This is a genomic window from Pseudogemmobacter sonorensis (assembly GCF_042762395.1).
GTDB lineage: Bacteria > Pseudomonadota > Alphaproteobacteria > Rhodobacterales > Rhodobacteraceae > Pseudogemmobacter > Pseudogemmobacter sonorensis.
In genome coordinates, this window is record NZ_JBEFZE010000016.1 from 1 (window position 1) to 54,296 (window position 54,296).

General features: G+C 66.5%; 59 protein-coding genes, 1 tRNA gene and 1 pseudogene (1 of these 61 running past the window's edge). 51 read left to right on the forward strand and 10 right to left on the reverse strand.

The window, feature by feature from the left end:
- The first annotated feature begins 130 nt into the window (after nt 1–130).
- From ABNX41_RS12470 to ABNX41_RS12560, 19 genes and pseudogenes are all read left to right on the forward strand, one after another.
- Nucleotides 131–736: an AAA family ATPase gene (locus ABNX41_RS12470; protein ID WP_438670054.1), complete on the forward strand. Its 606-nt coding sequence runs from the start codon at nt 131–133 to the stop codon at nt 734–736.
- A gap of 471 nt (nt 737–1,207) precedes the next feature.
- Nucleotides 1,208–1,423, forward strand: a complete 216-nt coding sequence (locus ABNX41_RS12475; protein ID WP_438670055.1) for a hypothetical protein — start codon at nt 1,208–1,210, stop codon at nt 1,421–1,423.
- A gap of 476 nt (nt 1,424–1,899) precedes the next feature.
- Nucleotides 1,900–2,280, forward strand: coding sequence for an antitoxin Xre/MbcA/ParS toxin-binding domain-containing protein (locus ABNX41_RS12480; RefSeq protein ID WP_438670056.1), 381 nt, complete (start codon nt 1,900–1,902; stop codon nt 2,278–2,280).
- The gene (locus ABNX41_RS12485; protein ID WP_438670057.1) at nt 2,240–3,016 is read left to right on the forward strand and encodes an RES family NAD+ phosphorylase; all 777 of its coding nucleotides are present in this window, start codon (nt 2,240–2,242) and stop codon (nt 3,014–3,016) included. Before ABNX41_RS12480 ends, ABNX41_RS12485 begins: the two co-directional genes overlap by 41 nt.
- Before the next feature lie 130 nt (nt 3,017–3,146).
- Entirely contained in the window at nt 3,147–3,902 is a 756-nt protein-coding gene (locus ABNX41_RS12490; protein ID WP_438670058.1) for a DUF5131 family protein, read from the forward strand.
- The gene (gene tcmP, locus ABNX41_RS12495; RefSeq protein WP_438670059.1) at nt 3,899–4,777 is read left to right on the forward strand and encodes a three-Cys-motif partner protein TcmP; all 879 of its coding nucleotides are present in this window, start codon (nt 3,899–3,901) and stop codon (nt 4,775–4,777) included. Before ABNX41_RS12490 ends, tcmP begins: the two co-directional genes overlap by 4 nt.
- Nucleotides 4,774–4,908 (forward strand): hypothetical protein, encoded by a 135-nt coding sequence (locus ABNX41_RS12500; RefSeq protein ID WP_438670060.1) that lies wholly within the window; start codon nt 4,774–4,776, stop codon nt 4,906–4,908. The genes tcmP and ABNX41_RS12500 overlap by 4 nt, the downstream gene beginning before the upstream one ends.
- Before the next feature lie 273 nt (nt 4,909–5,181).
- Nucleotides 5,182–5,478: pseudogene (locus ABNX41_RS12505) on the forward strand (DUF5677 domain-containing protein); the annotation flags it as partial.
- 77 nt (nt 5,479–5,555) lie between these two features.
- Nucleotides 5,556–6,662: a PriCT-2 domain-containing protein gene (locus ABNX41_RS12510; protein ID WP_438670061.1), complete on the forward strand. Its 1,107-nt coding sequence runs from the start codon at nt 5,556–5,558 to the stop codon at nt 6,660–6,662.
- Nucleotides 6,563–7,588, forward strand: coding sequence for an AAA family ATPase (locus tag ABNX41_RS12515; protein ID WP_438670062.1), 1,026 nt, complete (start codon nt 6,563–6,565; stop codon nt 7,586–7,588). Before ABNX41_RS12510 ends, ABNX41_RS12515 begins: the two co-directional genes overlap by 100 nt.
- A gap of 379 nt (nt 7,589–7,967) precedes the next feature.
- Entirely contained in the window at nt 7,968–8,930 is a 963-nt protein-coding gene (locus ABNX41_RS12520) for a hypothetical protein (RefSeq protein WP_438670063.1), read from the forward strand.
- Nucleotides 8,927–9,475, forward strand: a complete 549-nt coding sequence (locus ABNX41_RS12525; RefSeq protein WP_438670064.1) for a hypothetical protein — start codon at nt 8,927–8,929, stop codon at nt 9,473–9,475. The genes ABNX41_RS12520 and ABNX41_RS12525 overlap by 4 nt, the downstream gene beginning before the upstream one ends.
- Nucleotides 9,476–9,637: 162 nt before the next feature.
- The gene (locus ABNX41_RS12530; RefSeq protein ID WP_438670065.1) at nt 9,638–10,378 is read left to right on the forward strand and encodes a hypothetical protein; all 741 of its coding nucleotides are present in this window, start codon (nt 9,638–9,640) and stop codon (nt 10,376–10,378) included.
- Between the two features lie 32 nt (nt 10,379–10,410).
- Nucleotides 10,411–10,845, forward strand: a complete 435-nt coding sequence (locus ABNX41_RS12535; RefSeq protein WP_438670066.1) for a DUF5681 domain-containing protein — start codon at nt 10,411–10,413, stop codon at nt 10,843–10,845.
- The gene (locus ABNX41_RS12540) at nt 10,845–11,252 is read left to right on the forward strand and encodes a hypothetical protein (RefSeq protein ID WP_438670067.1); all 408 of its coding nucleotides are present in this window, start codon (nt 10,845–10,847) and stop codon (nt 11,250–11,252) included. Before ABNX41_RS12535 ends, ABNX41_RS12540 begins: the two co-directional genes overlap by 1 nt.
- Nucleotides 11,249–11,416, forward strand: a complete 168-nt coding sequence (locus ABNX41_RS12545) for a hypothetical protein (protein ID WP_438670068.1) — start codon at nt 11,249–11,251, stop codon at nt 11,414–11,416. The genes ABNX41_RS12540 and ABNX41_RS12545 overlap by 4 nt, the downstream gene beginning before the upstream one ends.
- 6 nt (nt 11,417–11,422) lie before the next feature.
- Nucleotides 11,423–11,674 (forward strand): hypothetical protein, encoded by a 252-nt coding sequence (locus ABNX41_RS12550; protein WP_438670069.1) that lies wholly within the window; start codon nt 11,423–11,425, stop codon nt 11,672–11,674.
- Nucleotides 11,675–12,107: 433 nt separating this feature from the next.
- Entirely contained in the window at nt 12,108–12,527 is a 420-nt protein-coding gene (locus ABNX41_RS12555) for a hypothetical protein (protein ID WP_438670070.1), read from the forward strand.
- A 321-nt stretch (nt 12,528–12,848) separates the two neighbouring features.
- Nucleotides 12,849–14,096, forward strand: a complete 1,248-nt coding sequence (locus tag ABNX41_RS12560; RefSeq protein WP_438670071.1) for a tyrosine-type recombinase/integrase — start codon at nt 12,849–12,851, stop codon at nt 14,094–14,096.
- Here the strand turns inward: ABNX41_RS12560 and ABNX41_RS12565 are convergent.
- Nucleotides 14,093–14,380 carry a HigA family addiction module antitoxin gene (locus ABNX41_RS12565; RefSeq protein ID WP_438670072.1) on the reverse strand — a complete coding sequence of 96 codons (288 nt, stop codon included), beginning with the start codon at nt 14,378–14,380 and terminating at the stop codon, nt 14,093–14,095. The genes ABNX41_RS12560 and ABNX41_RS12565 overlap by 4 nt on opposite strands.
- Before the next feature lie 11 nt (nt 14,381–14,391).
- Nucleotides 14,392–14,673 (reverse strand): type II toxin-antitoxin system RelE/ParE family toxin, encoded by a 282-nt coding sequence (locus ABNX41_RS12570; RefSeq protein WP_438670073.1) that lies wholly within the window; start codon nt 14,671–14,673, stop codon nt 14,392–14,394.
- A 227-nt stretch (nt 14,674–14,900) separates the two neighbouring features.
- Here ABNX41_RS12570 and ABNX41_RS12575 point away from each other — a divergent pair, with 227 nt between their 5' ends.
- The 11 genes from ABNX41_RS12575 (at nt 14,901) to ABNX41_RS12625 (ending at nt 23,281) form a co-directional block, all read left to right on the forward strand.
- Nucleotides 14,901–15,134 carry a helix-turn-helix transcriptional regulator gene (locus ABNX41_RS12575; protein ID WP_438670074.1) on the forward strand — a complete coding sequence of 78 codons (234 nt, stop codon included), beginning with the start codon at nt 14,901–14,903 and terminating at the stop codon, nt 15,132–15,134.
- 142 nt (nt 15,135–15,276) lie between these two features.
- Complete coding sequence (locus tag ABNX41_RS12580; RefSeq protein WP_438670075.1) at nt 15,277–15,594, forward strand: hypothetical protein; 318 nt, start codon at nt 15,277–15,279, stop codon at nt 15,592–15,594.
- Entirely contained in the window at nt 15,591–15,842 is a 252-nt protein-coding gene (locus ABNX41_RS12585) for a hypothetical protein (RefSeq protein ID WP_438670076.1), read from the forward strand. Before ABNX41_RS12580 ends, ABNX41_RS12585 begins: the two co-directional genes overlap by 4 nt.
- Nucleotides 15,843–16,269: 427 nt before the next feature.
- Nucleotides 16,270–16,629, forward strand: a complete 360-nt coding sequence (locus tag ABNX41_RS12590) for a hypothetical protein (protein ID WP_438670077.1) — start codon at nt 16,270–16,272, stop codon at nt 16,627–16,629.
- Between the two features lie 3 nt (nt 16,630–16,632).
- Entirely contained in the window at nt 16,633–17,139 is a 507-nt protein-coding gene (locus ABNX41_RS12595; RefSeq protein WP_438670078.1) for a DNA packaging protein, read from the forward strand.
- Nucleotides 17,120–18,904: a phage terminase large subunit family protein gene (locus tag ABNX41_RS12600; protein ID WP_438670079.1), complete on the forward strand. Its 1,785-nt coding sequence runs from the start codon at nt 17,120–17,122 to the stop codon at nt 18,902–18,904. Before ABNX41_RS12595 ends, ABNX41_RS12600 begins: the two co-directional genes overlap by 20 nt.
- Nucleotides 18,905–19,160: 256 nt before the next feature.
- Nucleotides 19,161–19,622 carry a hypothetical protein gene (locus ABNX41_RS12605; RefSeq protein ID WP_438670080.1) on the forward strand — a complete coding sequence of 154 codons (462 nt, stop codon included), beginning with the start codon at nt 19,161–19,163 and terminating at the stop codon, nt 19,620–19,622.
- Nucleotides 19,619–20,941, forward strand: coding sequence for a phage portal protein (locus tag ABNX41_RS12610; protein ID WP_438670081.1), 1,323 nt, complete (start codon nt 19,619–19,621; stop codon nt 20,939–20,941). Before ABNX41_RS12605 ends, ABNX41_RS12610 begins: the two co-directional genes overlap by 4 nt.
- Nucleotides 20,938–22,725 (forward strand): prohead protease/major capsid protein fusion protein, encoded by a 1,788-nt coding sequence (locus ABNX41_RS12615; RefSeq protein WP_438670082.1) that lies wholly within the window; start codon nt 20,938–20,940, stop codon nt 22,723–22,725. The genes ABNX41_RS12610 and ABNX41_RS12615 overlap by 4 nt, the downstream gene beginning before the upstream one ends.
- A 2-nt stretch (nt 22,726–22,727) precedes the next feature.
- Complete coding sequence (locus ABNX41_RS12620) at nt 22,728–22,946, forward strand: phage head-tail joining protein (protein ID WP_438670083.1); 219 nt, start codon at nt 22,728–22,730, stop codon at nt 22,944–22,946.
- Nucleotides 22,946–23,281, forward strand: coding sequence for a DUF2190 family protein (locus tag ABNX41_RS12625; RefSeq protein ID WP_438670084.1), 336 nt, complete (start codon nt 22,946–22,948; stop codon nt 23,279–23,281). Before ABNX41_RS12620 ends, ABNX41_RS12625 begins: the two co-directional genes overlap by 1 nt.
- Before the next feature lie 186 nt (nt 23,282–23,467).
- Here ABNX41_RS12625 and ABNX41_RS12630 read toward each other — a convergent pair.
- Nucleotides 23,468–23,542: transfer RNA gene (locus tag ABNX41_RS12630), tRNA-Asn, on the reverse strand.
- 653 nt (nt 23,543–24,195) lie between these two features.
- Nucleotides 24,196–25,080, reverse strand: a complete 885-nt coding sequence (locus ABNX41_RS12635) for an MBL fold metallo-hydrolase (RefSeq protein WP_438670085.1) — start codon at nt 25,078–25,080, stop codon at nt 24,196–24,198.
- A gap of 17 nt (nt 25,081–25,097) precedes the next feature.
- Here ABNX41_RS12635 and ABNX41_RS12640 point away from each other — a divergent pair, with 17 nt between their 5' ends.
- The 7 genes from ABNX41_RS12640 to ABNX41_RS12670 all read left to right on the forward strand — a co-directional run bounded on the left by ABNX41_RS12640 (nt 25,098) and on the right by ABNX41_RS12670 (nt 31,401).
- Nucleotides 25,098–26,459 carry an ATP-binding protein gene (locus tag ABNX41_RS12640; RefSeq protein WP_438670086.1) on the forward strand — a complete coding sequence of 454 codons (1,362 nt, stop codon included), beginning with the start codon at nt 25,098–25,100 and terminating at the stop codon, nt 26,457–26,459.
- A 715-nt stretch (nt 26,460–27,174) separates the two neighbouring features.
- The gene (locus ABNX41_RS12645; protein WP_438670087.1) at nt 27,175–27,807 is read left to right on the forward strand and encodes an ATP-dependent Clp protease proteolytic subunit; all 633 of its coding nucleotides are present in this window, start codon (nt 27,175–27,177) and stop codon (nt 27,805–27,807) included.
- Nucleotides 27,808–27,942: 135 nt separating this feature from the next.
- Complete coding sequence (clpX, locus tag ABNX41_RS12650; protein ID WP_438670088.1) at nt 27,943–29,205, forward strand: ATP-dependent Clp protease ATP-binding subunit ClpX; 1,263 nt, start codon at nt 27,943–27,945, stop codon at nt 29,203–29,205.
- 267 nt (nt 29,206–29,472) lie between these two features.
- On the forward strand, nt 29,473–29,889 hold the full coding sequence (locus tag ABNX41_RS12655) for a RidA family protein (RefSeq protein WP_438670089.1): 417 nt from the start codon (nt 29,473–29,475) through the stop codon (nt 29,887–29,889).
- Between the two features lie 167 nt (nt 29,890–30,056).
- Nucleotides 30,057–30,431, forward strand: a complete 375-nt coding sequence (locus ABNX41_RS12660; protein ID WP_438670090.1) for an NADH:ubiquinone oxidoreductase subunit NDUFA12 — start codon at nt 30,057–30,059, stop codon at nt 30,429–30,431.
- Nucleotides 30,432–30,496: 65 nt separating this feature from the next.
- Nucleotides 30,497–30,976, forward strand: a complete 480-nt coding sequence (gene mlaD, locus ABNX41_RS12665) for an outer membrane lipid asymmetry maintenance protein MlaD (RefSeq protein WP_438670091.1) — start codon at nt 30,497–30,499, stop codon at nt 30,974–30,976.
- Complete coding sequence (locus tag ABNX41_RS12670) at nt 30,973–31,401, forward strand: DUF2155 domain-containing protein (protein ID WP_438670092.1); 429 nt, start codon at nt 30,973–30,975, stop codon at nt 31,399–31,401. The genes mlaD and ABNX41_RS12670 overlap by 4 nt, the downstream gene beginning before the upstream one ends.
- Here the strand turns inward: ABNX41_RS12670 and aat are convergent.
- From aat to accB, 3 genes are read right to left on the reverse strand one after another with little or no spacing between them, the layout of a single operon-like run.
- Nucleotides 31,335–32,009, reverse strand: a complete 675-nt coding sequence (gene aat, locus ABNX41_RS12675) for a leucyl/phenylalanyl-tRNA--protein transferase (RefSeq protein WP_438670093.1) — start codon at nt 32,007–32,009, stop codon at nt 31,335–31,337. The genes ABNX41_RS12670 and aat overlap by 67 nt on opposite strands.
- A 58-nt stretch (nt 32,010–32,067) precedes the next feature.
- Complete coding sequence (accC, locus tag ABNX41_RS12680) at nt 32,068–33,414, reverse strand: acetyl-CoA carboxylase biotin carboxylase subunit (protein ID WP_438670094.1); 1,347 nt, start codon at nt 33,412–33,414, stop codon at nt 32,068–32,070.
- Between the two features lie 7 nt (nt 33,415–33,421).
- A complete protein-coding gene (accB, locus tag ABNX41_RS12685) occupies nt 33,422–33,916 on the reverse strand; it encodes an acetyl-CoA carboxylase biotin carboxyl carrier protein (protein WP_438670095.1) in 495 nt (164 codons plus the stop codon).
- 599 nt (nt 33,917–34,515) lie between these two features.
- On the opposite strand from accB, the gene ABNX41_RS12690 reads away from it, so the two are divergent.
- On the forward strand, nt 34,516–35,067 hold the full coding sequence (locus ABNX41_RS12690) for a DedA family protein (protein WP_438670096.1): 552 nt from the start codon (nt 34,516–34,518) through the stop codon (nt 35,065–35,067).
- 176 nt (nt 35,068–35,243) lie between these two features.
- Here ABNX41_RS12690 and ABNX41_RS12695 read toward each other — a convergent pair whose 3' ends face one another.
- Both ABNX41_RS12695 and ABNX41_RS12700 read right to left on the reverse strand, forming a co-directional pair.
- Nucleotides 35,244–35,549 carry a hypothetical protein gene (locus ABNX41_RS12695; protein WP_438670097.1) on the reverse strand — a complete coding sequence of 102 codons (306 nt, stop codon included), beginning with the start codon at nt 35,547–35,549 and terminating at the stop codon, nt 35,244–35,246.
- Nucleotides 35,550–35,699: 150 nt separating this feature from the next.
- Nucleotides 35,700–36,407: a TetR family transcriptional regulator C-terminal domain-containing protein gene (locus tag ABNX41_RS12700; RefSeq protein ID WP_438670098.1), complete on the reverse strand. Its 708-nt coding sequence runs from the start codon at nt 36,405–36,407 to the stop codon at nt 35,700–35,702.
- 401 nt (nt 36,408–36,808) lie between these two features.
- Between ABNX41_RS12700 and ABNX41_RS12705 the strand changes: the two genes are divergently transcribed.
- The 10 genes from ABNX41_RS12705 to ABNX41_RS12750 all read left to right on the forward strand — a co-directional run bounded on the left by ABNX41_RS12705 (nt 36,809) and on the right by ABNX41_RS12750 (nt 44,953).
- Nucleotides 36,809–38,059: a Zn-dependent hydrolase gene (locus ABNX41_RS12705; protein ID WP_438670132.1), complete on the forward strand. Its 1,251-nt coding sequence runs from the start codon at nt 36,809–36,811 to the stop codon at nt 38,057–38,059.
- A complete protein-coding gene (locus ABNX41_RS12710; RefSeq protein WP_438670099.1) occupies nt 38,056–38,331 on the forward strand; it encodes a hypothetical protein in 276 nt (91 codons plus the stop codon). Before ABNX41_RS12705 ends, ABNX41_RS12710 begins: the two co-directional genes overlap by 4 nt.
- 11 nt (nt 38,332–38,342) lie before the next feature.
- Entirely contained in the window at nt 38,343–38,552 is a 210-nt protein-coding gene (locus tag ABNX41_RS12715; RefSeq protein ID WP_438670100.1) for a hypothetical protein, read from the forward strand.
- Nucleotides 38,549–40,000, forward strand: a complete 1,452-nt coding sequence (gene hydA / locus ABNX41_RS12720; RefSeq protein WP_438670101.1) for a dihydropyrimidinase — start codon at nt 38,549–38,551, stop codon at nt 39,998–40,000. The genes ABNX41_RS12715 and hydA overlap by 4 nt, the downstream gene beginning before the upstream one ends.
- A 12-nt stretch (nt 40,001–40,012) precedes the next feature.
- Nucleotides 40,013–40,711 (forward strand): SDR family oxidoreductase, encoded by a 699-nt coding sequence (locus tag ABNX41_RS12725; RefSeq protein ID WP_438670102.1) that lies wholly within the window; start codon nt 40,013–40,015, stop codon nt 40,709–40,711.
- Nucleotides 40,712–40,862: 151 nt separating this feature from the next.
- Nucleotides 40,863–41,633, forward strand: coding sequence for an ABC transporter ATP-binding protein (locus ABNX41_RS12730; RefSeq protein WP_438670133.1), 771 nt, complete (start codon nt 40,863–40,865; stop codon nt 41,631–41,633).
- Nucleotides 41,623–42,024, forward strand: a complete 402-nt coding sequence (locus tag ABNX41_RS12735; protein ID WP_438670103.1) for a hypothetical protein — start codon at nt 41,623–41,625, stop codon at nt 42,022–42,024. The genes ABNX41_RS12730 and ABNX41_RS12735 overlap by 11 nt, the downstream gene beginning before the upstream one ends.
- A 65-nt stretch (nt 42,025–42,089) precedes the next feature.
- Complete coding sequence (locus tag ABNX41_RS12740; RefSeq protein ID WP_438670104.1) at nt 42,090–42,968, forward strand: ABC transporter permease; 879 nt, start codon at nt 42,090–42,092, stop codon at nt 42,966–42,968.
- A gap of 13 nt (nt 42,969–42,981) precedes the next feature.
- Nucleotides 42,982–43,929 (forward strand): ABC transporter permease, encoded by a 948-nt coding sequence (locus tag ABNX41_RS12745; RefSeq protein WP_438670105.1) that lies wholly within the window; start codon nt 42,982–42,984, stop codon nt 43,927–43,929.
- A 43-nt stretch (nt 43,930–43,972) separates the two neighbouring features.
- On the forward strand, nt 43,973–44,953 hold the full coding sequence (locus tag ABNX41_RS12750) for an ABC transporter substrate-binding protein (protein ID WP_438670106.1): 981 nt from the start codon (nt 43,973–43,975) through the stop codon (nt 44,951–44,953).
- A 443-nt stretch (nt 44,954–45,396) separates the two neighbouring features.
- Here the strand turns inward: ABNX41_RS12750 and ABNX41_RS12755 are convergent, their stop codons facing one another.
- Nucleotides 45,397–49,803, reverse strand: a complete 4,407-nt coding sequence (locus ABNX41_RS12755; RefSeq protein ID WP_438670107.1) for a PAS domain S-box protein — start codon at nt 49,801–49,803, stop codon at nt 45,397–45,399.
- Between the two features lie 906 nt (nt 49,804–50,709).
- On the opposite strand from ABNX41_RS12755, the gene ABNX41_RS12760 reads away from it, so the two are divergent.
- The 3 genes from ABNX41_RS12760 to ABNX41_RS12770 all read left to right on the forward strand — a co-directional run.
- On the forward strand, nt 50,710–51,366 hold the full coding sequence (locus tag ABNX41_RS12760; RefSeq protein WP_438670108.1) for a protein-L-isoaspartate O-methyltransferase family protein: 657 nt from the start codon (nt 50,710–50,712) through the stop codon (nt 51,364–51,366).
- 106 nt (nt 51,367–51,472) lie between these two features.
- Nucleotides 51,473–52,849, forward strand: a complete 1,377-nt coding sequence (locus tag ABNX41_RS12765) for a TolC family outer membrane protein (protein WP_438670109.1) — start codon at nt 51,473–51,475, stop codon at nt 52,847–52,849.
- Nucleotides 52,850–53,029: 180 nt separating this feature from the next.
- On the forward strand, nt 53,030–54,296 hold the 5' portion of the coding sequence (locus ABNX41_RS12770) for a hypothetical protein (RefSeq protein WP_438670110.1). Its footprint extends 32 nt past the window's final position; the window shows 1,267 of its 1,299 coding nt (coding positions 1–1,267); the start codon lies at nt 53,030–53,032; the stop codon falls past the right edge of the window.

Consider the following 54,296-nt stretch of genomic DNA (forward strand, 5'->3'; position numbering starts at 1 on the left):
GATCAGCATCCCGTGCTCGGCCTCCGATAATTATCGAAGGCACAATGGACCCAACCCCCGGTCGGTGGGGTCCCTTTTGGACGCCGATCACCCCAGAAGCGGGGTCCTTATTCCACGCCGGTCAACAGACATGGGCCTTGTAGTGGCCGCCGCCCGTGCTCTAACGAAATGGGGCGCGGCCGTGGTGCTGGTGCATCACGACACAAAGGACGGGGCGCAGGGCCTGCCGCGTGGCCATTCCATCCTGAACGGCGCGCTGGATATGTCGCTGCATTTGACCCGCGACGGCAACGTGGTGCGGGGCCGCCCGGCCAAGAACCGCAACGGCAGCGCCGACGTTGATCTGGCCTTCACCATCGCCACCCGCGTTCTGGGCGAGGATGAAGACGGGGACGAAATCCGTGCCGCCTTCGCCCGCGATCTGGAACCGGGTGACGTGGAGCCCCGGACCCGATTCACCAAGGGCGAGGCGGCCGTGCTCGATACGCTGCACGAGCTTGGCGAGGGGCAGCCTGTGCCGGAGGCGGACTTGCGCGCGGCATGTATCGACGGCCGCAGGGTCTCGCAGTCCGACGTGGCGGACAACCGGCGGCGCTCCGTAGAGAACGCTTTGAAAGGTCTGATCGCCAAGGGCGTGCTGATATTCGCGGGCGGCCTTTACCAGAGGACAGATTCCCGCGACCGGATTACCGAGAAATTTGCGGATGACGAGGAGGATGGCGCGTGTCTAGTCTGACGGGGAAACAACCGATGGCACACGGTAGCGAGGTTTCCACGGGGCGCGGCCTTTCTCAGCGCTATAATGTGCTCCAACGGTCGATGGGGCTCGGAAATTCCGGAAAAACTCGGAATTTTCTGGAAAGTTTCCGGGGCAGATCGTCGGGAGGAACCCGGAAAATCCGGAAAGGGGTCTTAAGACCTTTCCGGCTTTCCGGCTCCGCGATGCCTTCGCTATTGGATTTGTCGGCCATGCGCGACCAGTGGGAAAGATGGTGCTTCGGCGCGTCCCGAGAAATTTCCGCAAAAGATGGGCTTTGGTGCATTTGAGAACGGTGGAGACCCGGGGCTCCGCGCACCCCCCGGTCGCCACCCCCCGCAGGAGGGACCCGGAGCGACCATCAACCAATGGCACATTGAGCCGGGATACTCGGCAACACGCAGGCCCGGCTTCCCGTATCGCGCCTCGCCTCCCCGGTGGAGATGCGCCGTGTCTCCTGCATCCGCCCGGCACAGGGACCGGCCACCCGGCACCGGCTTGTCGCCGCATCGCATCGGCCACCTGCCGCTCGACCCGGGCCGCGCCCCTGCCGTCCTCGACCGCCTGCCGATCAATCTGGCCCGCCCGATCTACGCAGACGGAATCGCCGCCGAGGGGCACGACCATGCCGCCCGGCTCGTCCTATGCCCGAGGCGACTTTTCTGATATGATCCGCTTAGGAGAACCCGCCATGCACGACCCGACAAACCTTGCCTCGCTCGATTTGCGATCCTTTGATCCGGTGCCCCGGCCGAAGCGGCAAGCGAGCGCGCGACCGGCATCGGCTGTCCCGCGCCCGAAGCAGGCCGCAGCGCCCGCACATAAGCCCGTCACGGCCCGACTCGAACCCGCAGTGCTTCGGTCGATCCGGCCGAGGTGGTAGCCCTGCAAGCCGAGCTAGCGGCCCTGCGTGCCGAGGTGCAGGCAATGCGCGATGCCCCGGCCACAGAGGCCCGCCGCAAGGCGCTGGCAGAGGCATGGGTGGCCGATCTGGCATGGCGTGGCCGGGAGGGCGGACGGGGGCTCTAGCAGCCTCTGCCGCACTCCTGCGGCCACGCTCTGCGGTGGCCAAATATCTTGGCGATTTAACCTTTCCACAGGAACTTTCCTGCACTATGTTTTCCACAGGAAAGAAGGTTGTCATGCTGAATGCTCACAGACACGCCACCGCGCCGGATCGCGGGGCAGTCCTGACCAAAGCCGCTATCCGGGCCGCCGAACGGCTCGACATCTCTGGTCGCCTTTTGGCCGAGGTGCTTGGCGTCTCCGAGGCGCAGGTTTCCCGCTTCAGGAACGGGGAGGCCGCCCTTGCCGACCACAGCAAGCCGTTCGAGCTTGCCGGGCTTCTGGTGCGTGCCTTCCGCTCGCTGGACGCGATCACGGGCGGGGATGAAGGCGTTGCCCGCGCGTGGCTGACTGCACCCAATACTGCCCTCGGCGCGCGCCCCGCCGAGCGGATCGCTTCTGCCCAAGGACTCGTTGATGTCGTCACCTATCTGGACGCTCGACGCGCTCCGCTCTGAAGCACGGCCCCTTGAAAGCGCGGCGTGGCGACTGGTCGAAGCGCAGCACCGTGTTTCGACGCTGAAGCTCGTGGACAGCCTCGGCGAGCAAGACGTGCTCGAATCCATTCTGGACGAGACCAAGCCGCCGGTGCCGCCCGAGTGCCGCCATCTCGACTATCTGCTTTCGACGCCGTTCCGTTATCGCCCCTATCCGCACGGATCGCGCTTCCGCCGGGCCGGAATCACGCCGGGCGTCTGGTATGGCGCGGAGCGGCCCGAGACTGCGGCCGCCGAGATGGTGTTTTATCGCTTCCTCTTCTACGCCGAGAGTCCGGAGACACCGTTCCCGGATGATGCCGCCGAATACACCGCCTTCTCGGTTGATCTGGCGGCCCCCGTGGCCCTTGATCTGACCACGGGCGCACTGGCGGGTGATGCCGCTCGATGGCTGCACCTGACCTATTATGAACCCTGCCAGAGCCTCGCGGAGACTGCGCGTGAGATCGGAGCGGAAGTCATCCGCTATGCTTCCGTGCGCGATCCGGCACATGGGACGAATTTCGCGGTGCTGACCTGCCGGGCGTTCCGCAGTCCTGCGCCGGTCGAACGGCAGACATGGCGCATTCGTATAAACCGAACCGGCGGGCAGGCCGTCCGCGAGCATCCGCGCCTCGGGATCGAGTTCCCGCCCGGATCGTTTGCCGATGACCCGCGCCTCGCAGGCATGGTCTGGGATCGGCCGAGGACGCGGTGATCCGCGTGAGAGCGCTTGAGTGGTGGCAGAAAGCCGATGCTGCGGGCGTGGAAGAGGTGAAGGTCAGTGCAAATTTCGTTCCCTTTCTGTGCCGCTTGTCCTAGAGTTATCCACAAAAGGACCGAGCAGCATGGCCCAGAAATCTGAAATCGAATGGACGGATGCGACGTGGAACCCGGTTACGGGTTGCACCAAGATCGGCCCGGGTTGCGACAACTGCTATGCTGCGCGGTTCGCCGAGCGGTGGCGTGGCATTCCCGGGCACCCATATGAACAGGGCTTCGACCTGCGCCTCTGGCCTTCCCGCCTGCGGCAGCCTTCCCTCTGGAAAAAGCCACGCATGATCTTCGTAAACTCCATGAGTGACCTTTTCCACAAGGAGGTTGATCGGGAGCATATCGACAAAGTGTTTGACACGATGGAGTCCGCCAACTGGCACGTCTATCAAGTTCTCACCAAACGCTCCTCGCTAATGCGCAACTATGTCAGGCGGCGATATGAGGGGGGCCGGGTCCCATCTCATATCTGGCTCGGTGTTTCTGTTGAGGATGCCGCGCACAAGGCTCGGATCGAGCACCTTCGGCAAATCAATTCTGAGGCCCGCTTCATATCGTTCGAGCCGCTGCTTGGCCCCGTAGGCCCGGTCGATCTGACCGGGATCGCGTGGGCAATCGTTGGCGGCGAGAGTGGCCCGAAGGCACGGCCGATGTTGCCTGAATGGGCAACCGAACTACGCCTCGCCTGCGAACGATTTGGAGTTGCGTTCTTCTTCAAGCAATGGGGTGGAGCCCGTCCCAAATCCGGCGGGCGTCTGCTGGAAGGCGAGGAATGGAATGGATTTCCGTGGCAGATTGTGCCTGAGGCGATCATGGCCGAGCTTGCATGAAGAAGAACCACCGCGAGAATACTGTTGGACCTTGGGCTGCCGCCAAGCTGGACGCTCTGGAAGCATATCTGAATTTCTATGGAACGGCGCTAAGCAAGCAGCCGTTCACCCGTGTCTATATTGATGCTTTTGCCGGTGCTTGTGTAACAAAAGTGCGTGGGAGCGACTCCGCGAGCGAGCCAAGCCCATTCTTCGACGAGCCCGCCGATACAGAGGCACAGGCAGAATTCATCTTAGGCTCCCCCGTTCGGGCATTGAATGCTCCACACGGATTTCATCAGCACTATTTCTTTGACCTCGACGCGACGCGAGCGGAGACGCTGCGGACAGTTTCGGAAGGGCGAGGTGGGGTAACGGTCCGAGTCGGAGACTGTAACCCGCTCATACGGGACCTTACGCCATCGCTGCGGGCAAGAAACGTGCGCGGGGTGGCCTTTCTGGACCCTTACGGAGCCCATTTGGAATGGGCGACTCTTGAGGCCCTGGCGTCAACCGGGACGATGGAGGTCGTGCTGAACTTCCCCGTGGCAATGGCGATCAACCGGCTAATCACACGCTCCGGTGTTGTGCCCGAGCGGTGGAGTGAGCAGTTGACGGCCTGCTTTGGCACAGATGAATGGCATAGTGTAGCTTACAGCCGCCAAACCGATCTTTTCGGAAATGAGGTTGTGACGAAGAACGGAGGAGTGGCCGAGCGATTGCTTGACCTCTACATCGGGAGGCTGAAGGCTCTTTTCCCGCACGTCGCGACACCGCGTCTGATCCGAAACACCCGAAATACACCGCTATACTATCTGATTTGGGCCGGGCCGAACAAGCTTGGTCTAAAAGGTGCTGACTACATTCTGCGGCAGGGGGAGAAGGTCGCTAGATGACACAGATCAATGCGCAGGTTGTGGTGCCGGAGCCGCTGATTGCGAAGTTCTCGGCCAGCATCCGCACGGACATCGTGACGCTTGAGAGCTTCTTGGGCGACCTGCGGCTTCTGGCCCCGGGTGCCATTTAGCACAGATCATGGAGGCGTAGGTTGTCAAAGAACGCGGATTTCCTGAATAGCCTCAACGAAATCACCCTTGAGGCAATCGAAAAATCTACAACGGAGCATGATTTCTCCGAAGAACAAGTGCAGGAGCTTGTGGATAACGTTCTAGAAAATGGGCACCACCAACTTCTGTCAGATTTAAAATCTCAAGCGCCGCAGATGCTTGCCAGACTCAAGGAGGACAACGCAGCTTTTCGGGGGCGGTGCTATGAGCGTTGGCGTGAGCCAATGGATTTGATGTGGACGCTTTGGGTGATCGCTCAGGAAGTCACCGAAGCGCACGCGCACGCGGGTCCCCGAGATGCCGATCCGCTTGTTTTCGATACGCTCGCACATTTGAACCCGAAGGCGCTTCTTGTCACCAGCGAGATACTCTGCCTGCTTGAAGGCGGCTTCGCAGATGGTGCGTTAGCGCGCTGGCGCTCGCTGCATGAAACTGGCGTGATTGCAATGTTCATACGAAAACACGGCAGCACTGTCGCGCGCGACTACCGCTTGTCAGTTTGGTTTGATAACCACAAAGCGGCCAAAGCGCTGAACCTTGTTGCCGATAGGGCAGGTATTCCGGCGTTTTCCGACGAGGAGTTTCCCGCTGGCTCCTTTGGAAAGAGGTGCAGCAATCGGGGAAGAAACCCCTCAAGGTTCCGCATTACGTTAACGGCAACACGCGCGGCGAAACCGACACGCCCGAGGATTGGGCGCAGCTTGCCAGCTATGATGACGCCAAGGTTGCGCTCGCCCAGCGCGGCGAGGAATGGGGCTTGGCATTCGCGCTTGGTCCCGATGGAAGCGGCGGGCATTGGCAGGGTATCGACCTTGACGATATTGAGTCCAAGGGTCTTGGCAGCCTCGCTAATCGCTGGGCGAAAGACGACCTCCACGATTGGGGCCATGTCGAGGTCAGCCCAAGCGGGACCGGGGCGCATGTAATCGGCTACGGCAGGCAGTTCGCAACCCTCGGCTCCAATGCCAGTGGGATCGAAGCCTATGCGTCGGGTCGGTTCTTCACCGTCACGGAGCGCGAGGTACGAAATGACAGTCCCGGCCACCTGATTGACCTTGCCGACTATGTCGAACGCGAGCTTGCTCCCCGACACGGTGTCGCGCGAACTGCACCCGCCACCGCCGGGCCGGTGGAGGTCATGCAGGTTGACGCCAAGACGGTGACGGAACTGCGGTCTGCGCTCATGCACATGCGCTCGGACGACTATCACCTCTGGATTCGCATGGGGCTTGCGCTGCGAGAGCTTGGCGAAACAGGCCGCGGTCTCTGGCTGAACTGGTCCGCCACCTCGGAGAAGTTCGACCCGAAACAGGCGGCCAAGAAATGGGATACGTTTGCGCCGACTGGCACGGGGTATCAGGCGGTGTTTGCAGAGGCGCAGGCGGCAGGATGGGTGAACCCCGCCAGCAGCGCGGCGCAGCTTCCCGTCGCCGCATCGCAGCAGCAGCCTGCGGAGACCCCGGAGCAAATGCTGGCTCGCATGAACGTGGACTGGACTGGCGACGATGACGCCGAGGTGCCCGACATTGTTGAGGGGATGGTCGCTGACGAGGACGTGACGCTGCTCGGCGGGCATGGTGGCGTCGGCAAGTCATTCCTTGCCTTGCAGATGGCGTGCGCGGTGGCGCTTGGCGAAACCGTCCTTGGTTGCGGCACCCGGCGGTCGCGGGTGCTCTACTATTCTATTCGGCAGAGGACGGGCGGAAGCGCCTGAAGCGCCGCCTGCGCCGGGTCACTGAAACCTTCGACTACGACCCGGAGGGTCTGCGGGGCAACCTGCTCGTGCTGGACGCCAGCGAGCTTGAACCGCTCTACGGCGAGGAAGTGAGGGACGTGTCCGCGACCAGCAAGCCACAGATGATGAAGCACCTCGGCGACACTTCGACGTTCCGCAGCTTGCAGGCGATGGTTGCTGCCTTTGATCCTCAGCTTGTCATCGTTGACGGCGCGTCCGATACCTTTGACGGGAACGAGATTGCCCGCCGCGAGGTGCGTGCCTTCATCAAGCTGTTGCGGCAGGTCCACCCGACCGGCAAGATCGGCGTGCTGCTGATGGTCCACATCGACCGCGCCAGCGCACGGGGCTATTCGTCCAACGATGATGGCTATGCGGGCAATGCCCAGTGGCACAACTCCTGCCGCCGACGGATGTATCTGCAACAGAAGGTCGAGAAGGACGATGATGACGGTTCGGTCATCAGCGATACCTTCCTGCTTCGGGTGATGAAGAACCAAGACGGGAAGCCGGTGCCCGACATGGAGCTGATGCGCGGAGAATTCGGCCTGTGGCAACGTGCCGTCGAGTATTCCGGGCAGCTTGCGCAGGGTGTCGGCCCTGAGAACCCTGCCGAGACGCTGGCACGGCTCATTCAGGAGTATTACGACCGGGGCCAGTTCATCAGTGCCTCGCTGGCTGCGAACGCGCCTACCGGCGTGCACGCGACCCTTTCCGGCGACCCCGGCTGGCCCCGCAGGCTGCGGAAGGCAAAGCAGACGAACGAGGTGCTGCGCGACATGGAACGCGACGGCATCCTTGGCAAGGAACCTTATCAGCGACCGAACCGGAGCTGGGCGGAACGCTGGAAGGTCACGCGCGATCCGAGCAAGCCTTTCGAGCAGGTGGCACACAGTGGCACATAGTGCACCGTGTGCCACTGTGTGCACACTGTGCCGTGTCCCGGCACACAGTGTGCGGGGGTATATAGGGGGGACACTGTGCAGTGCCGCCGTGTGCCGCCCCTACACGCGGGCCAGTGCCCGTGCCCGCGTGTAACGCTCGCCCGCAGCCCAGCCGCCCTGTGCCGCCGAATAGGTCGAGCCGTTGACGGTTGTTCAACCAGCCATCGCCCGGAACATGCTGGAACTGTTCAGTTCAGGCGTGTGGGGTTCGGGGCGGGCAAGCCTATCGTTAGCCCCAATCATTTCAAAGTTGAACGGCCACCTTCGCAGGCAACTAAACAGAAAGCTTGCGCCATGACGAAATTCATGCACCTCTAGGGTTTCAACGTGGAATGAGACTATGCCAGAAATTGGAATAAAGATATATAAACTGTCCCTCTATGAGCATCATCGCGTCGTAAACTTCGGCACGCAGGGTCTTGGTGAGGAACCTGAAAGGTTCATCAGAGCCACGTTTGGTCAAGCAGTGATGTTCAATGATGCTGGGCGTCAACGAACATACAGGGCGGAGCCGATACAGGACGGCGATGATTACTTCCATGGGCTTCTGAGATACGGAATTTACGGCATCGCCAGCACAATAAATGTAGGTATGATGGCTGAGCAGGATCGAGAAAATGACGAAAACCCAGATGAAAGGCCGGAAATTCAAGTCATTCGGCGCGGCGCCTTAGATGTTGAAGAGATACCAATATATTATATGTGCTATTTTCCAGAAAATGAACAGAATGCATATATCGCATTTCAAACTTATCAAACGAGATCATGCGCAATGCTTGTTCTTGGGCATATAGTTCAGGCGTTCAATGCGCAACGTGAGCATTTAAATCAGCGCCTAACAGTTCAAAAAGTTATGTTATCTGGCGAGCAAGATCCTGCGGTGCGCAATGCGCCAGTTAAAGAGATTACTCTCATTCGCAACAGAATGCCTGCTGATCGTTTTGACCGATACCTGAGAGATGGCGTTCGTGAGATTAAGCTCCGCTTGACGATGGCATCAGTCCGTGGCCGATCTCTGGGCCAATATTTGAACATCTTTAACGACTATCGCGCCCGAGCGGGAGACATACTCATATTTGACGGAATAGAGTTTGAGAGAGCGATTGCTCTTGTGGACTTGGGCGGAAAAAGACGGAAAGTAAATTTAGTCGGCTACAACAGTGCCGCCGGATCGATCGACATATCTGATCAGGTTGAGCTGGATGATAATGAGGAATACCCTACAACCGATTCGATGGAGCCAATTTTTCGAGATAGCATTGGAGATATTTCTGAACGGCTTGCGGAGCAGAGACAGAGATGAAGGTAGATGTAACTTGCATCCTTATTGACCAATGGAGGACATTGGGTGGGTCACTACTTGGTTGGATATCTGATGCCTTCTTTTTTCTAGTTATTCCGACATTACTGGCAGTTCTTGCCTCACGCGCGGGCGTGACTTATTCAAATGAAGTTTACGGGTATGCCCTGACTGTATTTTCTATATTTTCTGCGCTCTTGATAACGGCGCAGATTGCGATATTTGGTATGTTCCAGAAGCACGCAGATAAGTTGAAGGAGATTTCTGCATCGGAGGGTAAGCCCGGTTCGATAGCAGCTGTGCGCGCGGCGAAAACAACTGATCGACGAAAAGACAATTTGAAGCAGTTGAATTCTAACATATCATACCTGACGCTACTATCTTGTGTATGCGCCACTACTGTCCTCGCGTTCCTGGCGTTCTCGTTAAATGGAACCTTAGAGACGGTTGTTTCAACGTTCCTTTACAGCCACTTTGCGGTATCCTTGGCTATGGTTCTGAAGCGATTTCACATTGTTTTCGATGATGAGTATCAGCAGAATAGTTAGGATGATCCGAGGAATGTGCCGTTTGGTTTCGTCCCATTTATACCCCATATGATGTTCGGAACTACGCAAGGCATTGGCACACAATAATTTTCCTCGCGGACCTTCGCTGAGAACAGCTACCTTGCAGCCTGTAACAAGCCGCTATCAGGGTTTATCAGCACCATGTCCGACGACATCGACATCCGCGTCTCCGCAGACCTTCACCCTGGCACTGTTCTGGGGCTTGAGGACGTGACCGAGGCAACCGCGCCCTTCGTCTCATCGACGGTGGACGCCTTCCGAAGCGCTTACCAGTTCATCGGCACCATCCATGACGTGCGGGACGCCGCCTTTGCCGACCCGACGCTCACCGAGGCCGCCGCGCTGCTCAAGGCGGACGACTACGCTCGCAGCAAGCTGGCAGGCGTCACCAAGAAGTTCGACACCGCGATGACCCACCTCAAGAACGGCATCGCCTCCATCGAAGCGGAAATGTCGCAGCCGGTGAAGGAACGCGCCTCAGTGATGATCTCCGGGGAGGTGCGGGCGGCGCTCAAGGCCTCCGATAAGCGCACCGAGATTCTGGAACGGGCGCTGGCGGAACAGGATCACGAGGTTCTGTCGGCGGCGCTCGGTGGCCCGCCCATGCTCAGCGGACTGACGAAGGAACAGCACGCCTTCTTCCTGCGCCGCTACAACGAGATGCGCGAACCGGAGAAGTCGGCACGCCTGCGGGCAATGATCGCCGCGCGGGATCACCTGACGCAACGCGCAGGCTCGGTGTTCAAGCAGATGGAGAAGGCCGTTGGCGGCATCCCTGTCCACGACCAGCGCACCGGGCGCGTCGTTCGCGAGATCACGCCGCAGGAGATCCGCGCCAAGCGCGATGCGTCCAGCGCGGTCTATGCCCGCCACGCATCCTGATCCAACCCTGATGAGATCACGGAACGCCCCGCATGACAGAAGCATCCGAAAACACTCTGCCGCCCGGTAGATGGGTTCCGGGCATGAAAAGCCCGCACCCCTCTGGCCGCCCCAAGGGCATCATCGACAAGCGCACGAAAGTGACGCAGGCGCTTATGAACGATGCCCCGGCTGTGACCCGCGTGGTGATCGACGCCGCACTGGGCGGGGACATGCAGGCGGCGAACATCGTCCTGTCCCGCATCGCCCCGCCGATCAAGGCACAGGCGGAACGGGTCCAGTTCGAGTTGACCGACGACGCGCCGCTGTCGGAGCAGGCGCATCAAATCCTTGTCGCTGTCAGCGAGGGCAAATTGGACGCCGAGACCGCCAAGACCCTTATCGGCTGTATGCAGTCGGTGGCGGGCATCCGCGCTGTCGAGGAGTTGGAACAGCGCATCATCACCCTTGAGGCGAAGCAAATCTGATGGGCCACCTCTCTCAACACAACCTTTGGGGTCCGGGCGACAACCGCGTCGTGGCGCTTCCGCCCAGCCCCGGCGACCTGTTTGTCGTGACCACGGTGGGCGGCAAGCTGGCGCTGGTTCATCCGATCGACGAATACGACAAGGCGGTCAGCCTCGCCAACGCCTTCATCCATCGCTGGCGGGGCAGGCCCGTCGCCACGATCAAGGTGCTCAGCCTGACCCTGCAAGAAGCGCAGGCGATGGGCTACCTGCCCGCCAACCTGTCGCAGAACCAGACGCCCGAACAGCGGGCCGAGGCCCGGCAGTTCGTGGTCAGTAACCTCTGGCGGATCATCCGCGACAGCAACGATGCCAAACCTCGCGCCGAGGCACTGGACCTGTTGCGCAGCATGGGAGAACTAAAATGAAGGCGGACGCGAAGGACGCTCACCGGCGTTACGAGGTGACGGTGGACGACATGGAGGCGCTGCGCCAGCGGCATGTCGAGACCATGCAGGACCGGCAGCGCTATGCCGATCTTAACCTGCGCCGGGCGCTGGAAGCGGCTCCGAAGCTGACGGGGCGGGAGTAACCACGCATGGCGAACGTCAGGGGCATGTTGGCGCGGGTTCGGCGGCTGGAAGTTGCCCGCAGCACGGCCTCGCCCATCGCCCGGCTCTACGGGTCGTTCGAGGCCTTTGCCGAGGAAGTGCAGGCCGACATTGACGCCGGGAAGCTGGACCGCACCGACATGCCCGTGGTCCTTGACTGCCTGCGCCGCTGGGAACGCGAAAAGGTGTGGAGCCAGTGGCAGAACACCGGGCACCGCGTCATGGCGCAGAGCCTCTAGAAGAATCGCCTGCCCGTGGTCGTCAAGAACACAGGCAGGTCGCGGGTTCTGATTGCCTTCAGTGCCGCCCGCGCGTCCTAAAGGAAACCGACGGACGATAAACCATCGGAACCAGCAGCGGGGGTAGGTTCCTTTCTCCGGTGCCCTGACGCTGCCAGCACCCTGCCCCTCGGGGCGGGGTGCTATCGTCTAAACCCCCATCGTCATTGAATGAACCCGCCCGGCATGGCAGAGATGACAGGCGGCGCAGTCAATCCTGCCCGTGGGGCGTGGAATCCCCGATGGCACACAGCCGGTCAGGATCACCTTGGCCGGGTGGCCGTCACGCATGTCCAGGGTTCGCCTAAAGGTGATGGCGCCCTGTGCTGTGTGCGGGGATTCCAACACCCGGCTTTGATCCGGGCGGCCTCTCAACAACAGCGAGGGGCAGCCCATGACAGATACGACCACACCGCGCCATCGTAGCCAAATCACCGGCAATGCCGGGCTGAACTATGCCGCATGGCAGCTTTCCCGGCGCGGATGGCACGTCATGCCGACCATCCGCAACGCGAAGGGGTCGGACATGATTGTCACCGATGCCGACGAGACCATGTTCTTCGGGGTCCAGTCCAAGGGGTTCAGCAAGCGGTGGCCGGTGCCGCTCGGTCTGAACCTCGACAGCCTGCGGTCGGATTGGTGGATCATCACGATTCACGCGAACAGCGACAACCCGGTCTGCTACGTCCTGCACATCACTGACGTGCGCAGCCTCGCCACGCAGGACAAGAATGGCGGGCGCTGGTGGCTGGAGCCAAAGGCCTACGACAAGGACGAGTTTCGGGATGCCTGGCACCGCTTGGGGTCGTCGTGACTCATCGGTCGCCCCACGGCTGCTTACGATATGCTTATCAACCGCAAAAGCAGCACTCACCGAGGTCGCCAGACCTTCGGTAAGTAGCTGCTTTTATTGTGATTTTTGGCTCCGGCGGTAGGGATCGAACCTACGACCAATTGATTAACAGTCTATTTTATACCCATAACGAAGCCTAAATATGTAAAACTATCTTTCGGCCACATGGCGCTTGAAACCAAGGATAATTTGCTTCATGTTGGGGACTGTTCCTAACATGGGGTAACGCTTCGTTACACCCGAAAGTGTTACCCCAGCGTTACCCCAGAGGACAAATTGACCATGGCACGAGCGCTGACGACCAAGGCCGTTGAGGCCGCGAAACCCGACCCGGCGAAGCGATACGAAATCCCCGATCCTGCGCTTTCCGGCCTCTATCTTGTGGTGCAGTCCAGCGGCGTGAAATCCTGGGCGCTCCGCTACCGCTTCGGTGGCAAGCCTGCGAAGCTCACCCTCGGACGCTGGCCGCTCATGGGGCTGGCCGAGGCACGGGCGGCGGCATCCGGCGCGCTCGACCGGATCGAACGGGGCAAGAACCCGGCTATCGAGAAGAAGGCGACCAAGGCAGCTAAGATCGAGGCGCAGCTTTCCGAGCGGGACAAGATCAAGACCTTGATCGGCCAATACGCCAAGCGCCATCTCGCCAGCCTGAAATCCGGTGATGTGGTGCGGCGTGAGCTTGACCGCTTCGTGGTGGCGGCATGGGGCGATCGGGACGTTCACGACATTCAGAAGCGCGATGTTATTGACCTTCTCGACGGCATCGCCGACAGCGGGCGCGTGGTGACGGCAAACCGCGTGCGGGCCTATCTGACGAAGTTTCTCAACTGGTGTGTCGAACGGGACATTCTGCCCATGTCTCCGGCAACGGGCGTCAAGCCGGCAGCCAAGGAAACTAGCCGCGACCGGGTGCTGACCGACGACGAAATCCGCTGGTTCTGGGCTGCTTGTGAGGCCGAGGGTTTTCCATGGGGGCCTATGGGCAAGGTGTTGCTGCTTACCGGCCAGAGGTTGAACGAGGTGGCGCAGATCACCGAGGGCGAAATCCGGGGCGATCTGTGGCACCTGTCTGCCGACCGCACGAAGAACGGCAGGGCGCATGACGTGCCACTGTCAGAGGCGGTGCGCGAAGTGCTGGCGAGCGTCGAGCGGATCGCGGGGCGACCGGGCTTCATCTTCACCACGACCGGCAACAGCCCCGTGTCGGGCTTCTTCAAGGCGCGGGCAACGCTGGCCGAGGCCATGGAACTGATCGCGGCGAAGGAAAGGGGCGAGCCTGTCGAAATCCCACGCTGGACCTTCCACGACCTGCGCCGGACGGCGGCGACCGGCATGGCCCGGCTCGGCATCCCTGTGCGCATCACCGAGGCCGTCTTGAACCACGTCTCGGGAACGGGTGGCGGGATTGTCGCGGTTTATCAGCGGCACGACTACGCCGACGAAAAACGGCAGGCGTTGGACGCATGGGCACGGTTTGTCGCGGAATTGATCGAGGGCAAGGCCGGGAATGTGGTGCGACTGCGGGGTTAGGCCGCCAATAGTGGTTGAATGTCCCCCAGATCATCCGGCCCGCTGGTCAGCAAGTCGTAGTGCAGCTGAAGGTTCATCCAGAATTCGGGCGTGGTGCCAAGCGCACGAGCCAGCCGCATCGCTGTGTCGATCGTCATAGAGGTCCTTTCCTCGCACAGGCGTTCAATCCGTGTGCGGGGGACGTGGATATGTTTTGCCAGCTTTCCGGCGCTGATGCCCATTTCGTCAAGGAATTCTGCCCTGAGGATTTCGCCGGGATGGATCGGGACTTGCAGCGTGGTCATGGTGATTCCTGTCAGTGATAATCTACGATTTCGACGTTCTCCGGGCCTTGATCGGTCCACACGAAACAGATGCGCCACTGGCTGTTAATGCGTATCGAATGTTGTCCTTCCCGGTCTCCGTGCAGAGATTCAAGCCGGTTCGCGGGCGGCACCCGAAGGTCATCAAGCACAACGGCAGCCTGCATCATGGCAATCTTGCGAACGGCGATTCGGAATAGGTCAGACGGGAAGCCTTTGCCGGGCTTTCCCGACAAAGCTTGCTCGATCAGCCTGCCCTTGGTGCTTCGTATCATAAGGAAGCATGTATCATGTCGTGATACGCAATGTCAAGGGGCGCCTATCATGCTGCACACTGATTCGCCCTGCACTCATGACGGACCCGGCTCGACCCGCCGAAGGGAATATCCTTTAATTTCAATGACATGCGCGGCGGTGGCCAACCTGCCGCCTGTCCCCGCCTACGCGCCTACAGTCGGCGCGGGTTACCGCTTGTTCGAACACCGAACACGGAGCCCGCGCCATGAGCATCCCCGCACCCATCCCCGCGCATCTTATCACCGCCGCGACTGTTCGCGCACTGTGCGGAGGCGTGGCCGACATGACTCTGTGGCGCTGGCTGAACGACCCTCGCATGAGCTTCCCGCGCCCCGTTTACATTGGAAAACGTCGCTATTTCCGCCGGGATGAAGTCATTCGCTGGCTTGAGAACCTTCGCCCGGAAGCGACGGAGCATGGCGCGAACTGCGCCCGTTGACAGGCTCCGCAAAGCAATGAACCCTATAGAAGTCTCAAGCCTCGAGTCTGTCCCGATGCCGAACGATCAATCCAGCCCCGACCCTAGGGATGCCCTTAGGCCCGATCGGCACCGCCGGGCCTCGGAATTCATTCGCCTATGCTTGTTCCTGGGTGACTGGTCGGATGCGTCGATCGTCCTGTTCGCGCGCCTGACCCGTGGCGAGCGGCTGCTTCTGCTTCTGGCCGTTGCCTACGCCCTAAGCCCGGATGATCGGGACGAGGCTATCCGGGAAATGTTCCGCGATTGCATCCCGGACGTGCCCCCGCCGCCCTTCATGGACCCACTGGCCGATGCGCGGTTCTGGGCCGCCTGCACGACCCGCTGCCATCTTGAAGCAACCGGCGCGGCCGTGATGGAACATCTGCCGCCTGCCCGCAGGGACGCGCTGGCCGACTACGGCAGGGGGTTGCCGCGATGATGCCGACCGACTTCGAGCTTGACCGCGTCCTGACCCTGGACTGGCCGGCGCTTCTGCGGGCAGCGATGTCGCGCCCCTGCGATCCGGCTGCGCGGGGGTTCATCCGCAGCATCAGCCGCCAAGCAAAGAAGGCGGACTGGCGACCGACACCCCGGCAATGGGCATGGATGCGCGCGCTACTGGATGAACACCGGCGCGGATCGCTGGCCGACGATTTCAACCCGTTCGAAGGGGACGCCCCGCCATGATCTTCTGACCGATCATCTTAAATCAAAGAATGGCACCGCCGAGCGCGGTGCATCGGCTGGGCGGTGCGGTTCACGGGTTACGGGGCCCCCAGCTTAAAGCGCCACCGATGGAACGGGCCAAGGCGCAAACTGGCAGGACAATGTTCTGCCAGTGCGGTGAAATTCCGCAGGGGCAGCTATCCCGGCTTCGCCGGTCTCTCCAAGCCCCAAGGCCCCGCTGGCACCCTCAAGCCGACGAACATGGGAGAGCGTCCTGTGCCGGGGGAAAGGCAGGGATGACCTAAGCGGCGGGCGGCTCCGGGTGGGCAGGTCAAGATCGCGGCGGTCAGGGCGGGAGGCGGGTTTTGAACCCCGCCGCGTAACCCGCTTCCTGACCGTCACAACAGGCTCACCAGATGGGCAGATAGGAAAGTAGAAAGGGAAGACGATGAACGGCAACGATAATTGGAAGACCGCGGGCGCGGCCATGCGTGATGGACTGGCCGAAGCTGCCGGGCAGCGCATTACCGAAGCGGAGCGTCGCATCGCAGCAGGATCGCGCGCGGACACCGAAGCGGAAGCTCTGGCCGAACTGGCCCAAGCTGGGGAAGCAAGCGAAGCGGCCGAGCGTATCATCGACGCAGGCATCGAGGCCGGGGAAGCCGAGGTGCGGGCGGCGCTCAGGGCAGCATACCTTCGCGGGCTCTACACCGACGAGCCGCCGCCTGCGGGTCCTCTCGCCGATCAAACGTATGTGGGGCGCGAAAGCCCGTTAATACAATCGCTTACGAGATTTAGAGAGGGGTGAGATTTGCGCATACTGGACGAACTGGCACTGGACGGCGCGCGGCTGCACCGCATCGGCGGGCGTGACCTTTGCGACCTGCTGGGCCTTTCGTCCGGCGCGCTGGCCGATCTCACAAAACGCGGCATCGCGATTCACCTGTCGCATGATGCCTACGATCTGGAAGGCACCGTGAGAAACTATTGTGCCAGCCTGCGTGCTGCGGCCGCTGGCCGGGCCGGTGCAGATGGTGACGGATTCACGCTGGCCGGCCAGCGCGCCCGGCTGGCGAAGGCACAAGCCGAGGCGCAGGAGATGAAGAACCTTGCGCAGCGCGGCGAACTGGTCAGCGCGGCCGAGGTCGAAAGGGCGTGGGCGGACACCCTGCGCAATCTTCGTTCGCAGCTGCTGGCCGTGCCCGGGCGAATCCGCGCCCGCCTCGGGCACCTGACCGCGACCGACACCGCCGTCATCGACCGGGAAATCCGGGACGCGCTGGCCGAGCTTGGGGGCGATGATGCCGACGATAGCTGAAATTCAGCGCAACGCGCTGCGCGCCCTGATCCCGCCGCCGCGCCTGCGGCTGTCGGAATGGATCGAGCGCGAAATCCGCCTGCCCGAGGGCGTCAGCGCCCAGCCCGGCCCGGTGCGCCTCTGGCCGTTCCAGCGCGAGATTGCCGACGCAATCGGGGATCCGCTTGTGGAGCGGGTTAGCCTGGTCAAGCCGGTGCGCGTGGGTTTCACGACGCTGCTGACCAGCGCGCTTGCGGCCTTCGTGGCGAACGATCCCGCGCCGATCCTCTGCCTTCTGCCGGCGGAAGCCGATTGCAGGGATTACATGGTTTCGGACGTGGAACCGATCTTCTCTGCCTCTCCAGCCGTTGCATCCGCCCTTGCGAATGAACGGGACGAGACCGGGCGCAATACCATGCTGTCGCGGCGGTTTGCTGGCGGATCGCTCAAGATCGTGGCGGCGAAAGCCCCGCGGAACCTGCGCCGTCATACTGCCCGCATCCTGTTCATCGACGAGGCGGACGGGATGGACGCCACGGCGGAGGGGAGCCCGATCCTGCTGGCCGAGCGCAGGACTCTGTCGTTCCCTGACCGCACGATCGTTCTCGGATCTACCCCGGTTCATGAGGATACCAGCCATGTCATCCGAGCCTATGCACAATCGGATCAGCGCATTTTCGAGGTGCCTTGCCCGGACTGCGGCGCTCTGACCGAAATTCTGTGGCAGCATATCGAATGGCCAGAAGGCCGGCCCGAAGCGGCATTCTTCCGCTGCCCGCATTGCGGGGAGGCGATCGAAGAACGACACAAGGCGGCCATGGTCGAGGCCGGGTGCTGGCGCGCACTGCGCCCCGATGTTCAGGCGCATGCCGGGTTCAGGCTCAATGCCTTGGTCAGCCTTCACGCGAATGCCGCATGGGGAAAGCTGGCAGTGGAATTCGTCGCGGCGAAGGCCGATCCGACCACGCTGCAAACCTTCGTCAACACAATTCTTGGACAGGGCTGGAAAAGCGACGGCGGCGATGAGCTGGCCGAGGATGAACTTGCGGCGCGCGCCGAGCCCTTCGGGCTGGACGCGGTGCCGGCCGAGGTGCTGGCGATCACGGCCGGGTGCGACGTTCAACATGATCGGCTAGAAATCAGTTTCATCGGCTGGACCGAAGCCGGTGTGCAACTGATCCTCGGGCATAAGGTCATCTGGGGTGCGTGGGATTCACCCGAGGTCTGGCAGGATCTGGACGAGCTTTTGCGGATGCGGTTCCGGCACGATCTTGGCGGCCAGATCGGAATTGACGCGGCGGCGATCGACAGCGGCGATGGCACCAGCCAGGGCGCTGTCATGGCCTTCACCGCACCGCGCTTTGCCCGCAAGGTGATCGCGATCAAGGGCGCGGACGGCAACCGCCCGATCATCGAGCGCGCCGCGCGGGTGAAGCTGCGCGCTCCGCTGTTCATCGTCGGTGTCGATACCGTAAAGGCGCAGCTGTTCGCGCGAGCCGCCCGCCCCGAGCTGCTGCGCTTCTCTACCGATCTGCCGGAACACTGGTTCGGCCAGTTTGCCAGCGAACGCGCCGTGCTTCGCTATCGGCGCGGCCAGCCTGTTCGCGCATGGGAACGCATCGCGGGGAAGCGGGCCGAGGCGCTGGACTGCGCGGTTTATGCCGTCGCTGCCCGTCAGCTGCTTAACCCGGACTGGGACCGGCGGCGTATCGAACTTTCGGGGCAGGCCAGCCCGGCGCGGCCCTCGCAAACCGTTTTCCACTCGCCGTTCATGCAGCGGCGATGATTCAGGACCGGCCCCGCCGTTTGTGGGCGAGTGGGCGAGGCCGGTTCCCGTGGCGATGCGAATGCGTCACGGGGCATAGCAAACCCCCACAGCGCGCGGACCGTTCTCCTGCGGGCGCGGCGCGCATCCGGGCGGGATCGGCCTTTATGACCTTTCGGGCCGGTCTCGCCCGGCAACATGGCGCGGACTGCGCCCGTTGACAGAGAGCGAAATATGAGACGTAATTAAGTCTCATTTCGCTTGACCGGGGCGACTCATGGCGCGGACCATCGACCAGCAGACGATTTCAACCAAGGCGCTATGCGCCTTCCTGGGGGTGAAGGTCGAAGCCTTCAAGAACTGGCGCGAGCGCGAAGGGTTGTTGCCTGATCGTGCGCCCGGCACGGGCCGTTCGGCCGAGTGGCGCTTCGGCGACTGCCTGACCGCCCATGTCGCTGTCGCGGCCATGCAGCGCGGGCACAGTGTCCGGGCGGCGGTGCAGGTCGCGCACGAGGCCGACGCCCTTTCCGCCTTCATGGCTGGCCGTCCGGTGAACCTGAATCCCGAGGGCACGCCCGAGTCGCTTTCGATGGAAGACTTCGGCCGCGAACTGGCGGACTGGTTCTGTCACCATGTTGCCGCCACGCTCGACCCCGCAACAGGTCACTATGCCGGGCCGCGGGCCTATGCCGAGGCGAAGGCGCATTTCGAGGCGCAGCTTGCGCGGTGCCGGAAATGAAACTGCCCGCTGCCCTCGGGAAGCTGTTCCGCCGATCTGCCGGCATCGAAGCCGGCGGTTCCGGCTGGCGCTGGCAGGGGCACCCATCTGTCTGGGCGCCTCAGGAAGCCGCCCGTGCGGCCCGTGGCCCGGCGAAGGCCCGTGCGACCGCGGCCGCACTGAATTCGGCGATCGGCGCAAGGGCGGTGGAAGCGTGGACGGCAAGCCTTGTCGGGCGCGCCTGGCAGACGCAGGCGCAACACCCCGACCGCGATACGGCGCGGCGGCTCGCCGAGGAATTCGAGGCACTGATCGGCTGCCTGCTGCCGGTGCTGGTGCGCGCAATCGTGCGGGATGGAGAGTGCTTCGCCCGGATCGTGACCGGGCCGGAAGATTTCCGCATTCTGCCGTTGCCATGCGATCAGGTGGACCCGCAGAAGACCGAAGACCTAGGAAACGGCGCAAAGATCGTCAGCGGCATCGAGTATGATGCGCAAGAGCATGTGGTTGCTTTCCACATCTTGCCGCAGCCGCCCGGTGATCCCTTCGCCGCATATTCGAACCCGATCCGGGTGCCGGCCGAGGAAGTCGTTCATGCCTTCGACAGGCAATTTCCGGGGCAGGTTCGGGGCCTTTCGTTCTTCACGCCGGTTCTCTTGCGCATGGCCGACTATGACGCGGCCAGCGATGCTATGCTCAAGGCATTGCAAACACAAGCTCTTTTCGCTGGATTCGTCAGCGACGTGAGCGGAGGTGCCGCCGGATTCGAGGGGCAGGTAGAGGCCGGTGCGCTCAATCTGGCTCTGGAGCCCGGAACCGTCAGATTGCTACCGCCAGGCAGCGACATCAAGTTTTCGCAGCCCGGTTCCGGTCTTTCGGATCAGGTGAGCTTCTGCAAGCTGCAATTGCACGAGATCGCGGCCGGCCTCGGGCTGGAATATGCCCGCCTCTCGGGCGATCTGTCGGAAGCCTCCTACAGCTCGACCCGCTTCGGGCATCTGGATCACCAGCGCCGCGCGGAAATGCTACAGCGAACCATCGTCGAAGGGCAGATTTTGCGCCCGATCTGGCGGCGCTGGATCGCATGGAAAGCCCTGACAGGCGAAATCCCCGCCAGCGATGCAACCGGCCCGGACTGGCAGCGGGTGCGATTCATCGCGCCGGCGCAGGAAGCGATTGATCCGCTGAAAGAAATCAATGCGGACGTGCGGGCGCTGGAAGCCGGCCTGACCAGTCGCGCCGCACTGGCGGCCAAGGCTGGCCGCGACCTGGCGGAACTGGATGAAGAAATCGAGGCCGACCGCCAGAGACAGGCCGGGCAGAAGGATGCCGCAGCATGACATTCCAGTTTCGTGCCTTCGACCCGCGCCCCGCCACGCTCGACCCCGCCGCCCGCACGGTCGAGGCGATCGCAAGCACCTTCGCAGACGTGCAGCGCCCCGGCTTTGTCGAGCGGCTGGCCCCGAAGGGCTGCGACTTGTCGCGGCTGATCGGGGGGCCGGTTCTGGATGGACACAAGGCCGGTTCGACCCGCGACCAACTCGGAATCATCGAAGCTGCCGAAATCCGTCCCGAAGGACTGTGGGTCCGCCTCAAATTCCGCGCCAACGATTCCGCGCTGGCCGTGTTGCGCGATATTGCCGAAGGCACCCTGCGCGGCATCAGCGTCGGCTACAGCGTCCGGCAATGGCGGCCCGGCCGCGAGAACGGGGCGCAGGTTCGCACAGCGACTGCATGGCAACCCATTGAAATCTCAATTGTTCCGATTGCAGCCGATCCGGCTGCCCATTTTCGAGGAGTCGAAACCATGCCGGATGGCAACATCACCACCGAAACGACCGAGGCCGCCGAAGTCATCCTGACCCGGGCGGAAATGAACCGCGAGATTCGCAGCATTGGCCAGCTTGCCGGGCTTCCCCCCGACTCGATCAACGGGCAGATCGACGCCGAGGCGACCCCGGAGGAAGCCCGCACCGCCGCCTTCGAGGCGATGGCATCCCGGCAGGCCGAAACGCGCACCACCACCACGCGCGCGAATGTGGGCTTTTCGCATGACGCGCCCGAGGTGATCGCGACCCGGGCTGGCGAAGCCCTGTTCGCACGCAACAATCCCGGGCACGAGCTTTCGGCACCCGCGCGGCAATATGCCGGCTTCGGCCTGGCCGATCTGGCGCGGGACTGCTGCCGCCGTTCCGGCATCGCGATCACCGGCATGACGGGTGAAAGCGTCATCACGCGGGCGATGCACTCGAGCGCCGACTTCGGTTTGATCCTTGCCGACACGACCGGGCGCGAGCTTCGGCAGGCGTATTCCAACGCCCCGAGCGGCATCCGCCCGGCCGCGCGTCAGGTTTCCGCGAAGGACTTCCGCGCCCGCCGAGTGCTGGGCCTTGGCAACGCGCCGGCGCTGGACCCGATCAACGAGGGCGGCGAATTCACCCGCGGCACGATCGAGGAAACCGGCGAAAGCTACAAAATCGGCACTTTCGGCAAGATGTTCGCCCTGTCGCGGCAGGCGATCGTCAACGACGACCTCGGCGCCTTCGCGGACATCCCCCGCAGCATGGGGCAGGCCGCGCGCGAGGCCGAGAACCGGATTCTTGCCGATCTACTGACCGCCAGCCCGGCCATGAGCGACGGCAAGGCCGTGTTCCATGACGACCACGACAACCTGAAATCCGGCCTGTCGCTGACGACCGCCTTCAACACGCTGATCGACCACGCCCGCATCGGAATGCGCCGGCAGACCAGCCCGGGCGGCGACTATATCAACGCGGTGCCGCGGTTCATCATCGTCGCGCCCGAGGATGAAAGCCTTGTCGAGGCCGGCCTTGCCGAAATCTACCCCGCGACGGCCGAGGACGTGAACCTTTTCCACGGCAGGTTGTCGCCTCTGGCGGACCCGCGCCTTGAGCAGGGCCACTGGTACGTGGTGGCGGACCCGGCTGCCTGCCCGGGGCTTGAAATCGCCTTCCTTGCCGGTGCCGAGGGACCGCAGGTCGAAAGCCGACCCGGCTGGAACACCGACGCCATGGAATTCCGGGTGCGCCATGACGTGGGCGCCGGTTTCGTGGACTGGCGCGGCTGGTATCGGCTGACCTTCACCCTTGGCGGCGGCGGCTGACCATGATCGACGCCGCAGAACTCGAGGCCATGCGGGATAAGCTTCTACGCGCCCGCGCGGCCGGCAGCCGGGCCGTGACCTTCTCGGACGGCCGCAAGGTCGAATATGCCACGGGCGCGGAAATGGCCGCGGCCCTGGCCGATCTGGAACGCCGGATCGCCGATGCGCGGCGCCCGCGCCTTGGCGCGATCCGGCCCATGAGCTCGAAAGGGGCACTCTGATGAAGAACTACGTCCAGCCCGGCAATACCGTCACCTTCACCGCCTCGGGCACCGTCACCAGCGGCCAGCCCGTGACCATGGGCAGCCTGTTCGGCGTTGCAGTGACCGATGCCACCAACGGCCAGAGCTTCGAGGCGACTCTTGCGGGCGTCTTCGATCTGCCGAAGGCAACGGGTGCGGTGACGGCCGGCGCGAAAGTCTACTTCGACGCCAGCGAAGGAAAGGTGACGACCGACGACGACGAGGGGGCCAACGCCTTGATCGGCGCCGCGATCGAGGGAGCCGCCTCTGATGCCATCACCGCCCGCGTGAGGCTCAACGGCGTGGCGGTCTGAACCGGCACCCTGCCGTGCCATCCAGCGCCCCGACCGAAAGGCCGGGGCGCTTTCGTTTGCGCTGAATCGTGGCGGGCGAGCCGGACGTGGGAAGCAATCCGTTACCCCAGATATTACCCCCGCCCGTAAACGACGAAAGTCCCCGAAGGGGCTTTGCTCGTAAATCTCTGTATTTTCAGGGATTTTTGGCTCCGGCGGTAGGGATCGAACCTACGACCAATTGATTAACAGTCAACTGCTCTACCGCTGAGCTACGCCGGAACACTTGGCGGCGTATAGCAAGCTGCCTTGGGGGCTACAAGGGCTGTTGTGACGAAAAATTCCAGTGCCTGATACCTGTCGGTTTGAGGGCGCAAGGGCGCGGCGGCGGGGGAGGGCGAGGGGGTGGTTGCGGCGGGGCCTGTGTATGAGATTGCGGCGCCATATCATCTCGGTATCGGTCGGCCTGGGCCACTGATTTGTGGGCGGTGCCGGGTGGAAAGCACGGGGCTGGCAGTCGCGCCGCGAGGGGGCGATTGGCCGGGGCTGTGTGAGAATTCGACCGAAGGACAGAATGCCCGGAGCGGGTTTTTTCGATGTGCGGAGCATTACAACAGCTTCCTTCCGGGGGTCATCATCCCCGTTTTTCTCATTCGAATCTTCTCAGTTCACGCTGTGAGAAACTTTACCTGTCCATCGGCTCCGACCATGGGGAGGATTGCCGGGGTGCCGATCGGGCGGGGCGGGGGGAAGATGCTCTCGGGCTGATCTCCCGGCCGGGTCTTCACGCGGCCTCAGCCTGCCGCAGCGCCGGGCGTTCGGGATGCGCAGGGGGGGAGGTCGGCGGGGGATCATGGAGCGGGCGCGGCCGCTCGGCTGCCACCCCGGACCGGCCGGGGCAGGGCCGATCTGCCCTCGGGCGGGGCGCCGCGGGGTCAGGCCAGGCGGAACACCGCCTCGGTCGCGGGCCAGGGGCTGGCGCGGACCTCGCCCTCTTCGATCAGCTCGATCAGATGGGCCAGCGCATTGCGCGCGGCGGCGGGCAGCAGCGCGGGGGCGAGCCCGGCATAGACCCGCGCCGTCACCTCGCCAAGCGGCGCCGGGCCCGCGCGCAGGGCGGCAAGGACCTGCGCGCGTCGCGCCCGCCGATGCGCCAGCAGTTCCGCGATCCGCGCGGCGGGGTCGTCGATCCCCGCGCCATGGCAGGGCAAGAGCCGCCGCCAGGGCCGTCGCATCAGCCGTGCCAGCGAGGCCATATAGGCCGCCATGTCGCCATCGGGGGGCGAGACCAGGCTGGGCGCCCAGGCCATGACGTGATCGCCCGCGAACAGATCGTCCCCGAGGGCGAAGGCGAGATGCTCGCCCATATGGCCGGGGGTGTGCAGCACGTCGAGCGTCAGGTCGCCGAAGCGCAGCCGCTCGCCGTCCCTCAGCCGCCGGTCGGGGACGAAGTCCAGGTCCAGCCCCTCGGCCCCGCCGGACAGCCCGGCCTCGGCCAGCGCCGCCATCTGCGGGCTTCGCCCCGATTCGGCGGGGCCGAAGCCCATGACCTCGGCCCCGGTGGCGCGGGCAAGCGCAGGCGTCAGCGCGGAATGGTCCAGATGCGGATGGGTCACCAGAATCGCGCCGATCCGACCGCCCCTTGGCACGGCGGCCAGGATCGCGGCCAGATGGCCCTCATCCGCCGGGCCGGGGTCGATCACCACGACCTCCTCGCGGCCCAGAAGGAAGGTCGTGGTGCCGGGCCCGGTCATGGCCGAGGCATTGGGGGCAAGCACCCGCCTAATCTCGCCTGCGGCCTTTCCTTCGCCTTCGGCCATGGCTAGCCTCCGTTCCCATGTTCAGCGTCAAGCGCATCCTGCCGCGCAGCCTTTTCGGGCGCGCCGCCCTCATCCTGATCGTGCCCATCGTCACGATCCAGCTCGTCGTGTCCACCGCCTTCATCCAGCGCCATTTCGAAGGGGTGACGCGGCAGATGACGCGGGGGGTCTCGCTCGACCTCGCTTTCGTGCTGGCGGAATTCGCGGCCGGGGCGGGGGCGGGGGCGGAGGGGGAGGCGGCGATGGCGCGCGCGGCCCGGGTGGCCGCGCCGCTGGAGATCGTCCTGCGCCAACCGCCCGGGCCCGATGCGCCGGAGGGCGACCTTCGCGCCTTCTACGACCTGTCGGGCCGCGCCATCATCGAGACGCTGCACGCCGAGATCCCCGAGGTCCTGGCGGTGGATGTGACGGGCGAGGACCGCATCGTCCATATCCGCCTCGCCACCCCCCATGGCGAGATCGAGGCCGAAGTGTCCCGCCGCCGCATGTCGGCGACCAATCCGCACCAGCTTCTGGTGCTGATGATCTTCACCTCGATCCTGATGACGCTGATCGCCTATCTGTTCCTGCGCAACCAGTTGCGCCCGATCACCCGGCTGGCCAGCGCCGCCGAGGCCTTCGGGCGGGGCGAGCGGCTGCCCTTCCGCCCGCGCGGCGCGCTGGAGGTGCGGGCGGCGGGGCGGGCCTTCCTTGAGATGCGCGCCCGGATCGAGCGGCAGATCGAGCAGCGCACGCTGATGCTGTCCGGGGTCAGCCACGACCTGCGCACGCCGCTGACGCGGATGCGGCTGGGGCTGGCATTCCTGCCCGAGGACGAGGAGACCCGCGCGCTTGCCGCCGATGTGGCGCAGATGGAGCGGCTGGTCGACGAATTCCTGGCCTTCGTGCGCGGCGATGCCACCGAAAGCGACGAGAAGACCGATCTGGTGGCGCTGGTGGCCGAGGCGGTGGCGGATGCCTGCCGGGGCAGGGCGGGCACGGCGGCGGCGGGCGGGCCCGATCCCGTCGTCCTGCGCGGGGGCGAGGGCCGGGCCCGCCCGGTCGGGCTGCGGCCCCAGGCGGTGCGGCGGGCGATCGACAATCTGGTCGGCAACGGGCTGCGCCATGGTCGGCGGGTGGAGCTTGCCTTGCGATACGAGGCCGACCGGGTCACGATCTCGGTCGAGGACGACGGGCCCGGCATCCCCCCCGGTCGGCGCGACGAGGCGGTGCAGCCCTTCATCCGCCTTGGCGCCGAGCGCGACCCGAACCGGGGCGGCGGGGTCGGGCTGGGCCTTGCCATCGCCGCCGATATCGCGCTGTCGCATGGCGGCGCGCTGCGGCTGGGGGAAAGCGCCGCGCTTGGCGGGCTGAAGGCCGAGATCGTGCTGGCCCGTTGAGCCGCGCCCGCTGAGCCTCTCTATACTGGGCCTTGCCCACGAGGACTCGCCCACTGGGCCGCGCACTGGCGGCGATCCCGCGCGGGCGGTCGGCCGAGGGCGGTCACGCGCGGGGGGGCTTCGCAGGGGGCTTCCATCAGCGATCAACCACGGGTGAGCATCCAGGCGTGGCCATCCTCCTACCGTCATCCTCCTGCCGTCATCCAAGGGCCCTCACTCACCGGCGACCATCCGCAGCCATCATCCCGTAACGGAATGCCTGGCGGCCCGCCGGGCGGCGCGAGCGGCCCATGCAACGCCATCGCCCTTCGGTCGAAGACGAGACCCGGCCGGAGCGAAGCGCGCGCCTCACCCCGTGCCGAGCGGCCCGGCCGCGAACGGGCCCGGCTGATGCACCGAGGCAGGAGTGGCCGAACCTAGGAAGGAGGGCAGAGCCGGGCCGCTCGGCGCGTGGTCGGGGGGCTGCCGCGACGCGGAGAAGCCTTCCGGCCCGGCGGGGCAGGACGGTGCGCGCACTCGTCTGCGGCGCGCCGCCGCCGTGTCGCCGCCGCGCCGTTGGCCCTTGCGCCCGTTCTGCGGGCGGCGCGGGCCTTGGCCGTTCCTTCCCCGCGCCCTCGCGGTCCGCCCGCCCTTGCGGCCCCCGATCCGCACCACTAAGACTCCTGAAACCTTCCGGCGATAGTGCTTTCAGAAGATCCGACAGAGGCAGACCAAGATGCGAGATCCGATTGACACCTACATGAACACGCTGGTCCCGATGGTGGTCGAACAGACCAGCCGGGGCGAACGGGCCTATGACATCTTCTCGCGCCTCTTGAAGGAGCGGATCATCTTCCTGTCCGGCCCGGTGCATGACGGCATGTCCAGCCTGATCTGCGCCCAGCTTCTGTTCCTTGAGGCCGAGAACCCCTCGAAGGAGATCTCGATGTATATCAACTCGCCCGGGGGGGTGGTCACCTCGGGCCTGTCGATCTACGACACGATGCAATATATCAAGCCCAAGGTCTCGACCCTGGTGATCGGCCAGGCGGCCTCGATGGGCTCGCTTCTGCTGACGGCGGGCGAAAAGGGCATGCGCTTCTCGCTGCCCAACAGCCGGGTGATGGTCCACCAGCCCTCGGGCGGCTACCAGGGCCAGGCCACCGACATCATGATCCACGCGCGCGAGACCGAAAAGCTCAAGCGTCGCCTGAACGAGATCTATGTCCACCACACCGGCAACAGCTATGAAACCGTCGAGGCCGCGCTGGAGCGCGACAATTTCATGTCCGCCGACGAGGCCAAGGCCTGGGGCCTGATCGACGACGTGCTTGCGCCGCGCGGTAAATCCGAAGACACGGCAAAGTGAGGGCGATGCCCCTGCGGCCCGGGCCCGGCGCCCGGACCGCGGGGGCGATTTGGCGTTGTGGAGGGCGGGGGCTTGGCCTAGACTTTCCACCAAGCAAACGCATCCCCGGATGCGGCGGACGGCGAAGGGAAACGGATGGCTACGAATTCGGGCGACAGCAAGAATACCCTCTATTGCTCGTTCTGCGGCAAGAGCCAGCATGAGGTCAGGAAGCTGATCGCGGGGCCGACGGTCTTCATCTGCGATGAATGCGTCGAGCTGTGCATGGATATCATCCGTGAGGAGACCAAGACCTCGGGTCTGAAATCGGGCGAAGGCGTGCCGACCCCGAAAGAGATCTGCAAGGTGCTGGATGATTACGTCATCGGCCAGGACCATGCCAAAAGGGTCCTGTCGGTCGCGGTCCACAACCATTACAAGCGGCTCAACCATTCCTCGAAACAGGATGTCGAGCTGGCGAAGTCGAACATCCTGCTGATCGGCCCCACCGGCACCGGCAAGACGCTGCTGGCGCAGACGCTGGCGCGGATTCTGGATGTGCCCTTCACCATGGCCGATGCGACGACCCTGACCGAGGCGGGCTATGTCGGCGAGGATGTCGAGAACATCATCCTCAAGCTGCTGCAGGCCTCGGAATACAACGTGGAGCGGGCGCAGCGCGGCATCGTCTACATCGACGAGGTCGACAAGATCACCCGCAAGTCCGACAATCCCTCGATCACCCGCGACGTTTCGGGCGAGGGGGTGCAGCAGGCGCTTTTGAAGATCATGGAGGGCACGGTCGCCTCGGTGCCGCCGCAGGGCGGGCGCAAGCATCCGCAGCAGGAATTCCTGCAGGTGGACACCACGAACATCCTCTTCATCTGCGGCGGCGCCTTCGCCGGGCTGGAGAAGATCATCGCGCAGCGCGGCAAGGGCTCGGGCATCGGCTTCAAGGCCGAGGTCAAGGACCCCGATGCGCGCGGCGTGGGGGAACTCTTCCGCGAGCTGGAGCCCGAGGATCTGCTGAAATTCGGCCTGATCCCGGAATTCGTCGGCCGTCTGCCTGTGATCGCCACGCTGGCCGATCTGGACGAGGCCGCGCTGGTCACAATCCTGACCGAGCCGAAGAACGCGCTGGTCAAGCAATACCAGCGCCTCTTCGAGATCGAGGGCGTGAAGCTGACCTTCACCCCCGATGCCCTGACCGCCATCGCGCGTCGCGCGATCAAGCGCAAGACCGGCGCGCGCGGGTTGCGCTCGATCATGGAAGACATCCTGCTGGAGACCATGTTCGAACTGCCCGGCACCTTGGGCATCTCGGAAGTCGTCGTCAATGACGAGGCGGTGAACAACGGCGCCAAGCCCCTGGTCGTCCATACCGAGGGCAAGAAGAAAGAGCCCGCCGCCGCCGGTTGATCCGGCGGCGGCGGGCGCTTGGCCCCGGGCGGGTCGGCTTGCCTCAGCGCGTGCGGGCCGGGCGCCGGGTTCGTATGGATGCGCGCGCTGCCGGGCGCCGGGGCGTCCTGACCGGCCACGGGCCCGCGCCGAAAGGTGGGCGCTGCCGGAAAGGGGCCTGGGACCCCGTGCGAACCCCGAGACCCTGCGTGAAGCCGGGGACCCCGGATGAGACGGTTCTCGGCGAAGATGACCGCGGAAAGTGACCCCGAATGAAAGGACCCGCCGATGATCCGCCGCATCGCGGCAGGTTCGACCTGGGAGGACCGCATCGGCTATGCCCGCGCCGTCGTGGCCAATGGCATGGTCTTCGTCTCGGGCACCACCGGAACCGATCATGCCACGGGTGAGATCCCCGAAAGCGTGACCGCGCAATGCGAACTGGCGCTGGACATCATCGGCGCGGCGCTTGCCCGGGCGGGGGTGGGCTTTGCCGATGTGGTGCGGGTGACCTATGTGCTGCCCGACCGCCGCGATTTCGAACCCTGCTGGCCGGTGCTGCGCGAAAGGTTCGGCGGTGCTCCTCCCGCCGCGATGATGATCGAGGCCGGTCTGATCGACCCGCGCCACCGGATCGAGATCGAGGTGACCGCGGTCCTGCCCCCTGGCGCCGCTTCCCCCGACGTCGCTTTCCCGAACGGCTGAGCCCCCGCTTCCCGGGTCTCCCCGATCCCGCTGATCGTCCGGCATGCCCTGCTGCCGTCCGCATATGGCGGGCGCGGATCGGCGCAAGCCGCGGTTCGGCCCGCGCTTGGCACTGGACCTTGGCGCGGCGATGGGCCATAGAAATGACAGCGATACGGAGGCCCGCGATGAAGTTCCTGCTCAGCTTTCTGACCTGGTGGAACAGCCAGACGCTGAACACCCGTTTCTTCACCTGGAGGAACGGCGTGAAGGTGGGCGAGGATGCCGAGGGCAACGTCTATTACCAGTCGCGCGACGGCAAGCGCCGCTGGGTGATCTACAACGGCGAGATGGAGGCCAGCCGCGTGCCGCCCGACTGGCACGGCTGGCTGCACCACACTTTCGAACAGCCCCCGACCGAGGCGCCCCTGGCCCACAAGCCCTGGGAAAAGCCGCATCATGAAAACCTGTCCGGCACCGCGCTGGCCTATGCGCCCCCGGGCTCGATCCGGAGCGGCGTCCCGGTCGAGCGCCGCGATTACGAGGCCTGGCAGCCGGAATAGGCCGCAGGGCCCAGGGTCCGGGCGGGCGCCCCCCGGGCCGGGTCACGTCTGAAAGAGGCATCAGCATGAGTTACTCCGCCGCCGAAGTCCTGACCGGGGCTGCCGTTCTGGCCGTGGCCGCAGGATTCGCGCTTTACGCGGCGCAGGGCGCGGGCCTTGGGCGCGGGGGCGACAGCTATCCGCTTACCGCCTCGTTCCGCTCGGTCCAGGGCATCACCACCGGCTCGGACGTGCGGCTGGCGGGGGTCAAGGTCGGCACCATCACCCGGCTGGAGCTGAACCCCCAGACCTTCTTCGCCGATGCGACGATCTCGATGGCGCGGGGGGTCGAACTGCCCTCGGACAGCGCGATCCTGATCTCGCAGGACGGGCTTCTGGGCGGCGCCTATGTCGAGATCCTGCCCGGGGGCATGCCCGACAACCTTGGCCCCGGCGACGAGATCGAGGATACTCAGGGCGCGGTCAGCCTGATTTCGCTGCTGATGAAATTCGTCGGCGGAGATTCGGGCGGCGATTCGGGCGGCAGCGCGGGCGGGGCGGAATGATCCGGGCCGCCGTCCTCTCGCTCGGCCTTGCCGGGTTTGCCGGCCCGCTGATGGCGCAGGGCTATGCCGATGCGCAGGGCGGCGTTATCCGCTGGCTGGACACCCTGACCGGCGAGACCGGCGATGTCGAACTGGCGCGCGGCCAGTCGGCCACCAACGGGCGGCTGACGATCCTGCTCAACGCCTGCCGCTACCCCTCCGAGAACCCGGCCTCCGGCGCCGAGGCCCATCTGACCATCCTCGATTCCAGCCGCGATGCGCCGGTCTTCGCGGGCTGGATGCTGGCGGATTCGCCCGCGCTTTCGGCGATGGAACATCCGCGCTACGACGTCTGGGTGCTGCGCTGCGTGGTGCCGGGCTATGCGCCGCCGGTGACCGAGGAAGCGCCCGCCGAGGAGGCGACCGAAGAGGATTGGGGCGAATAGCCCGGCGGATCGAAGCGGGCGTCTTGCCGCAGTCCCGCCGCCAGGGCGGCGCGGTATCGGGCCCGGGGCATCTCGAAGGCGCCCAGGCTGGCCAGATGCGGGGTCAGGAATTGCGTGTCGAACAGCACGAACCCCCCGGCCCGCAGCCGGTGCATCAGGAAGGCCAGCGCCAGCTTCGACGCATCCGTCCGGCGCGAGAACATCGATTCCCCGAAAAACACCGCGCCGAGCGCCACGCCATAGACGCCGCCGACCAGCTCCTCACCCTCCCAGACCTCAAGGCTGTGGCCATGGCCCAGGTGGAAAAGCGCCTCGTATAGCGCAAGGATGCGGGCGTTGATCCAGGTCTCGGGCCGGTCGGCGCAGGCCTCGACCACCTGGCGAAAGGCCTGGTCGGTGGTCACGCGCCAGGGGTTGCGCCGGATGCGGCGGGCCAGGCTGCGCGAGATGTGGAAGCGGTCCGGTAGAAAGACCCCCCTTTGTCGCGGATCGACCCAGTGGATTTCGGGATCGTCGCGGCTTTCGGCCATCGGGAACAGGCCCGAGGCATAGGCCGAGAGCAGGATTTCCGGGGTGATTTCCGTCATCTGGAGGACGGGTGGCTGCAAGACGGCGGCGGCAGGCAGCCGGGGGAGGCAAGCGCCGCCCCCCGGTCCGGGCACAAGATCAGGAAAACTGGCGCGCCAGCCATTTTTCCAGCCAGTGGATGTTGTATTCGCCGTGCTGGATGTCGGGCTCGTTCAGCAGCGCGTCGAACAGGGGCGCCGTGGTCTCGATCCCGTCCACCACCAGTTCCGACAGCGCCCGGTTCAGGCGCGCCAGCGCCTCGGGCCGGTCGCGGCCATAGACCACCAGCTTGCCGATCAGGCTGTCGTAATAGGGCGGGATCGAATAGCCGCCGTAAAGCGCCGAATCCATCCGCACCCCCAGCCCGCCGGGGGCGTGGAAGGTCTTCACCCGGCCGGGGCAGGGGGTGAAGTTCGGCAGTTTCTCGGCGTTGATCCGCACCTCGATCGCATGGCCGTTCAGCTCCAGCTCTTCCTGCCGGAAGCTCATCGGCAGGCCCGAGGCCACGCGGATCTGTTCGCGCACCAGGTCGATCCCGTAGACGAATTCCGTCACCGGATGCTCGACCTGAAGGCGGGTGTTCATCTCGATGAAATAGAACTGGCCGTCCTCATAAAGGAATTCGACCGTGCCCGCGCCGATATAGTTGATCTTGGCCACCGCATCGGCGCAGGTCTTGCCGATTTCGGCGCGCATCTTGGGGGTGATCACCGGGCCGGGGGCCTCTTCGAACACCTTCTGGTGGCGGCGCTGCAACGAGCAGTCGCGCTCGCCCAGATGGACCGCGCGGCCCTTGCCGTCGCCGAAGACCTGGATCTCGATATGGCGCGGCTTTTGCAGGTATTTCTCGATATAGACCTCGTCATTGCCGAAGGCGGCCTTGGCTTCGGCGCGGGCGGTGCGGAAGGCGATTTCCATCGCATCGGCATCGACCGCCACCTTCATGCCGCGCCCGCCGCCGCCGGCGGTGGCCTTGATGATGACCGGATAGCCGATCTCGGCCCCGACCTCCAGCGCGGTCTCAAGATCCGGCACGCCGCCGTCCGAGCCCGGGACGCAGGGGATCCCGAGCGCGCGCGCGGTCTCCTTGGCGGTGATCTTGTCGCCCATCAGCCGGATATGCTCGGCCGAGGGGCCGATGAAGGTGATGCCGTGGTCTTCCAGCGCCTGGACGAAGCCCGCATTCTCCGACAGGAAGCCATAGCCCGGATGCACCGCCTGCGCGCCCGAGATCTCGCAGGCGGAAATAACCGCCGAGATCTTGAGATAGCTTTCCGACGAGGGCGCGGGCCCGATGCAGACGGATTCGTCGGCCAGCCGGACATGCATCGCATCGGCGTCGGCGGTGGAATGGACCGCGACCGATTTGATGCCCATCTCGCGGCAGGCCCGTATCACCCGCAGCGCGATCTCGCCCCGGTTGGCGATCAGGATTTTCTCGAACATTGCGGCCTCACTCGATGATCAGCAGCGGCGCGCCATATTCGACCGGCGTTCCATCCTCGACCAGGATGCGCTTGACCTTGCCCGCCTTGGGGGCCGGGATGTGGTTCATGGTCTTCATCGCCTCGATGATCAGGACGGTCTGGCCCTCGGCGACCTGGGCGCCGACCGAGATGAAGGGCGCGGCACCCGGCTCGGGGGCCAGATAGGCGGTGCCGACCATGGGCGAGGTGACGGCGCCCGGATGCTGGCTGGGATCCTCGGGCGCGGCGGCGGGGGCGGCGGCCGCAGGGGCCGCGGCGGGCGCCTGCGCGGCGGGGGCGGCGGCGACATAGGCCGGTGCGGCGCTGGTCACGATATTGGCCTGTTTGACCACGCGCACCTCAAGGCTGTCGTCCTCGCCATATTCGCGCTTCACCGCGATTTCGGTCAGTTCGTTCTTGTTCAGAAGCTCTGCCAGGGCCGAGATGAAGGTGACGTCCGCGTCGGGGGAGTGTTTGCTCATGCCGTCCTCGTGATGGCTTGGTGCCAATTTCTGTTGATGTCCCGTCCTGCGCGGGACCAGGCTGATGGACCTGCGGCCCGGGTGGCGGCGCGCTCAGCGAAGAGCATGCGCGCGCGCCCCCGGACGCGGCTGACTGCTTATAGGACAGAGGAAAGGGCGAGGAAAGCGCCCTTTCTGGCGCTTTCGAGCGGGCGGATGCCGGGGACGGGACTGGGGGGGCGGGACCGGAGGGGGGCGCCAGGAAGATGAGGACGTGCCGAGGCCGTGGCGGTCATGGCCATGGGGTTGCGGCGCCTTCGACACGGCCGGGCTTTCGGGGCGGCGGGGGCTTCTGGCCGGACGAGCCGGCGACAGAGACGGTCAAGGCCGTTCCTTTCCGCCGGGCGGGGGGCATGCGGATGGAGGCGCGCAGGCAGCCCCCCATAGCAGGCCCATGGCAGGCCCTGCGCGGGTGCGGCACGGGTGCGGCACGGGCGGGCGCATCGCCCGGTTTCCGCGCTCCGGCGCCCCCGCATTCTCCGCCATTGTCATCGGGATGTTGCTTCGCCCTTGTTCTTTGCTGCGGCCGCATCCTATGGAGGACGAAACGGGAAGGGCGCATGGACAGTTGGATCGATTCAATCTCGGCCTTCGTCGAGGCAAACCAGGCCTGGGGGCCTTGGATCGTCGCGGTGCTGGGGGCGGCGGAAACCACCGCCTTCCTGTCGATCCTGGTGCCTTCCACCGCGATCATGTTCGCGGTGGGGATGGTGGCGGCCTCCAATGCGCTTGGTTTCACCGGGCTGTGGATCGGGGCCTCGCTGGGGGCCATGGCGGGGTCGTTCTTCTCTTTCTGGCTGGGGCGGCGCTACGGCACCGCGATCCTGCGCATGAAACCCCTCAGCGAACATCCCGAATGGGTCGAGAAGGGCAATGCCGCCTTCACCCGCTGGGGCCCGGTGACGATCTTCGGCGGCCATTTCGTGACCGTGCTGCGGCCGGTGGTGTTCCTGATGGCGGGGATGAGCGGGGTGACCCTGTTCCGCTTCGCCTTCTGGAACGTGCTGGGCTGCATGGCCTGGGCCTTCGTCGTGCTGAAGTTCGGCGAGGTCGGTGGCCATGCCGTCGGCTGGCTCTGGTCGCTGGTCGGCGGGGGCGGCGGCGAGGGCTGAGCCGGGGCCGGGGAGGGGCGGCTGGCGCGCCTGCCCGCATGCCGCTTCTGCCCGGGGGTGCCGCCGCCAGGGGCGTCATTCCATGGCCAGTCAGGTCGGGCGCAAGCCGCCGTTCCGTCCCGGCCTGCCGCCCCCGAAGAGGCGCCGCCTCAAGGCGGCCGGGGTGCGTCGCGCGCTCAGGGCACCGGATTGTCCAGCGGGTTCATCCCCGCCGCCCGCACCGCCATCATATAGGCGCGTTTCGCTGCATCGACCCTGTCCTGGGCGCGGTCGGGCGCGGTGTTCTGCCCGGCCAGTTCGGCCGAGAGCCGCTCGGCCCCGCTGGCCTGCGCGACCGGGCGCGGCGTGACCGCGCTGGCGGCGGGCGCATGGCTGGCGCCGTTATGGTCGGCCGAGCCGTTCCTTGCGGAATTGCCCGCGGTCTGCTGTTCGGATGTCGCCACGGCCTGCACCACCGGCCGGACGGCTGAGACATTCGCCATTGCCCTGTCCTTCCCCTAGCGCCCCCACCGAAGCCGATCCTAACCCGGCCCGGGCGGCGCACCCAGCGGAAAATAGCTGGCATTCGAAGGGTTTCCCCGGGCATGCCAGCGCCCCGGAGCACGCGTCTGTCGAGACGGGCCTCGCCCCGGTCAGGATCCGGCGGCGGGCGGGGGGCTGGCCGGGCCGGGCCCCGGATCGGGCACCAGCAGGCGCGAGAACAGGATGTCGAGGAACCGCGCCGCCCCCTCATAGGGGTCCTGCCCGGGGCCCAGGACGGCGCGCACCTGCACCTCGAAATCGGCGTAATGCTGGGTCAGCGCCCAGACCGAGAAGATCAGATGCACCGGATCCAGCCGGTTCAGCCGCCCCTCGTCCATCCAGCGCGTCAGGACGGCGGCCTTGCGCGCCACCAGCGCCTTCAGATCGCCCTCGATCGCCCCGGTCATACGCGGCGCGCCTTGCAGGATCTCATTGGCGAACAGCCTGCTTTCGCGAGGAAAATCGCGCGACATGTCCAGCTTGCGCCGCATGTAGCCTAGGATTTCCGCGACCGGATCGCCCTCGGGGTCGATATGTTCCAGCGGGTCGAGCCAGGTGTCGAGCAGCCGGGTCAGCAGGCTGTGGTGCACCGCCTCTTTCGAGGGGAAATAGTAAAGCAGGTTGGGTTTCGACAGCCCCGCCACCTCGGCGATCTGGTCGAGCGTGGCGCCGCGAAAGCCCTGGGCGGAGAACACCTCCAGCGCGGCCTCCAGGATGGCCTCGCGGTTGCGGGTCTGGATCCGGCTCAGGCGCGGGCGGGCGCCGGTCGCGCTGCCTGTGTCGGGGGCGGTGTCGCTGTCGGGGCGGGGCGGGGTCATGCCATCGTGACTAGCCTGCGGGCGGGGCAGGGGTCAACGCCCGGGGGCCCGGGAGGGGCCAGGGGACGGGTCCGGGGCCGCGCCCCATCGGGCAGGCGCCGAAGGCATCGGCATTGAAGGCGGATTTCCATGCGCGTGGCGGGCGCCTGCGGACCGCCGTCGAGGCGGGACGCGGTGCGGATCTCGCTCGACCGCATGAAATATGTGCTTCATATCCATATTATGCCTTAAATCCGGGCGAACCCCTTGCCGCCCCTTGCCGGGGGAATCCGTTGACCGGCGGGTCCGGTTGTGGTCGCCTCGTCCTTGACCATATGGTCAGGAAAAGAATCGCCGCAAGCAGGTGGAAGGCGCCTCGAAGGCCGCCAGGCCGAATGATCGCCGCGACAGGGAGACGCATGATGCCCGCACCCGGAGAGAACCTCCGCATAGATTCCGCGCGGCTGTGGGACAGCCTGATGGCGATGGCGCAGGTCGGCCCGGGCGTCGCGGGGGGCAACAACCGCCAGACCCTGACCGATGCCGATGCCGAGGGGCGGGCGCTGTTCCAGTCCTGGTGCGAGGCGGCGGGAATGACCATGGGCGTCGATGCCATGGGCACGATGTTCGCCACGCGCGCGGGCGAGGATGCCGATGCGCTGCCGGTCTATATCGGCAGCCATCTCGACACCCAGCCGACGGGCGGCAAATATGACGGGGTTCTGGGCGTTCTGGGCGGGCTGGAAGTGATCCGCAGCATGAACGATCTGGGGATCAGGACGAGGCATCCGATCGTGCTGACCAACTGGGCGAACGAGGAGGGCGCGCGTTTCGCGCCCGCCATGCTCGCCTCCGGGGTCTTTGCCGGGGTGCATTCGCTGGACTACGCCTATGCCCGCAAGGATCTCGATGGCAAGACCTATGGCGAGGAGCTGGCGCGCATCGGCTGGAAAGGCGGCGAAGAGGTCGGCGCGCGCAAGATGCACGCCTATTTCGAATATCACATCGAACAGGGCCCGATCCTCGAGGCGGCGGAGAAGACGATTGGCGTCGTCACCCATTGCCAGGGCCTGTGGTGGCTGGAATTCACCCTGACCGGGCGCGAGGCCCATACCGGATCGACCCCGATGGACATGCGGGTGAATGCGGGCCTTGCCATGGCGCGCATCTTCGAGATGGTGCAGGAGGTGGCGATTAAGGCCCAGCCCGGCGCCGTGGGCGGGGTGGGGCAGGTGACCTTCACGCCGAATTCGCGCAACGTCCTGCCGGGCAAGGTGGTGTTCACCGTGGATATCCGCAGCCCCGATCAGGCCAAGCTCGACGCGATGCGCGCCGAGGTCGAGGCCCGCGCGCCCGAGATCTGCGCCGCGCTCGGCGTCGGCTGCGATATCGAGCCGGTGGGCCATTTCGACCCCGTGACCTTCGCGCCCGAACTGGTGGCGCGGGTGCGCGAGGCGGCGGTCAGGCTGGGCTATGGCCATATGGACATCATCTCGGGCGCCGGCCACGATGCCTGCTGGGCGGCGCGGGTGGCGCCGACCACGATGATCATGTGCCCCTGTGTGGGCGGGCTTTCGCATAACGAGGCCGAGGAGATCAGCCCGGAATGGGCGGCGGCGGGGGCGGATGTGCTTTTGCACGCGGTATTGGAAACGGCGGAGGTGCTGTCATGATCGCTGCGAAGACCGGCATTCCCCGCATCGCGGCGGCGCTGGCGGCGCTTGGCCTTGCGGGCGCCTGCGTCGCGGGCGATGCGGCGCCGAAGGCCGAACGCTTCTACGGCTTCGACGGCAACGAACCCGAGGATGCCGTCCGCCACCTGCCGCCGGGCGTCTCGCCCTGGACGCTGCGCATCGGCAATGACGATTGCTACTACTACGACCACCCCGGCGAGATGCGGCCGGTGCTGGTGACGGGCACCAGCCGTCACTATTGCCGGGGCTGAGGGGCAGGGCGATGCGCGGGCGCCATCTGCTGCGGGGGCTGGTCATGGCGGGCGTTCTGATCACCTGCACGGTGTTTTTCGGGCGCGGCGATGCGGAACTGGCGCGCGAACGGGGCGGATACCCCGGGCTGGCGGCGATCTGGATCCTGACCGGCCTTGCCTTCGGCTGGCTGGCTGCGCGGATCGAGGCCTGTCGTGGCGAAAGGGAGGACAGTAAATGACCACCGTCATCCGGGGCGGCACCATCGTCACCGCCGATCTGACATACAAGGCGGATGTCCTGGTCGAGCAGGGCCGCATCGCCGCCATCGGGCCGGGCCTTGCCGGCGACAAGGTGCTGGATGCGACGGGCTGCTATGTCATGCCCGGCGGGATCGACCCGCATACCCATCTGGAAATGCCCTTCATGGGCACCTTCTCGGCCGATGATTTCGACTCGGGCACCCGTGCCGCGCTGGCGGGCGGCACGACGATGGTGGTCGATTTCGCGCTGCCCGCGCCGGGCCAGTCGCTTCTGGACGCGCTGAGGGTCTGGGACAACAAATCCGCCCGCGCCCATTGCGACTATTCCTTCCACATGGCTGTGACCTGGTGGGGCGAGCCGGTCTTCGACGAGATGAAGGCCGTCACCGAAAAGGGCATCAACACCTTCAAGCATTTCATGGCTTACAAGGGCAGCCTGATGGTGAACGACGACGAGATGTTCGCCAGCTTCCGCCGCTGCGCCGAACTGGGCGCGATCCCGCTGGTCCATGCCGAGAACGGCGATCTGGTGGCGGAAATGTCGGCGCGCCTGCTGGCCGAGGGCAATTCCGGCCCCGAGGCGCATGCCTATTCCCGCCCCAGTCAGGTCGAGGGCGAGGCCACGAACCGCGCCATCATGATCGCCGACATGGCGGGCGTGCCGCTTTACGTCGTCCACACCTCCTGCGAGGAGGCGCATGAGGCGATCCGGCGCGCGAAACTCGCGGGCAAGCGGGTCTGGGGCGAGCCGCTGATCCAGCACCTGACGCTGGACGAGCGGGAATATCTCAGCCCGGACTGGGACCATGCCGCGCGCCGCGTCATGTCGCCGCCCTTTCGCGACAGGCGCCACCAGGACAGCCTCTGGGCCGGGCTGGCCAGCGGCACGCTCTCTTGCGTCGCGACCGACCATTGCGCCTTCACCACCGAACAGAAACGCTTCGGCGCGGGCGATTTCACCAAGATCCCCAACGGCACCGGTGGGCTGGAGGACCGGCTGCCGATGCTCTGGACCCATGGCGTGAACACCGGCCGCATCACCATGAACGAATTCGTCGCGGTCACCTCGACCAATATCGCCAAGATCCTGAACTCCTATCCCAGGAAGGGCGCGGTGCTGGTCGGATCGGATGCCGATCTGGTGGTCTGGGATCCGGCGCGCGAAAAGACCATCACCGCCGCCGCGCAGCAATCGGCGATTGATTACAACGTCTTCGAGGGCCAGAAGGTCACCGGCCTGCCGCGCTTCGTGCTGACGCGCGGCCATGTCGCGGTGACCGAGGGCGCGCTGGATTCGCGCGAGGGCCACGGCGATTTCGTCGCGCGCGAACCGATGGGGGCGGTGTCGAAGGCGCTTTCGACCTGGAAGGCCCTGACCAGCCCGCGCCCGGTCCAGCGCGCGGGCATCCCGGCCAGCGGGGTATAGGGAGTGGAAAAGATGGAAAAGACTGCGCTCGTGATCGGTGGCGGATCGGGGATGGGCGCGGCCTCGGCCCGGGCGCTGGCCGAGGCGGGCCATCGGGTGGCGATCCTCTCCGCCTCGGGCAAGGGCGAGGCGCTGGCGCGCGAGTTGGGCGGGATCGGCCTGACCGGATCGAACCGCAACGCCGCCGACATACAGGCGCTGGTCGATCTGGCGCTGGCCGAATGGGGGCGGATCGACGTTCTGGTGAACAGCGCGGGCCATGGGCCGAAGGGGCCGCTGCTGGCGCTGGAGGATGCCGATTGGCATGAGGGGGTGGAGGTCTATTTCCTCAACGTCGTCCGTGCCTTGCGCATCGTGACCCCGGTGATGGAGGCGCAGGGCGGCGGCGCTGTCGTCAATATCTCGACCGCCTGGGCGTTCGAACCCTCGTCGCTCTTTCCCACCTCGGGCTTCGCGCGGGCGGGGCTGGCGGCCTTCACCAAGGTCTTCTGCGACGAATACGGGCCGAAGAACATCCGCATGAACAACGTCCTGCCCGGCTGGATCGACAGCCTGCCGGAAAAAGAGGGCCGCGCCGCCGCCGTGCCCCTGGGACGCTATGGCCGCGCCGAGGAGATCGGCCGGACGGTCGCCTTCCTCGCCTCCGAGGCGGCGGGCTATATCACCGGCCAGAACCTCCGCGTCGACGGCGGATTGACGCGCGGGGTCTGACGGGAATGCGGGATCGGGGAAAGATGACCACAATGCGAATGCGGGCCTGCCGCGCCGGGAGAGAAGCATGACCGACAGCACCGCCCCATCGGCGGCAGAGGCCCCCGTGATCGAGGCCCCCGCGATCGAGGGCCCCGTGATCGGAGCCCCGGTGATTCAGGCTAGGGGCCTGGATCTGGTGTTCCAGACCGCCGACGGGCCGGTCCAGGCGCTCAGGGACGTGAACCTGACCATCGGCCAGGGCGAATTCGTCAGCTTCATCGGCCCCTCGGGCTGCGGCAAGACCACCTTCCTGCGCTGCATCGCCGCGCTCGAGACGCCCACCGGCGGCAACCTGAGCGTCAATGGCATGAGCGCGGACGCCGCCCGCCGCGCCCGCGCCTATGGCTATGTGTTCCAGGCCGCCGGGCTCTACCCCTGGCGCACCATCGCCGGGAACATCCGCCTTCCGCTTGAGATCATGGGCTTTTCCCGCGCCGAACAGGATCAGCGGATCGAGCGCGTGCTGGATCTGGTCGAGCTTTCGGGCTTCGGGCGCAAATATCCCTGGCAGCTTTCGGGGGGGATGCAGCAGCGCGCCTCGATCGCGCGGGCGCTGGCCTTCGACGCCGGGATCCTGCTGATGGACGAGCCCTTCGGCGCGCTGGACGAGATCGTGCGCGACCGGCTGAACGAAGAGCTTTTGAAACTCTGGGCCGCGACGGGCAAGACCATCGGCTTCGTCACCCATTCCATCCCCGAGGCGGTCTATCTTTCCACCAAGATCGTGGTGATGAGCCCGCGCCCCGGCCGGATCACCGATGTGATCGAAAGCACGCTTCCGCGCGCGCGCCCGCTGGAAATCCGTGATACGCCGGAATTCATCGAGATCGCGCATCGGGTGCGCGAGGGATTGAGGGCGGGACATTCCTATGACGACTGAGAAAACCGGCGCGACGGGGCAAACCGGCCTGGCCGAGGGCACTGGCCTGGCCGAAGGCGTCGGCATGTCTGACGACACGGGCGCGGTCGAAGGTATCGGCGCGGCCGAAAAAACCGGAACGGCCGAGAGGATCGGCCAACCCGGCTGGTTCTGGAAGGCCTGGGCGCGGCGGGCGGGGCTTCTGACCGTGATCGCCGTGCTGATCGCCATGGCGCTTTACGGTCGCATGGAGCAGGCGGGGTCGCCCTACAGGCTGGCGGTGCCGATCTTCTTCCTGCCGGTGCTGTCGCTGGTCCTGGGGATCGACTGGCTCTGGCTGCGCCGCAACCACGGCAAGATCAACGAATGGGGCCTGCGCAAGGGCCGCGCCGCGCGCGGCCGGGGCGAATGAGGGCCCGTGGTGAATGATGGGCAAGGACGAATGAAGGGCGGGGGCGAATGAAGCGGGACGGGCCGATGAAAGCTTTCGCCTCCGCCGTGACGCCGGTTCTGGCCGTGGTCCTCGTGATCGTCGCGGCCTGGTATCTGGGGGCGGCGCTGATGAACCGGCAATGGGTGCTGGATCAGGCCGCCCGCGCGGGCACGGCCCCGCCCGGCGGGGTCGAGATGCTGGCCGAGACCTGGAGCCAGGACCGCCCGGTGCTGCCCGCGCCGCATCAGGTGGTGGCCGAGCTGTGGAAGGGCGTGACCGGCCATGCCGTCACCTCGCGCCGCAGCCTGGTCTATCACGGCTGGGTCACGCTTTCGGCGACGCTTCTGGGCTTCGGCATCGGCACGGTGATGGGGATCGCGCTGGCGGTGGGGATCGTCCACAACCGGGCGATGGATCTGGGGGTGATGCCCTGGGCCATCGCCAGCCAGACCATCCCGATCCTCGCCATCGCGCCGATGTTCGTCGTGGTGATGAATTCGATGGGATTGCAGGGGCTTTTGCCCAAGGCGGCGATCTCGGCCTGGCTGTCGTTCTTTCCGGTGGTGGTGGGCATGGTCAAGGGGCTGCGCGCGCCCGAGCCGATGCAGCTTGACCTTCTGCGCACCTGGAACGCCTCGGGGCTGACGGTGCTGACGCGGCTGCGGCTGCCGACCTCGATGGCCTGGCTGTTCGCCTCGCTCAAGGTGGCGGCGGCGGCGGCGCTGGTCGGCGCCATCGTGGGCGAGTTGCCGACCGGCGCGGTGGCGGGGCTGGGGGCGCGGCTGTTGCAGGGCAGCTATTACGGCCAGACGGTGCAGATCTGGGCGGCGCTGTTCGGCGCGGCGATCCTGGCGGCGGGGCTTGTGGCGCTGATCGGCCTGGCCGAGCGGCTGGTGCTGCGGCGGATGGGACTTCAGCGATGACGGGGCTTCAGCGATGACGGGGCGCAGCGTGACGCAAGAGAAGGGCCTGCTGGCCGGGGTCTCGCCCTGGTGGGGGGGGGCCTTGATCGTGATCGCGCTGGCCTGGGCGCGGGATCCCCGGCTGGGCCTGGTGATCGCGGTCTGGCTGGGCGCCTGGGGGATCAGCGCCGGACTGGCCGCCGACCGCAGGCCGGGGCCCGCGCGCGCGATGCGCTGGATCGTGCCCCTGGTCTTCGGCCTGGTCCTGCTTTTGTTGTGGGAGATGGTGGTGCGGCTTTTCGCCGTCTCGCCGGTGATCCTGCCCGCGCCCTCGGCCATCGCGGCGCGGATCCTGCGCAGCGGGCCGGTGCTTTGGGCCGATTTCGTCCAGACCGGGCTGCGCGGCGCCCTGAGCGGCTATCTGATCGGCTGCTCGGCGGCGGTGGTGGTGGCGGTGCTGGTCGACCGGCTGCCCTTCCTGCAGCGCGGGCTCTTGCCGGTGGGGAATTTCGTCGCCGCCCTGCCCATCGTCGGCATCGCGCCGATCATGGTGATGTGGTTCGGCTTCGACTGGCAGTCGAAGGCGGCGGTGGTGGTGGTGATGGTGTTCTTCCCGGTCCTGGTGAACATGGTCGCCGGGCTGAAGGCCACCGACCGCCTGCAGCGCGACCAGATGGCGACCTGGTCGGCGGGCTATTGGCAGGGGCTTTTCAAGCTGCGCCTGCCCGCCGCCATGCCGTTCCTGTTCAACGGGCTGAAGATCGCCACCACGCTGGCGCTGATCGGCGCCATCGTCGCCGAATTTTTCGGCAGTCCCATCGTGGGCATGGGCTTTCGCATCAACGCCTCGATCGGGCAACTGGCCCTCGACATGATCTGGGCCGAGATTGCGGTGGCAGCGGTCGCGGGTTCGGCCTTCTACGGGCTGGTCGCGTTCATCGAACGGCGGGTGACCTTCTGGCACCCTTCGCACAGACGTTAATCACAGGGGCCGGGAAACGGCCCCGCCAACAGGAGAGGATGCAATGAAAAAGCTGATGATCGGGGCCGCCCTGGGCGGTCTTCTGGCGGGCGCCGCGCGGGCCGAGGATGTGACGCTGCAACTGAAATGGGTGACGCAGGCCCAGTTCGCGGGCTATTTCGTCGCGCTCGACAAGGGCTTCTACGAGGAGGAGGGGCTCAATGTCACCATCCTTCCCGGCGGGCCCGACGTGGCGCCGACCCAGGTGATCGCGGGCGGCGGCGCCGATGTGGTGGTGGACTGGATGCCCTCGGCGCTGGCGGCGCGCGAAAAGGGGCTGGCGCTGGTCAATATCGCGCAGCCGTTCAAATCCTCGGGGATGCAGCTTACCTGCCTGAAGGAAAGCGGCATCGAGAGCCCGGCGGATTTCGCGGGCAAGACCCTTGGGGTCTGGTTCGGCGGCAACGAATATCCGTTCCTGAACTGGATGGGCAAGCTGGGCCTGGCGACCGACGGCTCGGACGGCGGGGTCACGGTGCTGAAACAGGGGTTCAACGTCGATCCGCTGCTGCAAAAGCAGGCCGCCTGCATCTCGACCATGACCTATAACGAATACTGGCAGGTGATCGACGCCGGGATCTCGGCCGAGGATCTGGTGAACTTCAACTACAGCGAGGAGGGCGTGGCGACGCTGGAGGACGGGCTTTACGTCATGGAGGACAAGCTCGCCGATCCCGCCTTCGTCGAGACCATGGCCAAATTCGTCCGCGCCAGCATGAAGGGCTGGAAATACGCCGAGGAGAACCCCGACGAGGCCGCGGGCATCGTGCTGGAGAACGACGAGACCGGCGCGCAGGAAGAGCATCACCAGAAGCGCATGATGGGCGAGGTGGCCAAGCTGACCGCCGGGTCGAACGGCGCGCTGGATCCGGCGGATTACGAGCAGACCGTGGCGGCGCTGATGTCCGGGGGCTCGGATGCGGTGATCACGGTGCTGCCCGAGGGCGCCTGGACCCATGTGGTGACGGATCTCGCGCTGGAATAGGCCCCGACTGGGGTTCTGCGGCGGGGTTTTGCTGACAGGCCCCTGCGCGGCGAAAGCGGCGCGTCCCCGGTCGGGGACGCGCCTTTTTCGTTGCGGAGCATCGGGCGGGGCGGAGCATCGGGCAGGGCGCCCGGGTGGAGACCCCGGGCCCGGCGCCCGGATCGACACTTGGGCCCAGCCCTCGGGCCCACCGGCCAGACCCGGCCCCGGCGTTTGGCGGGCCGCTGAAAAAGGCGTGGCGGCGGCATCGGCTTTCGCGGAAAATCAGTAAATTGGTCCGATAGAGGGCCAAAATCTGCGGCTTTCGCAGTGATCTTTGACAATGCAGGGAAAACTTCCGCCTCGAAGCTGCTCCAGAATACTTTTTCAGCCGCCTGTTAGATCCTGCGCCCAGATCCGGCGCCCAGGTCCGGCGCCTAGGTCCGGCGCTTGGGCACAGGACCTCAGGTGGAGGGGGGATCGGCGGGGAAGGCGGTTGCGGCGGCCTCGCTCGCCGCCGCCAGGGCCGCCGTCAGGCTGTCGAGAAGCGGCGCGACCAGCCGTTCGGGATCGCCTTTGGCGGGATCGTGGAGCGCCTCTTCCAGCGCCCCCGCATCCGCCGTCAGCCGGTCGGCGCCGAAATAGCCCGCGACGCCGCGCAGCCGGTGCGCCAGCGCGCCAAGCGCCGCGCGGTCGTCCGAGGCGATGGCGGCGCGGGCCTGCGCCGGGGCCTCGCCGAAATCGCGCAGGAACAGCGCCAGCATCCGCGCCAGCCGCCCCCGGTCGCCGCGCAGCCGCGCCAGCGCCCGGTCGAGGTCCAGCGCCGCCGCCGTCGCGCCGCCGGGGGCAGGGGCGCCCGCTGCCGTCTCGTGCGGAGCGGGCCCGCCCGGAACCATCCCGTCCTGCGCCACCCCATCCTGTGCCAGCCTGTCCTGTGCCAGCCCGTCTTTCGCCGACTGGTTTGGAGAGGATCCGTTCGGCAACCGTCCATTGGGCAGGGGGGCATGCGGCAAGGATCCGTTCGGCAAGGATCCGCGCGAGTCCGGCGCTTGCGGGCGGGGGGCTTCTGGGACCGGCGCGTTCAAAGCCGCGCCGTTCGGGGCTGGTTCCCCCGGCGGAACCGGCCCTTCTGGAACCGATCCGCCCGGAATTGGCCCGCCCGGAACCGATCCGCCCGGAACCGATCCGCCGGGAACCGACCTGCCCGGAATTGGCCCGTTCGGGGTCGGCCCGCCCGCAGGGGCCCCGGCAGAAGGGGCCTCTTGCAGCATCCCGGCAAGGATGGCGAACAATTCGCCCTCGTCCAGCGGTTTCGCGAGATGGGCGTCCATCCCGGCGGCAAGGATCGCCGCGCGTTCCTCGGGCCGGGCCTGGGCGGTCAGCGCGATCACCGGGCGCCGGGCCGCCGCCCGGCCCGCCTCGCCCGCGCGGATGCGGCGGGTGGTTTCGGCCCCGTCCATCCCGGGCATCTGCATGTCCATCAGCACGGCGTCGAACGCGGCCCCCCGCAGCGCCTCCAGCGCCTCGGTGCCCGAGGCGGCCAGCGCGACGCGCATCCCGGCCAGCGCCAGAAACTCCTGCGCGACCTGAAGGTTGATCGCATTGTCGTCCACCACCAGCACCGACCTGCCGCGCAGGATCGCGGGCGGCGCGGTGGGCCCGGCGGTGGGCCCGGCGGGCAGTTCCGCCGCCGAGGCGGCCAGCCGCGCGGTGAACCGGAAGGTCGCGCCCCGACCCGGCGCGCTTTCCACCTCGATCCGCCCCCCCATCAACTCGACGAGGCGCTTGGAGATCGACAGTCCCAGCCCGGTGCCGCCGAAACGGCGCGCGACCTGGCTGTCGGCCTGCGAGAAGGGCTTGAACAGCGCCGCGATCCGGTCGGGCGCGATGCCGATGCCGCTGTCGCGCACCTCGAAGCGCAACAGCCCGTCCCCGTCCACCGCCACCGTCACCCGCACCCCGCCGGTCTCGGTGAATTTCACCGCATTGCCGACCAGGTTGACCAGCACCTGCCCCAGCCGCAGCGGATCGCCGCGCAGCACGGGGGCCACGTCGGGGGCGATGTCGAAGGCCAGATCCAGCCCCTTTTCCGCCGCCCGCAGCGCCGTCGCGTTCGAGAGCGTCTCGAACACCTCGGCCAGCGCGAAATCGGTCTCTTCCAGCACCAGCCCGCCCGCCTCGATGCGCGAGAAATCCAGAATGTCGTTGACGATGGCCAGCAGCGTGCGGGCCGAGGCGTCGATCTTCTGCAGATAGGCCGCGACGCGGGGCTCGGTCGCGGCGCCGAGCGCGAGCCGGGTCATGCCGATGACCGCGTTCATCGGTGTGCGGATCTCATGGCTCATGGTGGCCAGGAAATCGGCCTTGGCGCGTTCGGCGGCCTCGGCGCTGTCGCGGGCGCGGCGCAGGGCCTCGGCCGCCTCGTAGGCGTCGGTCACGTCAAGGACGATGCCGTCCCAGACCCGGCCCGCATCGGTCGCGCGCGGCGCCGCGCGGATCTGCAGCCAGCGCAGCGCGCCGTCGGGGCGGGTGATGCGGAAATCGCATTCGAAGACCGACTGGGCCCGGCTGGCCAGGCGCGAGGTTTCCAGATAGCGGGCGCGGTCCTCGGGGTGGATCGCCGCCACCAGAAGCGAGGGATCGGCCATCAGATCCTCGGCCCTGGTGCCGATCAGCCGCTCGATCCCGGCGCTGATGTAGGAAAGGCGGATCTCGCCCTGGGTGGCGCCGTTGCCCTTCAGCCCCAGCCCCTGCGAAAGATGGTCCAGCCGGTAGATCGCGCCATTGGGCAGGCTGTCGGCGATGGCGGCCATCTGGGCGCGGGCGGCCTCGCGCTCGCTCACGTCCTGCACCGTGCCCGAGACATGGGTGATCCGGCCCAGGGCGTCGCGGATCGGCTGGCCGCGCACCTCGGCGGCGAAACTGCCGCCTGCGGGGCTCAGATGGCTGATGTCGACCGCAAAGGCCGCGCCGGTCCGCAGGCAGGCGCCGAGCGCGGCGTCGAGCCGGTCGAAATCCGCCCCCGGCATCAGGCGGCGCAGGTCGTCCAGCGCGATCTCGTGTCCCGGGGCCGTGCCGTTCATCTCGCGCATCATGTCCGATGAGGCGAAGCGGCCCGAGACCGGATCCAGCACCCATGAGCCGATCCGTGCCAGCCGCTCGGCGCGTTGCAGCGAATCGTGGCTTTCGCGCAGCCGGGCCTGGGCCAGGTGATGGGCGGTCATGTCGAAGACGACGCAGATCACCCGGGGCTCGGTCAGGCCGGGCAGGGGTTCCTGCATCGCCGCCGCCGACAGCCAGCGCGGCGCGCCGGCGCGGGTGCGGATGCGGAATTGCGCCTGCCTGCGCCCGCCAAGCGCCAGCACCGCGTCGAATTCGGCCCGCACCCGGGGCAGGTCCTCGGGCGCGATGCGGTCGAAAAGCCGCTCGATCTCCAGCCCCTCGGCCTCGACGTCGAAGATGCGCCGCCATTCGTCGGAACAGACCAGCGCGCCGCTTTCGGGGCGGAAATCCATCACGCCCAGCCCGCCGACCTCGGCCGCGAGGGTCATCCGCTCGCGCTCCATCCGCAGTTCGGCCTCGGCCGCCTGGCGCGCGGTGATGTCGCGCGACAGGCTGACGAGGCCGGTGACCGCGCCGCTGTCGTCGAGGCGGGGGGTATGGGTGGTCGAGAGCACCCTTTCGCCCCGGGGGGTGACGACGCGCTCTTCGACCGAAAGCGGCAGGCCGGTTTCCAGCACCTTCGCGGCGGCCGCGTCCGGCGGCGGCGCCGTGCCCTCGGCTGCGCCGGGCAGCAGCGCTCCGGCGGCGCGGTTGACCAGAAGATAGCGCCCGTCCCGGTCGCGCAGCGTGATCGCGTCCGAGGCCGAATCCATGATCTGCTGCAACAGCTTGGCGCTTTCGTCCAGCGCGCGGGTGCGTTCGCGGACCCGGTGCTCCAGGTCGGCGTTCATCCGCTCCAGCGCGCGGCGGGCGTTTTCCTCATCGCTGATGTCGCGCACGAGGCCGAGGAAGGTCTTCTCGCCGTCGATCATCTGGCAGGAGATCCGCACCTCGACCGGGAAGACCGAGCCGTCCCTGCGCCGGTGATGCGCCCGCACCCGGGCCGAGGCGCCGGGGGGCGTGGCGCGGTAGAGTTCCTCCTTCGCGCTCTGGTTCAGGTCGGTGGAGATGTCCGTGGCCGACATGGTCAGGAGCTCCGCCCGGCTGTAGCCGAGGTTGCGGCAGGCCTGGTCGTTGACATCGAGGAAGCGGCCGCGGTCGTCGTGGAGGAAGAAATCGTCCAGCCCGTTTTCGACCAGCAGGCGAAAGCGCCGCTCGGACTGGGCGAGCCGGGTCCGGGTGGCGTGGAGGGCGATCTGGTCGCCGATGGCGGCGGCAAGGCTTCGGGCCAGCCGGCATTCGCTTTCGGTGAAGCGGCGGCCGGCGGGCGGCCGCAGCTCCAGCGCGCCGAAGGGGGCGTCGTCGCCGGGCGCGGGGAAGGGCATCGGGATGGGCAGGATCAGCGCGGCGTCGCCGGGGGGGGCGGCTGGGGGCTTGCAGCCCTCAGGGGCTCCGTCCTGCGGTTTGCCTTCCTGCGGTTGCTCGCCGCAGGGTTGTCCATCCTGCGGTTGCCCCTCCTGCGGTTGCCCGCTCGCCGGCACCCCGTTCTCGGCCCCCCCATCCCCCGGTGTCCTGCTCTCTGGCGTCCCGCTCTCCGCCCCCGTGCCGAGGGATTCCGGCGGCCATTCCCCCGCCTGCGCCAGCACGGCGGGCGGCGACAGATGGCGCAAAAGCCGCGCGCCGCGCGCCCCGAGCACCCCGGTCAGGCCGAGAAGGCTCTCGCTCCAATCCAGCAGGAGGCTTTCGGGAAAGGGCTGCAGATCGGGCATCGTCTGTCCTGAGGCTGGGGTCGCGTGGTCAAAGGGCTGGCGTGGTCGGCATCCGGCGGGGCGGCGAGGGGCGGGGCGGCGGCACCTCTGCCATGCCCCGAGGTCGCGCGGAAGGAGGCGGCTGCCCTCGCGCCCCGGACGGGCTGGAGCAGCGGGTGGGAATATCCGGTTCGTCCTTTCCGTTCTATATCGGCTTTCCTTTCTATATCGGAAACCTGCCGCCAAGACAGCGCGATCGAAAGGCGGATCGCCGGACCGGCGAAGGGGGGATCCGGCCCCATCGGACCATTCTTGCTGCCCTGGCGTCAATTTCCCCCCCCCCCAGAATTGCCCGCTATGTGCCGATATCTCATGCCGCGCGCCTCTCTTCATGCCCATGCCCATGCCCGCAGCGCCCCCCCGCGCGCTCCCCGCGTGCGGGGGGCGCTCGGAAGCGGCGACGGGTTACGATAAACCACGATCGCGCGCTCCCCGCGTGCGGGGGGCGCTCGCCATAGGGCGCGCGGACATTCTCAATCCGTGCCCGCGCCCCCCGTGCGCGCGGGGGCCATTGGAGTCCCTCGACGTCGGACGAGTCTGGTCTACCGCGCCCCCCGTGCGCGCGGGGGCCATGTTTTAGTTTTAGGGTCAACATAGGTAGGGTTCCCGCGCCCCCCGTGCGCGCGGGGGCCATTCCTGCGCTTGTGGCATCGGCATGGGTCCCGTCCATTCCGCCCGCCCGCGCGGTGCCCGCCCGCCGCTCTGCCCGTATTCCCGCCCATGGGCTTGAGGCGAATATGCAACAGGCCGATCTTCACTGGCCAAACCGGCCCGGCTCGGGCAAAAAGACATGGTGCAAGCCTGTTGTCTGACCCTTCGGGCTGTGCGATAGCTTCAAATGCCAGAATCTAAACCACAAGGTTCAGAATGAGCGATTTCGCCACCCGCCGCATGTTCATGGTCGATACCCAGGTCCGGCCCTCGGACGTGACCAAGTTCCCGATCATCGAGGCCATGCTCGAAACCCCGCGCGAGGTTTATGTGCCGCCCGACCGACGCGAGGCCGCCTATGTCGGCACCCATGTCGAACTGGCGCCCGGCCGCGTTCTGGTCGAGCCGCGGACCCTGGCCAAGCTGCTGGACGCGCTGGATATCCTGCCCTCGGACCGGGTGCTGGTCCTGGGCGCCGGGCTTGGCTATTCGGCGGCGGTGCTGGCGCGGATGGTCGGGACGGTGGTCGCGGTCGAAGAGGATGCGGACCTTGCCGCCGACGCCGGGCGGATCCTGTCTGAACAGGGCGTGGCCGGCGTCAGCGTCGTCGCGGCGCCGCTGACGGCGGGGGCGCCGGAAACCGGGCCCTATGACGTGATACTCGTCGATGGCGGCGTCGAGGCGGCCCTGCCCGCCGCCATCGAGGCGCAACTGGCCGAGGGCGGGCGGATCGGCGCGGTCTTCATGGAGGGTGCGCTTGGAACCGCGCGGATCGGCCACCGGGTCGATGGCCGGGTGAACTGGCGCTATGCCTTCAACGCGGCGGCGCCGGTGCTGCCGGGGTTCGAGGAAAGCCGGAGCTTCGCGCTCTGAAAGCGACGGGTCCTGCGCCCGGGACTGGGCCTTTCCGCGCGGGCGGGGCCTTGATGAGATGGACCAGCGGGGACATGCGTGCCCCGCCAGACGGATGGGATGGCAGATGCTGAAACTGTTTCGGGCGATGGCCCTGGGTGTCGCCGTGGCGGCGGCGGCGCTGCCCGCGCGGGCCGAAACCCTGGCCGATGCGCTGATCGCGGCCTATCGCAACTCGAACCTGCTTGAGCAGAACCAGGCGGTGCTGCGTGCTGCGGACGAGGATTTCGCCGTTGCCGTCTCGGCCCTGCGGCCGGTGATCGGCTATGTCGCCAATCTGGGCGCGACCTGGACCGACAGCCGGGTCTCGGGGGTGCGGGTCAATACCGAGGACCTCAGCGCCTCGGTCACGCTTTCGGCGGATCTGGTGCTTTTCGACTTCGGTCGGCGCCAGTTCTCGATCGACATCGCCAAGGAATCGGTCCTGGCCACGCGCCAGGCGCTGATCCTGGTCGAGCAGCAGGTGCTGCTGGCCGCCGTGCAGGCCTATGTCGACGTGCGGCTGACACAAGAGATCGTGGCGCTGCGGCAAAACAACGTCCGCCTGATCACGCAGGAATTGCGCGCCGCGCAGGACCGGTTCGAGGTGGGCGAGATCACCCGCACCGACGTCTCGATCGCCGAGGCCAGCCTTGCGGGCGCCCAGGCCCAGCTTGCCGCCGCCGAGGGCAACCTGCGCGTCGCGCGTGAGGCCTACAAGGCCGCCACCGGCAACTACCCCGGCAACCTGGCCGCGCTGCCCGCCAGCCCGCGCCTTGGCCGCACGCTGGACGAGGCGCGGGCCGTCGCGCTGGCCACCCATCCGTCGATCAAGCAGGCCCAGCATTCGGTGGCCATCGCCGAAAAGCAGGTCGCGCTGGCGGATGCGGCGATGAAGCCCTCGATCGGCCTTGGCGCCTCGATCAGCGCGGCCGACACCAACGATACCGTGCGCTCGACCCTCGGGCTTTCGATGAACCAGACCCTCTATGCGGGCGGGCGGCTTTCGGCGCTGTATCGCCAGAGCATCACCGGCAAAGAGCGCGCGCTGGCCGCGCTGCGCCAGACCGCGGTCGAGGTCGACCAGAACATCGGCACGCTCTGGGCCACGCTGGCGATCTATGTCGCCTCGATCGAGGCCTCCGACCGCCAGATCGTCGCCGCGCAGGCCGCTTTCGAGGGCGTGCGCGAAGAGGCCAATCTGGGCGCGCGCACCACGCTCGACGTGCTGGACGCCGAGCAGGACCTGCTCGACGCCCGCGCCGCGCGGCTTGAGGCCGAGGCCAACCGCTATGTCGCGGTCTACCGGATCCTGGGGGCGATGGGGCTGCTGACGGCGGATCACCTGAAGCTGGGCATCCCGACCTATGATCCCGAAGCCTATTTCAACGCGGTGAAGAACGCCCCCGCGACCACCTCGCGCGGCAAGAAGCTCGACGGTATCCTGGAGAAATACGGCAAGTGATCCGTCGCGTCCCCGGTCCGGGGGCGCGCGACGTCGGCCCGAAGGGCGCATCTGCGAATGGCGCGGCACTGTTAACCAATCGGTAACGGTGGCGCGCCATTTTCTTGTCTGCAGGGACGGTTGCGGCTAAGGTGTCGGCAAAACATCAATAATCCCCAATAATTCCTTCGGACAGGCACGATGTCGGAACCGCTCAGCTCGCATGAAATCGAGGATGTCCTGTCCTCCATCCGCCGCCTGGTGTCCGAGGAGCTGCGCCCGGGGGGCGGGCGGTCGGCGGATGCGGCGGATTCCGCCGGGGGTGGGGCACTTGGTGGTCCGTCTGGCGGCAAGCTGCTGCTGACGCCCGCGTTGCGCGTGGTGGAGCCAGTTGCGCAGGACCCTGCCGCAACGGGTGCTGGTGCGGCGGGGGACGAACCCTCTGCGGCTGCGCCTGGCTTTGACACGGCGGAACCCGGGTCCGGGGGCGAAGCGGGTCCTGCCGGGGGGGAGGCCGCGCTTGCACAGGTCGAGCCCCCCGCAACCCAGGTGCCGGAAGACGAAGACGCGGCGGCGGAAGCGCAATTCCTCGCAGTGGCCGCGCAGATTCCCGCCGCCGAACCGATTTGCGGTGCGGATGGGCCCCTCGGCATTGGCGAGATACCCGAGGCCGACATGGCCGCCGGCGGGGCCGAAAGCTCCGAGGCGCTTGCCGAAGGCGCGGATGCGGCAGGGGCAGGGGCAGGGATCGAACCCGCCGGATTCGACGCCGTCGAGATCGCCGCCGCCCCGCCTTCCGACCCGCCCGAGGTCCTGCCGCAGGCGCCGCTGCGCGCCATTGTGGGCGGCATCGCCTCGGATCGCGCGGCCGATCCCGAAGCCGAGGCCGATCTGATCTGGGCCTATGCCGAAGAGGTTTTCCCGCCCGAAGAAGAGATCCCCGGAGAAGAGATTATCGAGGAGGCGCCGCCCGCCGGTGCCCTTCTGCCCGATCCGGCCCTCGCCCCGCATGACGCCCCGGCGGTGGATGCGTCCGGGGCCGCGGGACATTGGTCGGCGCGCACGGGCCGGGGGCTCGACTGGGCCGGGGACGATTCAGCCGGGGACGACCACGCCGGGGACTGGGCCGATGAGGAGCCCGCGGCTTTCGCCGTGCCGCCGCTTGGGCCGCTGTCTTCGGCGCCGCTGGTGCCGCCGCCCTTCACGCCTTCCCCCGCCGCCGCAAGGCCCGCGCGGGAGGCGCGGCGGCCCGGCGCGGCCGGTGTCGTCGAAACCCATCCGGGAACCCCGACCGAGGGCGGCGTCGAGGCCGGGCTGCGTGCCTCGGGCTTGTTCGAGGCGGACGAGACCCTGTTCGACGAAAAGCTCCTGCGCGAGATCGTGCGCGAGATCATCCGCGAAGAGCTTGCGGGCACGCTGGGAGAGCGGATCACCCGCAATGTGCGCAAGCTGGTCCGGGTCGAGGTGA

Excerpts from the sequence above, each read along its gene's own strand:
- ABNX41_RS12470 (WP_438670054.1), top strand. The coding sequence starts at position 131 with ATGGGCCTTGTAGTGGCCGCCGCCCGTGCTCTAACGAAATGGGGCGCG.
- ABNX41_RS12480 (WP_438670056.1), top strand. The coding sequence starts at position 1,900 with ATGCTGAATGCTCACAGACACGCCACCGCGCCGGATCGCGGGGCAGTC.
- ABNX41_RS12485 (WP_438670057.1), top strand. The coding sequence starts at position 2,240 with ATGTCGTCACCTATCTGGACGCTCGACGCGCTCCGCTCTGAAGCACGG.
- ABNX41_RS12490 (WP_438670058.1), top strand. The coding sequence starts at position 3,147 with ATGGCCCAGAAATCTGAAATCGAATGGACGGATGCGACGTGGAACCCG.
- tcmP (WP_438670059.1), top strand. The coding sequence starts at position 3,899 with ATGAAGAAGAACCACCGCGAGAATACTGTTGGACCTTGGGCTGCCGCC.
- ABNX41_RS12500 (WP_438670060.1), top strand. The coding sequence starts at position 4,774 with ATGACACAGATCAATGCGCAGGTTGTGGTGCCGGAGCCGCTGATTGCG.
- ABNX41_RS12520 (WP_438670063.1), top strand. The coding sequence starts at position 7,968 with ATGCCAGAAATTGGAATAAAGATATATAAACTGTCCCTCTATGAGCAT.
- ABNX41_RS12525 (WP_438670064.1), top strand. The coding sequence starts at position 8,927 with ATGAAGGTAGATGTAACTTGCATCCTTATTGACCAATGGAGGACATTG.
- ABNX41_RS12530 (WP_438670065.1), top strand. The coding sequence starts at position 9,638 with ATGTCCGACGACATCGACATCCGCGTCTCCGCAGACCTTCACCCTGGC.
- ABNX41_RS12535 (WP_438670066.1), top strand. The coding sequence starts at position 10,411 with ATGACAGAAGCATCCGAAAACACTCTGCCGCCCGGTAGATGGGTTCCG.
- ABNX41_RS12540 (WP_438670067.1), top strand. The coding sequence starts at position 10,845 with ATGGGCCACCTCTCTCAACACAACCTTTGGGGTCCGGGCGACAACCGC.
- ABNX41_RS12545 (WP_438670068.1), top strand. The coding sequence starts at position 11,249 with ATGAAGGCGGACGCGAAGGACGCTCACCGGCGTTACGAGGTGACGGTG.
- ABNX41_RS12550 (WP_438670069.1), top strand. The coding sequence starts at position 11,423 with ATGGCGAACGTCAGGGGCATGTTGGCGCGGGTTCGGCGGCTGGAAGTT.
- ABNX41_RS12555 (WP_438670070.1), top strand. The coding sequence starts at position 12,108 with ATGACAGATACGACCACACCGCGCCATCGTAGCCAAATCACCGGCAAT.
- ABNX41_RS12560 (WP_438670071.1), top strand. The coding sequence starts at position 12,849 with ATGGCACGAGCGCTGACGACCAAGGCCGTTGAGGCCGCGAAACCCGAC.
- ABNX41_RS12565 (WP_438670072.1), bottom strand. The coding sequence starts at position 14,380 with ATGACCACGCTGCAAGTCCCGATCCATCCCGGCGAAATCCTCAGGGCA.
- ABNX41_RS12570 (WP_438670073.1), bottom strand. The coding sequence starts at position 14,673 with ATGATACGAAGCACCAAGGGCAGGCTGATCGAGCAAGCTTTGTCGGGA.
- ABNX41_RS12575 (WP_438670074.1), top strand. The coding sequence starts at position 14,901 with ATGAGCATCCCCGCACCCATCCCCGCGCATCTTATCACCGCCGCGACT.
- ABNX41_RS12585 (WP_438670076.1), top strand. The coding sequence starts at position 15,591 with ATGATGCCGACCGACTTCGAGCTTGACCGCGTCCTGACCCTGGACTGG.
- ABNX41_RS12590 (WP_438670077.1), top strand. The coding sequence starts at position 16,270 with ATGAACGGCAACGATAATTGGAAGACCGCGGGCGCGGCCATGCGTGAT.
- ABNX41_RS12600 (WP_438670079.1), top strand. The coding sequence starts at position 17,120 with ATGATGCCGACGATAGCTGAAATTCAGCGCAACGCGCTGCGCGCCCTG.
- ABNX41_RS12605 (WP_438670080.1), top strand. The coding sequence starts at position 19,161 with ATGGCGCGGACCATCGACCAGCAGACGATTTCAACCAAGGCGCTATGC.
- ABNX41_RS12610 (WP_438670081.1), top strand. The coding sequence starts at position 19,619 with ATGAAACTGCCCGCTGCCCTCGGGAAGCTGTTCCGCCGATCTGCCGGC.
- ABNX41_RS12615 (WP_438670082.1), top strand. The coding sequence starts at position 20,938 with ATGACATTCCAGTTTCGTGCCTTCGACCCGCGCCCCGCCACGCTCGAC.
- ABNX41_RS12620 (WP_438670083.1), top strand. The coding sequence starts at position 22,728 with ATGATCGACGCCGCAGAACTCGAGGCCATGCGGGATAAGCTTCTACGC.
- ABNX41_RS12625 (WP_438670084.1), top strand. The coding sequence starts at position 22,946 with ATGAAGAACTACGTCCAGCCCGGCAATACCGTCACCTTCACCGCCTCG.
- ABNX41_RS12635 (WP_438670085.1), bottom strand. The coding sequence starts at position 25,080 with ATGGCCGAAGGCGAAGGAAAGGCCGCAGGCGAGATTAGGCGGGTGCTT.
- ABNX41_RS12640 (WP_438670086.1), top strand. The coding sequence starts at position 25,098 with ATGTTCAGCGTCAAGCGCATCCTGCCGCGCAGCCTTTTCGGGCGCGCC.
- ABNX41_RS12645 (WP_438670087.1), top strand. The coding sequence starts at position 27,175 with ATGCGAGATCCGATTGACACCTACATGAACACGCTGGTCCCGATGGTG.
- clpX (WP_438670088.1), top strand. The coding sequence starts at position 27,943 with ATGGCTACGAATTCGGGCGACAGCAAGAATACCCTCTATTGCTCGTTC.
- ABNX41_RS12655 (WP_438670089.1), top strand. The coding sequence starts at position 29,473 with ATGATCCGCCGCATCGCGGCAGGTTCGACCTGGGAGGACCGCATCGGC.
- ABNX41_RS12660 (WP_438670090.1), top strand. The coding sequence starts at position 30,057 with ATGAAGTTCCTGCTCAGCTTTCTGACCTGGTGGAACAGCCAGACGCTG.
- mlaD (WP_438670091.1), top strand. The coding sequence starts at position 30,497 with ATGAGTTACTCCGCCGCCGAAGTCCTGACCGGGGCTGCCGTTCTGGCC.
- ABNX41_RS12670 (WP_438670092.1), top strand. The coding sequence starts at position 30,973 with ATGATCCGGGCCGCCGTCCTCTCGCTCGGCCTTGCCGGGTTTGCCGGC.
- accC (WP_438670094.1), bottom strand. The coding sequence starts at position 33,414 with ATGTTCGAGAAAATCCTGATCGCCAACCGGGGCGAGATCGCGCTGCGG.
- accB (WP_438670095.1), bottom strand. The coding sequence starts at position 33,916 with ATGAGCAAACACTCCCCCGACGCGGACGTCACCTTCATCTCGGCCCTG.
- ABNX41_RS12690 (WP_438670096.1), top strand. The coding sequence starts at position 34,516 with ATGGACAGTTGGATCGATTCAATCTCGGCCTTCGTCGAGGCAAACCAG.
- ABNX41_RS12695 (WP_438670097.1), bottom strand. The coding sequence starts at position 35,549 with ATGGCGAATGTCTCAGCCGTCCGGCCGGTGGTGCAGGCCGTGGCGACA.
- ABNX41_RS12700 (WP_438670098.1), bottom strand. The coding sequence starts at position 36,407 with ATGACCCCGCCCCGCCCCGACAGCGACACCGCCCCCGACACAGGCAGC.
- ABNX41_RS12705 (WP_438670132.1), top strand. The coding sequence starts at position 36,809 with ATGCCCGCACCCGGAGAGAACCTCCGCATAGATTCCGCGCGGCTGTGG.
- ABNX41_RS12710 (WP_438670099.1), top strand. The coding sequence starts at position 38,056 with ATGATCGCTGCGAAGACCGGCATTCCCCGCATCGCGGCGGCGCTGGCG.
- ABNX41_RS12715 (WP_438670100.1), top strand. The coding sequence starts at position 38,343 with ATGCGCGGGCGCCATCTGCTGCGGGGGCTGGTCATGGCGGGCGTTCTG.
- hydA (WP_438670101.1), top strand. The coding sequence starts at position 38,549 with ATGACCACCGTCATCCGGGGCGGCACCATCGTCACCGCCGATCTGACA.
- ABNX41_RS12725 (WP_438670102.1), top strand. The coding sequence starts at position 40,013 with ATGGAAAAGACTGCGCTCGTGATCGGTGGCGGATCGGGGATGGGCGCG.
- ABNX41_RS12735 (WP_438670103.1), top strand. The coding sequence starts at position 41,623 with ATGACGACTGAGAAAACCGGCGCGACGGGGCAAACCGGCCTGGCCGAG.
- ABNX41_RS12740 (WP_438670104.1), top strand. The coding sequence starts at position 42,090 with ATGAAAGCTTTCGCCTCCGCCGTGACGCCGGTTCTGGCCGTGGTCCTC.
- ABNX41_RS12745 (WP_438670105.1), top strand. The coding sequence starts at position 42,982 with ATGACGGGGCGCAGCGTGACGCAAGAGAAGGGCCTGCTGGCCGGGGTC.
- ABNX41_RS12750 (WP_438670106.1), top strand. The coding sequence starts at position 43,973 with ATGAAAAAGCTGATGATCGGGGCCGCCCTGGGCGGTCTTCTGGCGGGC.
- ABNX41_RS12755 (WP_438670107.1), bottom strand. The coding sequence starts at position 49,803 with ATGCCCGATCTGCAGCCCTTTCCCGAAAGCCTCCTGCTGGATTGGAGC.
- ABNX41_RS12760 (WP_438670108.1), top strand. The coding sequence starts at position 50,710 with ATGAGCGATTTCGCCACCCGCCGCATGTTCATGGTCGATACCCAGGTC.
- ABNX41_RS12765 (WP_438670109.1), top strand. The coding sequence starts at position 51,473 with ATGCTGAAACTGTTTCGGGCGATGGCCCTGGGTGTCGCCGTGGCGGCG.